Consider the following 47,073-nt stretch of genomic DNA (forward strand, 5'->3'; position numbering starts at 1 on the left):
ATAACCCCACTCAGACGCCGGATAGATGAAAGCAAGCCAAACACGCATCAAAAACAGTATTGCAGAAAAGGGGGTAACCATAGATGTAGCAGCTGTCGAGCCTGCGAGGCTGCGTTCGGCGGCGAAGCCGTCGTAAATCCTGCGCACGCGGTTCACCTGACACACCGCGGTGAATGGATTCGCGACGGCTTCGCCGCCGAACGCAGCCTCGCAAGCTCGACAGCTGCTACATCGATCATGTTGCGGCGAAACTACCGGTAATCAGTGTCTGCGATGCTGCACGCCCTGAGGGCTATGCTTGGCAGTGCGCCCATCACAATGGGAGACCTCTGATGATCAACGTAAAAACCGCCTGCCTGCTTGCCGATTACAAGCGCTGGGCCAACCAACGGCTCTTTGACAGCCTGGCCGCGTTACCGCCGGGTGAGGTCAACAAGGAACGGGTCTCGGTGTTCAAGAACATGATCGGCACCCTGAACCACATCTATGTGGTGGATTGCATCTGGCAAGCCCACCTCGAAGGCCGAGGGCACGGCTTCAAGACTTCCCACGATCTGCTGCATGCCGAACTTGCTGATTTGCGCCTGGCGCAAAAGGACATCGATCACTGGTACTGCGACTGGAGCGCCCGGCAGACCGACGAGTCGCTGGATAAGCCCGTGGAGTTCAGCTTTGTCTCGGGCGAAAGCGGCACCATGAGCGCCGGCGCGATGTTGATGCATGTGGTCAACCACGCCAGCTATCACCGTGGCTGGGTGGTCCAGATGTATTTCGAAATTCCGGTCATGCCGCCGGTCACTGACCTGCCGGTGTACTTGCGCGAGTGCGACCCTGCGTCTTTCCAATACATCAGTGCCCCGGCAGCGGCGCCGACATGTGTTGGGCAATTCGCGAGCGCAACCAACGTTCTGCCGGATCGTTATCGTTGACCCCGTTCCAGACCATGGACAGTTCGGACAACACGATGTCAAACGGCGGGTCATCGGCGCGCAGTTGGCTGCTGCCTTCGATCAGCGCGCAAGCGGCATAATCCGGCACCGTGGCCAGCATATCGGTGCCGGCCAGCAAGGCGCGCAAACCGGCAAACTGCGGCACCGCCAGCACCACCCGGCGCGAGCGGCCGATCCGTGCCAGGTCGGTGTCGATGGCACCGGTCAAATCCCCGGAAAACGACACCAGGGCGTGAGGACGTTCACAGTAATCATCCAGGGTCAGCGCACCGGGACGGTCATCGCCACGCAGGATTTTCACGCTCAAATCGCGCAGCTTCTTGCGCTTGGCGTTGGCCGGCAGTTCCGTGGTGTAGCTGATCCCGACAGAGATCTCCCCGGACGCCAGCATCGACGACATCAGCAGGAAATTCACCCGCCGCACCACCACCACGACGTTCTGCGCCTCTTCGCGTATCTGCTTGAGCAGCGGCGGAAACAGCCCGAATTCGGCGTCGTCGGACAGACCGATGCGAAACACATCGCGGCTGGTGGACGGGTCGAAATCCTTGGCCCGGCTGACCGCGCCGGAGATGGTGTCCATCGCCGGCTTCAACTCCTGGAGGATCGTAAGCGCCCGCTGGGTCGGCTCCAGCACGCGACCGTTGCGCACCAGCAGCGGGTCATCAAACAAATCGCGCAACCGCGCCAGCGCGGCACTGACGGCGGGTTGGCCGAGGAACAGCTTCTCCCCGGCCCGGGTCAGGTTCTTTTCGAACATCAGCGTTTCGAAAATCACCAGCAGGTTCATGTCCACGCGGCGCAGGTCGTTGCGGTTCATGGTGGGGGGCTCGCAGGGGCGGAATCTATTTAGTAAAGCACCTACCAGCCGGATAGTAATGGCGGATTAGGTTCGCCAACCCACTATCTGCTGCGCGGTGGCATGGAACTCTACATCAGGTACGAGCGATTCCACATCGGGATGATGCTGCCTTAGTGTCTCCAGAATTTGTCCGTGAATCTGCCGAAACTGCGCGAACTGCTCGGAACCCTGCGGACTGCAAAACTCGGCAGCTTTTTCCATCCGTTGATACAAGTCAGGCTGATTCACTGCAGTGAGATTGCTCGGGACGTAAGGGCGGTTGGCTGCAACAGACTCTGCTATTGGGAACGTCTCTGCAAAAGTGTGATAACCGCCAAAGTTCATGAAGGCGGCAATACCCAAGCCCGCAGACAGTGCTAATTCAGAATTTCCGTACATTCGTTCTGGATTTAATGTATTGAGCGCCAACAGGATGTCGCAGGCTCCCCCTGATTGTGCACCTGCGGATGGCAGGCCTTGCAGATTGCTTTCCATCGCGAACGTGCCGAATAGCTGCCAGCGATTGATGCCGGTGCCATGCAGCATCGCATATTGGTCCAGCATCTCGGAAATACCTAGCTGGGCATAGGCTTCAGGCATATTTTCCATGTCGTTCTCCGACATGGTGAAGGGGCGGTTCAAGTCGGAAATCGGTGCACCCTCGCGGGCGATCGCATTGATATTCTGATTGCGGTCACCTAGTGCTGCACGCAATGCAGCCTGTTCGGCGCTGGCAGGATCGGCAGTGTTTTGCACTATCTGGCCAAAACCCAATCCAAATTTAGCCGCGTCCTCATACACCCCATTAACCGGTTTTAGCGTTCCGCCGACATCCAACATCGGCATCCGCTCACTTCGGGCTCGACTGAGCGGCCTGTCGAATGTCGGTGTGCGAGTCTTGGCGGAAAACTCTTTAAATCGACCAATAAAATCGTCCGCCTGTGCTTCAAAACCCGCTTCGCGTAGTAAAGCGGTGCAGGCCACGGTATTGGTTTCCTTCTGTTGCGCATAGAGTTCAGGTTGCTTGTCGTTTTCTACTGGGTTCATCAACCGCCAAATAGCATCACCGAACGCGCTCAACGTACGGATCTTGGTCAAAAGCTCGGCATGACTTTGTTTGCCGGATCCATCGAGCCGACCCTGAAACGGTGTGCTCAAGATATCCAGCAGCCATATATGGAGCGCTTGATCGGGACTCATCTGCCGACCGATCTGATCGGAGTCTATCGACAAGGGGTTAATAGAGCCTCGCAATACATCACCCAAATGCTGTTCCTTACCGTTGAAATAGACAGGGATTCTTCCCGCCTGGCTTTGCTCGCTTAAGCCATGTCTCAACAAGGTGCCCAGCGATGAGGCGTGCTGGTCGAACAAATCGCCCGCTTTACCTGGCTGGCTCAGCAAGGACATGCTGGCGCCAGCCTCAAAAAACCTGCCATTACTGATCGCCTGCTTTTGCGCATCGGATAATGTCACGCCTTGCGGGTTGCTTTTTGCGACGCTTTCCGGTTTGCCCTGCAAATTCATGCCATAGATAGCGTTCAACGATGAGCCTGTTTTAGAAAGGAACATAAGATTCTTCTGAGTGGAAACATCTAATTCTGCTTGGGATGTTTCTAATCATGCATTCAAAAAAAGCTCGTCGTTGCGATAAAACTCAGCTCATCTCATCTTTACTTCTGAACAGCGCAATGCATCAGACGCCAGTAATGCCTCAATCTCCTCCTCGGAAAACGCAAATTCCCGCAACACCGTGCACGAGTGCTCACCCTTCTCCGGCGCCGGTGCATAGGGTGTTTGCGCCGCTTCCAGGCTGTTGATCGGAAACCCTGGCACCCGCACCGCGCCGTGCTGCGAATGGTGCAAATCCACCAGCATGCCGTTGCTGGCGATCTGTGGATGGGCCAGCACATCGTTGTAGTCGCTGACCTTGGAGCAGAGGATGTCGGCCTCGCGCAGCACCTGCAACCAATGCGCGATTGGTTGGGTGAGGAACACGTCGGTCAGCGCCGCGCACATGGCTTCACGGTGCACCACGCGCTGCGCCGAACTGGCGAAGCGCGGGTCGTCGATCCATTCCGGGTGTCCGAGCACACCGCACAAGGCCGGCCAGCGATTGCCGTTGTACGCGGCGACCATCAGCCAGCCATCCGCCGCTTCAAAAGCTTCATTGGGCGCGGAGTAGGGCGCGGCGCTGCCGATGCGGGTCGGCAGTTTGCCGTCGCAGAGGAAACTGGCCAGCGACGCCTGTTGCAGCGCCAGTGCCGAGTTCATCAGGCTGACATCGAGGTGACCGCCCAAGCCGTCGTTGTCCCGGGCGTGCAACTTGGCCAACACCGCCATGCACGCCATGTAACCGGTGACCACATCCACCACCGGCGCCTGCACTTTCGACGGTGCTGAGCCCGGCGTGCCGATCAGGCTCATCAGGCCGGAATCGGCTTGCAGAATACCGTCGACGCCGGCCCGGTCAGCGTACGGGCCTTGTTGGCCGTAAGCGGAAATCGAGCAGTAAATCAGGTCCGGTTTCAGTTCCGCCAACGCCTCGTAACCCAACCCGAGCCGCGCCATGACGCCAGGGCGCATGCTTTCGATCAGCACGTCAGCCTGCAACACCAGGCGCTTGATTACTGCCGCGCTGTCCGGGTGTTTCAGGTCCAGGCTCAAGCCCAGTTTGCCGCGATTGAACGCGTGATACAGCGCGCTATCGTCGCCGACCCAGGCTGGCCCGAGAGTGCGGCCCAACTCGCCTTCGTGGGGTTCGACCTTGATCACCCGCGCACCCATGTCGGCCATCAGCATGGTGGCCGTGGGGCCGGCGGCGATCTGGGTGAAGTCGAGGACGGTCAGACCGTCCAATGCCTTGCGTAACATGTTCGCCTCCTAGCGGCCGGTGTAATTCGGCACGCGTTTTTCGGCAAATGCCTGGCGACCTTCGATGCGATCCTCGGTGTCGCGCAGCACGCCCCAATACAATTCGGTCAGGCGTTGGGCATCGCGGTCGCTCAGGTGCGCGGTGCTGCGGGCCAGGGTTTGCAGGGCCTGGATTGCCAACGGTGCCTGGCGGGCAATCTGTTCGGCCAGCGCCATCGCCCGTTGCAGCAAGGCCTCGCGGTTGTCCAGACGCTCCGAAATCAAACCGATGGCCTGGGCTTGCGTCGCATCAATGCGCGCCCCGGTCAGGGCCATTTGCAAGGCGTGGGCGGGCGGCACGGCGCGTATCAAACGATGCAGGCCGCTGACCGCCGGGATCGAACCGACCAGCGCTTCCGGCAAGCCGAACGTGGCGCTGTCGCTGGCAATGCGCAGGTCGCACTGCAATGCCAGTTCCAGACCGCCGCCGAGGCAATGGCCATTGACCGCAGCGATCAAGGGCTTGTGCAGGTCGAGGTCGGTGAGGTCCATCTGACGGATATAGAGCCCGGCGTCTGCCGCCGCTTCATTGGCCAGAAACAACGCCTCGGCGTAGGAGGCATTTGATTCCCGCGTGCGCTTCAGATCGGCGCCAACGCAGAACGCCCGCTCACCGCTGCCAGTGATGACGGCCGCACGCAGGTCCCGACGGTCGCGCACTTTCAGCAGATGGCTGCGCAGGGCCTGCAGCGAGTCCAGGTCCAGGGCATTGAGCGCTTGCGGCCGGTCGAGGGTGATCAGCGCCACGGCGCCGTGTGTTTCGAACGTGACTGACATGGCATTCACCTCACACACTGGCCGATGACAGACTGCGCCCGCCACAGACATACAGGGTTTGCCCGGTGACGTAGCTGCTGGCCGGGTCGAGGAAAAACGCCACGGCATTAGCGATGTCGTCCGGGGTGCCGATGCGTTTCACCGGCACGGTGTTCTTGAGTTTTGCCTGGACTTCGGGGGCGAAGCTCTGGAACAGCGGCGTGTCGACGATGCCGGGTGCGATGGCATTGACGGTGATGCCCTTGGCGGCGAATTCGATTGCGAGGCTGCGGGTCAGGCTGACTACGCCACCCTTGGCCGCCGAATAGTTGGCCTGGCCAAAGCCGCCGAGCCAGGCCCGGGATGACATGTTGACGATGCGTCCGAAACCTTTCTCCAGCATCAACGGCAAGGCGGCTTTGCAGCAGAGAAATTGCGCCCGCAGGTTGGTGTCGACTACCAGGTCCCAATCCTGTTCGGTCATGTTCAGGAAACGTTTGTCGCGCACCACACCGGCGTTGTTCACCAGGAAATCCAGACGGCCATGGGCCTGCTGAATCTGCGCGAAGGCAGCGTTGACGGACTCACCTACGGTCAGGTCCAGGGCAATGCCGGCGACCTGCACGTCTTCCGATTGCAAGGCGCTGACGCTGCTGTTCAGCGCCTGTTCGTCGCGGTCCAGCAGGTAGACGAACACGCCTTGGTGCGCCAGTCGTTGGGCGATGGTCAACCCGATGCCTCGAGCGGCACCGGTGACGACGGCGACCTGGCCGGCTGCAAAGTTATGAGTATTCATGGCTTCAGACTCCAAGGATGTGCACGGCGGATGCCGCGTGATCGACCCCGGCGATACCGCCACCGGTGCATTGCGCCAGGCCCAGGCGTGGCGTGCCCGCTTGCCGGTCACATGCTCGACCTTGCAACTGCCAGAACAACTCGACCATTTGTGCGACGCCGGTGGCGCCCAACGGATGCCCCTTGGCGAGCAGACCGCCGCTTGGATTGACCGGCACGCGGCCGCCCAGTGACGTGGCGCCCGAGTGCAACAGCGCCACGGCCTCGCCCGGCGCCGCTAGACCGAGGGCTTCGTAATACAGCAGCTCGGCGATGGTGAACGCGTCGTGCAACTCGACCACGCCGATATCGCTTGGCGCGACGCCGGCCTGTTCATAGGCCTGGCGTGCGGCGCGGGCGGTGATTTCGGCATCGAGAATGTCCTCGTCACCGCGCTCGCGCAGGCCCGAAACAATGATCGAACCCAACACTTTCACGTCTTTGGCGTGCGGGCCGGGTTTGTTGCCCAGGACCAGCGCGGCGGCCCCGTCCACTTGCGATGGGCAGCACTGCAACAGGGTCAGCGGGTCGGCGATCATCCGCGAGGCGAGCACTTCTTCCAGGCTGACTTCAGTGCGTTGCTGGGCGAATGGGTTGAGCGAGCCGTGACGACGATTCTTCACCGCCACCGTCGCGAGATCGGCAGGCTTGGCGTCACGCTCGTGGAGGAAGCGGGTGGCACGCATCGCGTAGACCGCCGGCAACACCATCCCGGCCGTTGCGTAAAGATCGGTCATGCGGTCGTTGCGCTGCATCGGAATCGTACCGCCGCCCAACGCTGTCAGCTGCTCGATGCCGAACACCAGCACGCGCTCGTATTGACCGGCCAGCAGGGCGTGGCGCGCGAGATGCACAGCGGTGGCGCCACTGGCGCAGGCGTTTTCGATGTTGTAGACCGGAACGCCTTGGAGCCCCAGATCGCGCAGGATCACTTGGCCGAGGATCATTCCGCCCAGCACATTGGCGCAGTACACCGCCTGAATGTCGGCCAGTTGCAGGCCGGCATCGGCCACCGCATCGAGGATCGCGCGTTGGGCCAACTCGGGCGCCATCACACCAGGGTGACGACCGAAGACGGTCATGGCGCCGCCCATTACATGCATCTGGCTCATGGACGTGCCTCCAGGGACTGGAAAACGTAGCCGAAGGTTTCGTCGGCGATCACCCGGCATTTTTCGCCGATGACGGGGCGCTGGGGGCTACCGATCAAACGCCCGAAAAGGCGCACTGGACCGGGCAGGTCGACGTAGGCGAGGACGAACGGAGGCAGGCCGCTTTTCGGGCTCGGGTGCATGATGGTGAAGCTGTAGACCTGGCCTTCGGTGTTGAGCACGGTGTCGTCGAATTGACTGCTCAGGGGCGACTCGTCAGGCACGGCCGGAAAGAAGATGTCGCCGCTGTGACGATGGCGCGAGGCGCGAAGACCGGGTGGCGTGGTGGCTGCCCAGATAGGCGTGGAAAAACTCATGATGACCTCCTGTTGTTATGGGCTCGCGGGCGAGCGCTGGAGGTCATGGTCGGGCAGGGGCGGGAGGGCCGACAAACGATATAAAAACCGGGGTTGATTGAGAAAAAATCAAACCATCGTGGTGGCAAAACACAAAACATGTGGGAGCGGGCTTGCTCGCGAAGGCGGTGTGTCAGGTAGCGATGATGTCGACCGACACTCCCTCTTCGCGAGCAAGCCCGCTCCCACAGTGGATCTTCGGCGGCCACAAATTCTGCGAACGACGACGATCAAATGTGGGAGCGGGCTTGCTCGCGAAGGCGGTGTGTCAGGTAGCGATGATGTCGACTGACACTCCCTCTTCGCGAGCAAGCCCGCTCCCACAGTGGATTTTCGGTGGTCACAAATGCTGCGTACGACGACGATTAAATGTGGGAGCGAGCCTGCTCGCGATGACGGTGTGTCAGGCAGCGATGATGTCGACTGACACTCCCTCTTCGCGGGCAAGCCCGGCTCCCACAGGTACGGCCTGTCAGCCTTGCAGCGTCGCCCCCGCCAGCCGCTCCAGCACCTGCACTACATGGGTCATGTCCCGCGCCGGATCGCCCTCGCTCAACGCCTGATCAAAGAACTGCTTCACCACCGAACTGGTAAACGCCGGCGCCCCGGCATTTTCCGCTTCCGCCAGAAACAGCCGAACATCTTTACGCATCAAATCCAGGCGAAATCCGAAATCGAACTCCCGGCGCATCACGGTCCCGGCGAGGATTTGCTCACTGGTAAAACTGCGCGCCGTGCTGGCATTGAGCATCTCCACCATCTGCCGCGCGTCGAGCCCGGCCTTGATCCCGAACAGCATGGCTTCGCTGGTCGCCACCAGCGTGGCGGCAACGATCATGTTGTTGACCAGCTTCAAGGTCTGACCCAGCCCCGGCTCGGTGCCCAGGTGTTCGACCTTCTTGCCGAACGCTGCGAACACCGGCACACAACGCTCATAAGCGCCAAGATCACCGCCCACCATCACCGACAACGTACCGTTCTGCGCACCCGCGACACCGCCGGCCAACGGCGCATCGAGCGCGGCAATCCCGCGTTCGGCCAGCTCAGCCTGCAGGCGTCTAGCCAGGCTCGGGCCGGTGGTGGAGTGGTCGACGAGGATGTTGATCTGCTGGCCGTGGATCACGCCGTCCGCACCCAATACGACGCGTTCGACAATGTCCGGCGTGGGCACGCACACCAGCACGATCTGCGCATGATCGGCGACGCCCTTTGGTGTGGAATAGCTGCGAGCACCGCGTTCAAGCAGAGGCGCCAGGGCCTGGGGATTGGGATCGGACACGTGCAGGTCAAAACCCTTGTCGAGCAGATGGCGGGCCATTTTCTGGCCCATGGCACCAAGGCCGATAAAACCGATGGAAGGCGTCGTCATGACAGGTCTCTTTTTTGTGGTGGGAGACCCATGCTAGCCACGCCGACAATTGAGCGACAAAGCAGTTTTACGCCGCTGTACCTTGACTAAATCTCAAGCCTGATCGCGGGCAATGCGTGTCTGCTCGAGCAGCCATTCACGAAAAATCCGCAGGTCATCACTCTCTTCGCGGTGCCGCGGCGTCAGCAGGTAATAGGTGTACACGCCCATGTCCACCGCCTGCTCGAAAGGCCGGATCAGGCTGCCCTCCTGCAACTCCTTGCTCACCAGGAACAGCTGCGCCATGGCAATGCCCTGGCCGCCGACCGCCGCGGCATAAACCATCGATGAACTTTGGTAGGTCATGCCGGCGTGTGCATCGACTTCACGACTGACATCGCAAGCTTCCAGCCAATAACGCCAGTCTTCGAGGCGGGCGATTGAATGCAACATGGTGTAGTTGGCGATGTCGGCCGGGGTGTGCAAGCCCGGGCCGTGTTGCAACAGCGATGGGCTACACACCGGGGCCAACTGGTTATCGCTGAGCACGTAGCAATTGCAGTTCGGCCATTCGCCGGAGCCGAGGCGGATCGCGGCGTCGATGTCTTCCTTGTAGAAATCCACCGGGTCGAGCGAGGCGGTCAGCAGCACTTCAATTTTCGGATTCTGCGCATGGAAACTCGCCAGTCGCGGAATCAACCACTGCATGGCAAACGTGGTGTAAGCGCGCACCTTGAGCTGACGCCGGCGCGGCGGTGACATGAGCTTTTTGGTGGCGCCGCGCAAGTCTTCGACCACTCGCGCCACGGCACGAAAGTATTCCTCACCCGCGGCGGTCAGGGTGATCTGGCGGTGGCCGCGCACGAACAAATCGAGCTTGAGAAACTCTTCCAGCGTTCGGATCTGCCGACTGACTGCACCGGGAGTGACGTTCAATTCGTCGGCAGCCACGGTGATGCTCAAATGCCGGGCGACAGACTCGAAGGCACGGATGGCATTGAGAGGAGGCAGACGATCCATAGTGGGCAAACTCTTGTTCTTATGGGAGGAGCGGCGCGCAGTGTACGTAACCCAGAGCCTAAACCCACTTGATTAAAACTCAAGGAAAGGGCGTGTTTTTCTCGATTGCCGGCCAGCGGCGGGGCTTTCAGGATCGGCCTCCACGCGTCTGTCTGGCGCGATGCCGAACCTGACAACAATAAGAGAAACACGCCCATGAACAACGCCTTACCCAAGGGTTTCCCAGTGGTTCCACGCCTTGCCGTTTGCATCGCGGCAAGCACCGTACTCAATCCGGCGTGTGCCGATATTTTTCAGGACAGCAAAGCCGGCCTGGAGCTGCGCAACTACTACTTCAACCGCGATTTCCGCCAGTCCGGCGTGGCCCAGAGCAAGGCCGAGGAATGGGCGCAGGGCTTCATCCTGAAAGTTGAGTCGGGTTACACCGAAGGACTGATCGGCGTCGGTTTCGACGCCATCGGGCTGGTGGGAATCAAGCTCGATTCCTCGCCGGACCGCACCGGCACCGGCCTGCTGAACACCGCGCGCGGGCCGGGCGGACGCGCCGAAGATGAGTACGGTGCACTCGGCGCGACCGGCAAACTGCGCATGGCCCGCAGCACGCTGAAAGTCGGAACCTTGCTGCCGAAAATCCCGGTGGTCATGTACAACGATTCGCGCCTGCTGCCGCAAACCTTTCGCGGCGCCTGGCTCAACAGTGCCGATATCGACAACCTGTCCCTGGACCTCGGTCGGCTCGACCAGACCAAATTGCGCAACTCTTCCGACAACGAGGACATGAGCGTCTACAACGGTGTGTCGCGTAACATCCGCCTCGGGCGCCACACCACCAGCGACCGCTTCGACTTTGCCAGCGCCACGTATCGTTGGTCGCCAGCGCTGAGTACGGCGTACCACTACGGGGAGCTGGAGGGGATTTACCAGCAGCATTACCTGACCCTTAACTACAAATGGACGATCAGCGAAGGGCAGACGTTGAGTTCCGATTTGCGCTGGGCGCGCAGCCTCGACGAGGGCGGCAGCAATGTCGATAACTCGGCGCTGGGCGCGATGTTCACCTACAGCGTTAGCGGTCATGCACTGGGCTTGGGTTATCAACGCATGAGTGGCGACACCGGTTTCGCCAACATCAATGGCACCGACGGCTATTTGGTGAACCTGGTGCAGATCAATGATTTCGGTAACCAGGATGAGCGTTCTTGGCAGGCGCGGTACGACTACAACTTTGCCGCGTTGGGCATTCCTGGACTGACCTTCATGACTCGCTATGTATCAGGCGATGACGTCAGCGTGCGCACGCGTACTACGGCGGGTAAGGAGTGGGAGCGCGATTCCGAGTTGGGCTACGTGATCCAGAGCGGACCGTTGAAGAACCTCGGCTTGAAGTGGAAAAACGCCAGCGCTCGGAGCAATTTTTCCAGTGATATTGATGAGAATCGGTTGATCGTCAGCTACTCGCTGGCGCTGTGGTAATCCATTGATCCAAACGCCGGCAACCCCCTTGTAGGAGCGAGCTCGCTCGCGATGGACCTGAGAGCGCCGCGTTTATCCAGGAAACGTGCGTTTTCGTTAACGTCCATCGCGAGCGATATCGCTTTAGAGGCGGATGATCACCGACTTCAGTTGTGTGTAATGCGACAACGCGTCTACGCCTTGCTCACGGCCGTAACCGCTCTGTTTGAACCCGCCGCACGGGGTCTGCACGAAGCCGCCGCTGTATTCGTTGACCACAATGCGTCCGGCTTCCAGGTTCGCGGCGACGCGGTGCACGCGGCCGATGTCGCGACTCCAGATTCCGGCACCCAAACCAAACTCGCTGTCGTTGGCGATGCGCAACGCATCGGCTTCATCCTTGAACGGAATCACACACACAATCGGGCCGAAAATTTCTTCCCGGGCCAGGGTCATGTCATTGGTCACGCCGGTGTAGACCGTCGGTTCGATGTACCAGCCATTTTCGAAACCCGGATGGCTGGCGACTTTGCCGCCGATGGCCGGGGTCAGGCCTTCGCGTTCGGCGATGGCGAAGTAGCTCTGGATTTTCTCGAACTGCGCATGGGTGGTAATCGGGCCGGAGGTGGCGTCATCCTGCGGGCCAACTCGCAGCTGGCCGACTTCGGCGAGCAGTTTGTCGACGAAGCGATCGTAGATCGATTCCTGCACCAGCAAGCGTGTCCCGGCGGCGCACCATTGGCCGCTGTTCCAGGTGAAGGCGAGGGTTGAGCCTTTGGCGGCGGCGTCGAGGTCGGCGTCGTCGAACACGATGTTGGCGGACTTGCCACCCAGCTCCAAGGTCAGCGGCAGGATGCGATCCGCTGCGATATGCCCCAATTCCTGACCAGCGCGAATGCCGCCGGTGAAGGAGATTTTGCGGATGTGCGGGTTGTGCGCCATGGCCGGCCCGATGACGTTGCCCTTGCCGACAATGACGTTGAACACGCCGGGCGGAATGCCGGCCTCGATCGCCATGCGCGCCAGTTCCACCAGCGATGCCGAGGTGTGTTCGGACGGTTTCGCCACCACCGTGTTGCCGGTGGCCAATGCTGGCGCGATGGCCCGGGCGGCCTGATGCAGCGGGGCGTTCCACGGCAGGATGACGCCGATCACGCCGAAGGGATCGCGGCGGGTGTAGACGTGGTAATTCGGGCCTTGGTTGATCACTTCGCCGTCCATGACATTGACGATGCCGCCGTAGAATTCAAAGTACTGCGCGGTCAGGTCCATCAGCGTAGCCATTTCACGGCCGGGCTTGCCGGTCTCGGCCCGTTCCAGGGCGCCGAGGGTGTTTTCGCTGGCGCGGATCAAGCGCCCGAAATCGTTGAGGATGCGCCCGCGTTCGGCAGGTCGCCGATCACGCCAGGCTTGCAGCGCAGCGGCGGCGGAATCGATGGCGATGGCCACGTCGGCCGGGCTGCTGCTCGCCACTTCGTTGAGTTTTTCGCCGGTGCGCGGGTCGATCTTGTCTTCGTATTGGCCGTCCAGCGGTGGCACGGAACGCCCATCGATGAAGCTGTGGGTTTGCTCGAACATTGCAGGGTTCTCCTCGTGGGACTTTTTTTATCGAAGCAGTGCAGTGCATGGGGGAAGTCGTGGGCAGCCCCATGATGACGTGCATTTACACCCCCTCGCCGAACTCGCTTCAACCGAGTTTTAAAGGGGCGTCCGTTGAGAAAATCTCAACGCAGTGACTTGATTTTTAGTCAACCGAACCGCTCTTAAAACTCGCTTCACGAGCAGGCGCCAACGCCGGATATTTTCTCCCGTAGCAACGCTGAGGCCGCGTCCAAAGGTCAACAATAATAGCGCCCACGGGAGCCGTAAAAATGAGCAATTCCAACACTGTGGACGGTGCACTGCCATCGTCATCCACCGCAACGACGGCGCCGCACACGCAGGGTCGTCAGTTAACCGGTGCCGAGAAGAAAGCAATCGTCGCCGCCACCCTCGGCACCATCGTCGAGTACACCGACTGGGTGATCTACGCGACATTTTCCTCCATCCTCGCCAAGCAATTTTTCCCTGCCGGTGACGGCGTGACCGCATTGCTGTCGGTGCTGGCGGTGTTCGCCGTCGGCTTCATCATGCGCCCCATCGGCGGCGCCGTGCTCGGTCAACTGGCCGACCGCTACGGCCGCAAAAAAGGCCTGACACTGTCGATCCTGCTGATGTCCATCGCCTCGCTGGTGATCGGCATCTGCCCCAACTATGAAAGCATCGGCATTGCCGCGCCGATCATTCTGGTGCTGGCGCGACTGGTGCAGGGTTTCTCTGCGGGGGGTGAGTTTGGCTCCGCTTCGGCGTTTCTGATCGAGTCGGCACCGCCGCATCGCCGGGCGTTCGCCGGGTCGTGGCAATGGTTCGCCATTAACGCCGGTACGTTGGTCTCGTTCCTGCTGGGCTTCGCCCTCGCGTCGATGGGCAGCGACACCGCGCTCTACGACTGGGGCTGGCGCGTGGCGTTCGTGATTGCTGCGCTGATGGGCCTGGTCACCTTGTGGATTCGCCTGTCGGTGCGGGAGACCGAGATCTTCAAATCGAAGATCGCCAGCCACGCGAAAAAACGTCCGATCCGTGAACTGCTGTTCAGCCATCGCCGCGACGCCATGCGAGTGATCGGCATCGCCATGGCCGGCAACCTGCTCAACTACGTGTGGATGGTCAGCTACCCCAATCAGGTGCACCTGATCACCGGGATGTCGATCCGCGACACCTTGCTGGCTGGGGTGATTTCCGTGGGTGTCTCGCTGGTGTTGTTGCCGTTCGCCGGCAAACTGGCGGATCGGGTCGGGCGGCGTCCGGTGCTGATTGCCTTCGCCATCGCCTCGATCCTCTGGGCGTGGCCGAGCTTTGGATTGCTGCACGTCGGGATCAGCCTGATGGAAGTGACACTGATCCAGACCGTGTCGATGGTGATCATGACCGGCTTCGGCGCCGCGTCGGCGGTGACCATGGCTGAACAGTTTCCGGCGGAGGTTCGCGTGACTGGAATTGCCTTGCCGTATGCACTGTCGGTGACCTTGTTCGGCGGTACAGCGCCCTACCTGATGGCCGCGATGGCGGGTTGGGGCTATGGCGGATTGTTCTGGATTTACCTGGCGGTGATCAGCGCGATCAGCGCCGTGGTTTACCTGCGGATGCCGGAGACGCGGGGACAGCCACTGCGTTGATCGAGCTTTACCCTTGTAGGAGCGAGCTTGCTCGCGATGGACTTGAGGACGACGCGTATATCCAGCACACACGCGTTATCGTTGACGTCCATCGCGAGCAAGCTCGCTCCTACAGTTTTCCTCAGCTGACTGCCCGGGTTTTTTCGGCTTGTCGGGCATACACGATCGCCATCAACCCACACACCGCAAACACCGCACCCACCACTGCCAGACCTTGCCAGCCGTAAAACCCGGCAGCGCTGGCACCGAGTGCCGAGCCCAGGGCACCGCCGGTGAAGTAGGTGACCATGAACACGGTATTCAGGCGACTGACCGCTTCCGGTGCCAGCGCCAGGATCCGTGCCTGGTTGGCCAGTTGATTGGCGCGGTTGCCGATGTCCAGCGCCGTGGCGCAGATCAGGATCAACCACCAGAACCCCGCAGCACCGCCGAGGTACAAGGCAATGAAGGCCAACAGCACGGTGCCGGTTCCCAGGTAACTGAGTTTGATGCCGTAGTGCTGAGTGAGACGGCCGAGGTAAGAGGCGGCGAAAATCCCGACGATGGCCGAGAGCCCGAACAGCCCGGCCTGGCCGCTGGAATACTGGTACGGCTCCAGCGCCAGCAACGAGGCCATCGAACCCCAGAACACGTTCAACGCACCGAAGATCAATCCGCCGGTCAACGAAGAACGACGCAGGGTCGGATGCTCACGCAGCAGTTTCCACATCGACTTCATCAGGTCCAGATAAGGCAGGGTGCTGGACGGCGCGGTCGCCGGCATGCGCATCAGGATCGCCACGAACAACAGCACATTCATGGCGGCAGCGGCGAAGAACATCCCGCGCCAGCCAATCCAGGTGCTGACCGCGCCACTCAAGGCCCGCGCCAACAGACCGCCCGCTGACAAGCCGCTGACCATCATCCCCAATACGCTGCCCCGTTGGTCGGGATGGGCGAGGGCGGTGGCGGCGGGAATGATGATTTGCGCGCTGACCGCCGACAGGCCCAGCACCACGCTGGCCAACAGCAACATCGAATAAGTCGGTGCGATGGCGGAGGCGATCAGGCTGAGGAAGTTCAGGCTCAGCATGCCGAGGATCAATGAGCGACGGGTGATCCGGTCACCCAGCGGCACAAACAGCAAGAGGCCCAGCGCGTAGCCGAGTTGGGTCAGCATGGCGATCTGGCCGACATGGGCGCCGGAGATGCTGAACGTGGCGCCAATCAGCGGCAGCATGGTCTGGTTGTAGTAGATGGTGGCGACCGAAAAGCCGCAACACGTGGCCAGTGTCACCGCGACGCTGGCGGGCAATCCGGTTTTGCTTTCAGGCATCTGCTGGTCCCCATGAATGACAAACGAATGGCTGTTGTAGTCGGCGGAAGGGAATCGGGTCAAAGCACAAAACCGCAGGCCCGCTTGAGCAAATCTCATGCGTATGGGACCGAAAGATCGCCCACGTCAGCATGGCAGGCGCCGGACATGTGGGAGCGGGCTTGCTCGCGAAGAGGGAGTGTCAGTCGAGATGAACGTTGCCTGACACACCGCTTTCGCGAGCAAGCCCGCTCCCACAGGGATTGCGCATCACTTCGAAATCGACCCCGGTTCCGTCAGCACCTTCCTGAACGTCTCCACCAACGGTCGCAAATTAATCCGGTGCCACGCGGCCCACAGCGGTGTGGTAAAGGAAATCCACGGCACTTCCCGCAGTACCACGCCCGGTGGTGCATTGCGGCTCAAGCCTTTCTGGATCATCGCAATCCCAAGTCCGGACGCCACCAGTCCCAGTGCGGTGAAAGGTTCGGTGGCTTCCATACGGATGTCCGGGGTGAAACCGGCGCGGATACAGGCGCTGACGAAGTCTTCGCGGCTGGCGCAGTTCTGGCGGTGTTGCACGCCGATCCATTCCTGATCGGCCAGGTCAGACGGGCTCAGCTCCGGCTGTCGGGCCAGCGGATGATGTTCCGGCAAGGCCAACAACATCGGGTCATCCAGTACCTGAAAACCCAGCAGGTCCGGATCGTCGGCGACGGGCGGTTCACTGACCAGGGCAATATCGAGACTACGCTGTCGCAGGCCTTCGAGTTGTTCGGCGGAGCTCAGGTTGTACAGCGCGACGTGCACGTTCGGCCGGTCGACCCGCAACACCCGCAAGGCATTGGGCAAGACGCCGGCGTGCATGGCGTTTTCGATGTAGCCGATGCACAAGCCGCCTTCTTCGCCACGACCGAGGCGCTTGCCGAGGGATTCCAGGCGGTTGGCGTGGGTCAGCAGGGCGCGGGTTTCGGCGAGAAACGTCTGGCCGTCGCGGGTCAGGCGAATGCGCTGCTGGCTGCGCTCGAACAGTGTCAGACCCAGGCGTTCCTCAAGCTGGGCGATCTGCCGGCTCAGGGGCGACTGGGAAATGTGCAGGCGTTCGGCGGCGCGACCGACGTGTTCTTCTTCGGCGACCGCGACGAAGTAGCGCAATTGGCGGATGTCGATCATGTCAGACCTCTTGGGACTCAAGTGCTGCGCATTATGTCTTGGACGGTCCGATCATCGCAATCTAGGATCTGCTCAACGGTCATCCACTGACCTCTGAAACCGATGAGGATTGAATCATGAGCTTGAAAGACAAACTGCCCGGCACACTGGGTTTTGGCACCGCACCCTTGGGCAACATGTTCCGCGCCATTCCTGAAGAAGAGGCCATGGCCACCGTTCACGCCGCCTGGGAAGCCGGCGTACGTTACTTCGACACCGCGCCGTTTTATGGCTCGGGCCTATCCGAAATTCGCCTCGGCGCCGCGCTGGCCCAGTACAACCGTGACGACTACGTGCTGAGCAGCAAGGTCGGCCGGGTGATTCTCGATGAAGTCGAAGACGCGGCCGCCCGTGATCTCGGCGAGAAGAGCGGCGTGTTCGAACACGGCCGCCCGAACAAGATCGTCAACGACTACAGCGCCGATGCCACGATGCGTTCGATCGAAGACAGCCTCAAGCGCCTGCAAACCGATCGCCTGGACATCGTCTGGGTGCATGACATCGCCCAGGACTTCTACGGCGATCAATGGCTGGAATACTTCAACCAGGCGCGCACTGGCGCGTTCAAGGTGCTGACCCGTTTGCGTGAAGAAGGCGTGATCAAGGGCTGGGGCCTGGGTGTGAACAAGGTCGAGCCCTGCGAGCTGACCCTTGATTTGACCGAAGCCCAACCAGACGGTTTTCTGCTGGCCGGTCGCTACACGCTGCTCGATCACGACCGTGCGTTGCAACGCCTGATGGACGCGGCCCTGGCGCAGAACGTTGAGATCGTGGTCGGTGGTCCGTACAGCTCGGGCATCCTGGCCGGTGGCGCGCACTTCGAATATCAGAAGGCGAGCCCGGCGATCATTAACAAAGTCGAGCAGATCAAACGCATTGCGGCCGCTCACGGTGTCGACATCAAGGCGGCGGCATTGCAATTCTCCCTGGCTAACCCGGCCGTGGCGGCGGTGATTCCAGGTTCCAGCCGTCCAGACCGGATTGCTGAAGATGTCGCGGCGTTGTCGGCGGTGATTCCCGCTGCTTTCTGGCAAGCGATGCGTGACGCGAAGCTGGTGTCCGAGCGCGCGCCATTGCCCATCATTGGAGGTTGAACATGAAGATTGATCTGAGTGGAAAACTCGCGATTGTCAGCGGCAGCACCGCCGGCATTGGCCTGGGCATCAGCAAGGCATTGGCCGAGTCCGGTGCCACGGTGGTGGTGATCGGCCGCGAGACGGCCAAGGTCGAACAGGCGCTGGCGAGCATTCGCCAGCAGGTGCCGGGCGCTCAATTGCGCGGGCTGACGGCCGATCTCGGTACGGCCGAAGGTGCGGACAAACTGTTCGCCGCCGAGCCACGGGCCGACATCCTGGTGAACAACCTGGGGATCTTCAACGCGGTGGATTTCTTTGATACTCCCGACAGTGAGTGGACGCGCTTCTATGAGATCAACGTGATCTCGGGTGTGCGCCTGTCCCGGCATTACGTGCCGGACATGGTCAAGCAGGGCTGGGGGCGGGTGATTTTCCTGTCTTCGGAATCCGGGATCGCGATTCCGGCCGACATGCTCAACTATGGCGTGACCAAAAGCGCCAACCTGGCGGTGTCCCATGGACTGGCCAAACGGCTGGCGGGCACCGGGGTGACGGTCAATGCGATTCTGCCGGGCCCGACATTGACCGACGGCGTCGAGCTGATGCTCAAGGATGCCATGGCCCAATCCGGTCGCGGCCTCCAGGAGGAAGCCGACGCCTTCGTGCGCACGGCCCGTCCGACCTCGATCATCCAGCGCGTGGCCCATGTCGAGGAAGTCGCCAATCTGGTGGCGTACATCGCTTCACCGTTATCCTCGGCCACCACCGGCGCGGCCTTGCGGGTTGACGGCGGTGTCGTCGACAGCATGGCGATTTGAACCTTACTGATTAAGAGAGCACTTCCTATGGCAACAGCATCAGCATCCATCGACATCCCGGCATCGGCCGATCAGGTCTGGCAATTAATCGGCGGCTTCGACTCGCTACCGGACTGGCTGCCGTTCATCCCGAAAAGCGAACTCAGCGAAGGCGGGCGGGTGCGCAGCCTGCAAACGGCTGATGGCGCGGTCGTTGTGGAGCGTCTTGAGGCGTTTGATAACGCGGCGAAAACCTACAGCTACTCGATCCTGCAGGCACCGTTTCCGGCCACTGATTACCTGGCGACCCTCCGCGTGGAAACACAAGGGCAGGGCGCGCGGGTGACCTGGTCCGGGCGTTTCGCGCCAGACGGTGTGAGCGAAGAAGAAGTGACGGCGCTGTTTGCCGGCATCTACCAGGGCGGCCTTGAAGCCCTGCGGGCGAACTACCCCGCCTGACAACACCAAAAATCCCTTGTGGGAGCGGGCTTGCTCGCGAAAGCGGAGAATCAGACAGCATCATTGTTGAATGAGAGACCGTATTCGCGAGCAAGCCCGCTCCCACATTGGATCTTCGTTGTTTTGAAGTGCGTGTCAGGTTTGGGGGATCAGGCTTTGTTGGCAATCGAGTACTAGCCGTGCGCCACCGAGTTCACTGTCACCCACTTCAAGCGTGAACCCGTGCAGGCTGACAATCGCCGCGACGATCGACAGGCCCAGTCCGAACCCGCTTTTCTGGTTGCCCCCATTGGCACGATAGAAGCGCTGGAGCACGGCCTCGCGCTCGGCCACCGGAATACCGGGGCCGGAATCGAGCACTTCGATTCGCGTATGCCCACCGTCGTTAATCCCACGCAAAATCACCTCGCCCCCCGGCGGTGTGAACTTGATCGAGTTGCTCAGCAGGTTCGCCACCGCTTCGAATAACAACGCCCGGTCACCCTTCAGCACCGGCAACGATTCAGGCAATTGCAGTTGAAAAATCAACCCGTCTTCTTCCGCCAGCGGCAGATAAAAGTCGTGCAGTTCTTGCAGCAACGGCAGCGGATCCAGCTGCACAAACCCGGAGCGCCGCTGGCGATCTTCCAGCTCGGAAATCCTCAGTAATCCACGAAAACGCGCCATCAGGGTGTCGGCCTCAGTCAACACTGAATCCAGTTGCGCCGCTTCCTGGGACCCTTCGCCCGCCTGTTGCTGCATGCGGTACAACTGCGCCCGCAGGCGGGTCAGCGGTGTGCGCAAGTCATGGGCAATGTTGTCGCACACGCCCTTGACCTCATTCATCAAACGCTCGATGCGCTCGAGCATGGCGTTGACGATGGCGGCAAGCATGTCCAGTTCATCGCGGCGATTGGACAGCGGCAGGCGCCGGGTCAGGTCGCCGGCGACGATGGCCTCGGCGCTGGCTTGAATCCCGCGAATGCGCCGCAGCGGCCGGCGGCGCAACAAATGCCAACCCACGATGCCCGGCAGGATCGTCAATGTCACACCCCAGAACAGCGCGTGGAGAATGATCCGGGTCACGGCGAACAACGAACCGTTGTCGCGCACCAGCACCAGCCAGCGTCCGTCCCGGGTCTGGGTCGCGACCGCGTCGCAGCTGTCGGCGGGCAGGGTCGGGTCGTCGGAATCGGCGCAGTCGCTGAGCATGTGAATCTTGCCGTCCAGCGGCAGGCCTTGGGGAATGTGCCGCAGCGCGCCATTAAGATAGCGATGCTGAGCATCGAACAAGCCATAGGCATCGATGCCACGAATGTCGAAGGTCATGCTGACGGCGAGGGCGTCCATCAGTTGTTCGCCCTGAAACCGCGAAAACAAATGCTGGCGCTGCATCAGCGAGTGTTTGGCCAGGTTGTCGAGGTAATCGGACACCTCGTAGTACATGACTCCCATGAGAATGCCGCTCCAGAGCACGAACAGCGAACTGTAGAGCGCCAGCAGTCGGCTGCTGGAGGAGCGCCAGCCTTTAGACGGGTTCGGCAATGACATAACCCGAGCCTCGCACGGTCCGGATCAATGGGACATTGCCCGGCGGGTCGATCTTCTTGCGCAGACGGCCGATGTGCACGTCGATCAGGTTGGTGCCGGGGTCGAAGTGGTAACCCCAGACCTCTTCGAAAATCATCATCCGCGACAGAATCTGCCCGGTGTTGCGCATCAGGAATTCCAGCAACTTGTACTCGGTGGGCAACAGCGTCAGCAGCTGACCGTCACGGCTGGCTTCGTGGCTGATCAGGTTCAGTTCCAGGTCTGCCACCCGCAACGTGGTGGCCTGGGCGGTCACGGTGTTCTGCCGGCGCAGCAAGACTTCGACACGGGCGGCCATTTCATCGGTGGCAAACGGTTTGGTCAGGTAATCGTCTCCGCCGGCACGCAAGCCGCGCACGCGCTCGTCGACGTCGGAGAGGGCGCTGATCATCAGGATCGGCGTCGCCACGCCCATCGTCCGCAATGTGGTGACAATCGCCAGGCCATCGAGCTCGGGCAGCATGCGGTCGAGGGTGATCAAGTCATAGTTGCCGCTGACCGCACGCTCCAGGCCCTCGCGGCCATTGTCGACCCAATCCACCTCGAGGCCATGGCTGCTCAGTTCGGCGACAATTTCCCGGGCGGTTACGGCGTCGTCTTCGATGGTCAAGATGCGGGTCATAGGGCGGGCCTGATAATCAGTTCAATACGGAGTAGCGGGCATTTTGCCAAGAATTGTTCGCGGCTTATTAAATTTAACTTCATGTTGCTTGAAGAGTGTGTGCGGAACATTGATATCATCCGGCCACAACTGCAATAGGAAGGTGGTTTGTGCGCACATTGATTCGTCTTGGCGGGATGCCGATTGTTCTGTTGTTACTGAGTGTGGCCAGCGCTTCTACCTGGGCTGGTAACACGCCATGTTCGGGTAAAAAGGGCGGCATTGATCGTTGCGACGGCGATGTGTTCCTGTGCAATGACGGCTCCATCAGCGCTTCGAAAAAAAGTTGCTCGGCACTGTATGGCGACACCAGCCAAGCCCGGCCACAAACGCTGTTGCGCAGCGCCGATGGCTGCGCCTGTGGCACCGGTTCGTTCTGCACGGGGCCTCGTGGCGGGGTGTATTGCCTTACACCTGGAGGGAACAAGAGCTACAAGCGCAAGTAGTTTGTAGGCAATGCATAAAACCCGCTCTGAATAGCGGTTCCTTGCAATTTGCATGGATTTTGGAAGTTCAAACTTTATAAACTATTGAAATATAACGATTTATTCAAAGTTGGCAACTGGCACGGTGACTGCAATTCATCAGTACGAAGAGTTGTAACACCATCTTTCAAGCCTGGAGCGATATAACAATGAATAGATCCCCTGATGGTTTCTATCCTCTCGCAGAAGAATCAACCACGTCCTCTGGCGTGTCCTGGGGCGCGATTTTCGCCGGGGCCGCTGCGGCGGCGGCGTTGTCGCTGATCCTGGTGCTGCTCGGATTCGGCCTGGGTTTTTCGGCGGTGTCGCCGTGGGCCAATGAAGGCGTGAGCGCCAAGAGCCTGGGCATTTCGACGATTGTCTGGCTGGCGGCGACGCAAATCGTCGCGTCCGGACTCGGTGGCTATATAGCCGGTCGCCTGCGGGTGAAGTGGGCGAACATGCATGGCGATGAGGTTTATTTCCGCGATACGGCCCACGGCTTTCTGGCCTGGTGCGTGGCGACATTGGTGACCGCGACCCTGGTGGTCGGCTCGGTCAGCAGCATTGTCAGCGGCGGTGTTCAGGCCGGGGCGAATGTCGTCGGTGGTGCCGCGAGTGCGGCGACACAGGCTGCCGGGACCGCCGCCGGTAACACCAGCAGTGACCAGTACGGTTATTTCGTCGACAGCCTGTTCCGCGATGATCGTCCGGCCGCCGTCAGCGATGACGCCGCGCGTGGCACCGTAACCCGCATCTTTGTGCGCAGCTTGAGCAATGACGGTCAGCTGTCTGCCGAAGATCGCACCTACCTGGCACAAATGGTCGCCCAACGGACCAACCTTACCCAGGCGGATGCCGAGCGTCGTGTCGATGAAGTGTATGCCCGCACCCAAAAAGCCGTGGCCGACGCCAAAGTGGCTGCACAGCAAGCCGCTGACACGGCCGCCAAGGTCGCTGCGTGGACCTCGTTATGGATGTTCATTGCCCTGTTGATCGGTGCGTTTTTCGCCAGCCTCGCTGCAACCTTTGGCGGTCGTCGTCGGGATGCGGTGGTGTATCTGGAAACCGAAACCTACGTCACCACCCCAGTTCGTTAACCCAGGAGAATCCTCATGCGCTCATTACTGTTGTTCTTTCTCGGCGTACCGATCCCGATCATTATCCTGATCGCCCTGTTCATGCACTGATTTCGCTGGGGCTTGTGCCTCTGCCGCTTCTGCCTCTGGTGGAAGCGGCGTTTTTATGTGAGTGGGTTGGTTGTTACTTTTCCAGTGGCTGTCAGTCCGCCTTCGCGAGCAAGCCCGCTCCCACATTCGATCTCGGTCGTTCGCAGAATTTGCCTACGCAGAAGATTAATGTGGGAGCGGGCTTGCTCGCGAAGAGGCCCGATCAGTCACAACATCTGTCTACTCAATCGGTGTACTGACAAACGCCTCAAGCCCCTCGGCATACTCGGTAAACGCACTGATCAGCGGAAACTGCCCGGCCTGCACCTGATCTGGCACCACCAGGTTGGTAAAGCTCCAGGCCACCGCCAGGGTAATCCCGTCCTGATCAATCGAGCCATCAGTCTTCAACGGCTGTTTTTCCAGCTCCCGCTCCAGCGCCGAATACGCCGCCGCCAATTGCCCTTCCACCCGCTCCACCCACGGTTCAAATTGAATGTGCGCCGGGCGCAGGGTGCGTTCGTAGTAAATCTGCACGGATTTCTCGCACGCCGCCAACGCCAGGCCGATCAGGCGTAACGCGCGCAGTCGTTGATCAAGGTCGCCGGGCATCAAACTATTGCCCGGCCCGGCCAGTGCTTCGAGGTAATCGATGATCAGCGTCGAGTCGATCAACACTTCACCGTCATCCAGCACCAGGGTAGGGGCCTTGACCACCGGGTTGATCAGCTGGAACAGGTCGAAGTGCCGAAACACCGAAACCGATTCGTGCTCCAACGGAATGCCAAGGCGTTTGGCGGAAATGGCGACGCGCCGCACATAAGGCGAATCCAACATGCCGATCAACTTCATTGAACTGCTCCTTCAGATGACTATTTCAGGACGGACAACCTTAGCTTAGGCTTTGGGCGCCGCAAGCGAGGTGCAGCCGTTTGTCTTCTATATACAGCCGCTCGATTGAATTTCTTGCTATAAACGCACTCCGATAACCACCTCATCGCCTCCCATTGAGTACTTTCGGGGCTTTGTCGGACAAATTCGCTGTCTTTTCAGTTGCTGAGGCCTCAAGTCGGCCTTAGACTGCCGCCCCTCGTAAATTGAGTGCCGGGTGGCGCTTGGAATAAACGGCGCCTTTCCGATGGCCAGACCTGGTCCGCCGGAACGCTCCCTAATTCGCCTTAATGCACGTTTTTTTATAGAGATATCAATGACAAAGGACAAGTTGCTGGCCATGCCGGCGGATGACTACATGAATGCCGAGCAACATGCTTTTTTCTCTGAGCTGTTGCAGAACATGAAAGTCGAAACCCACGAGCGCATCGAGCAGAACCGTATCGCCATCGAAAGCCTGGACACCCCGGCTGACCCGGCCGACGCGGCTTCTGTTGAAGAAGAGCGCACCTGGCTGGTGAACGCGATCGATCGCGACCAGCGCATGCTGCCTCAGTTGGAACAGGCTCTGGAACGCATCAAAGAAGACAGCTTCGGCTGGTGCGACGACAGCGGCGAGGCCATTGGCCTGAAGCGCCTGCTGATCAGCCCGACCACCAAGTACTGCATCGAAGCTCAAGAGCGTCACGAACAGATCGACAAGCACCAGCGTCAGGCCTGATTCAGTAGCGCCTTCATCGCGGGCAAGCCCTGCTCCTACGGATGTGATCTGTAGGAGCAAGGCTTGCCCGCGATGCTTTTCCACGCCTGTGAAAAACCCTCGCACTTCTATTGATCTTCTGCAACGCCCACTACTAATGGACCATAGATAATGGCCCACTAGTGGCGTTTAATGCCGTCACAACAATTAGAAGACGCTTGGGGTGACGAAGATGTCGAGAGACGGATCTCTGGTGAGGCCTGTGCCTGCACCAGCGCTTTTGCCGAAAAACCTCTGGCTGACGCCAACACTGCAAAGCATCGCCCTGATGCTTTTGTTGTGCGGCATGACGCTGGGTGGCCTGTCGCTTTATCTGGGCTTGCCATTGGCCGTGCTGATTATCTGGCTGCCTCGCCTGCGTTCGCGCGCCATTCCTGAGACAACCGCCATCGACAGCTCCAGCGCAATTGCCGAGCTGACTCGCGATCTTTCCTACACCACCAGTCATAACGCTCTGTCGGCTGCCGGCGTGGCGTTTTCGGTCAAGCAACTGGCCGACAAACTGCAATCGCAACTTGGCGCTGCGGCGCAAATTGTCAGCAATGCCGAAGTGATGATTGCCACCGAGCACGCCACTTCGAAACTCAGTCGAGAGGCGCTCAGTGCGGCCAGCGAAGCGCATCAGAGCAGCGCGGCAGGGCGTACGGAGTTGATTGAGTCGATCTCGCGCATGCATCAACTCAGTCAACGCGCCAGCAACAGCCGTGAGCTGATCGAAGCCTTGAGCCTGCGCAGCGACGATATTCAGCGGGTCACTCTGGTGATTCAGTCGATCGCCAGCCAGACCAATCTGCTGGCGCTGAACGCGGCGATCGAAGCGGCGCGGGCCGGGGAACATGGGCGCGGGTTTGCCGTGGTCGCCGATGAAGTGCGCGGACTCGCCGCGCGCACGGCGACGGCGACCGGCGAAGTCGGGGAGATGGTCGCCGACATCCAGCAACGCACTGCGCAAGTGGTGGAGCAGATCCGCCAGCTGTCCAGCGATCTCGACACTGGCGTCGAGCAGGTCGAACACACCGGTCAGCACCTGGAGAACATCGCCCGGCTGGCCGCGGGTGTCGAAAGCCAGGTCGGGGAAATAGCCCGGGGCACGGACACCAACCGCGAACAACTCGACAGCCTGTTTCATGCTATTGAACAGATGCGCAGCGATCTGGCGATCAGCGATCAACAGACTCAGCGTCTGGCCCAGGCGGCCGTGCAAATGGAAGGTCAGGCCGAAACCATCAGCGAACGTCTGGCCGAAGTCGGACTGGATGACTATCACCAACGGATTTATGACTTGGCCCGTGAAGGCGCGAGTCAGATAGCGGCGCGCTTTGAAGCGGATATCGACGCGGCTCGTGTCAGTCTCGACGACCTGTTTGATCGCAATTACCAGACTGTTCCCAATACCAATCCGGTCAAGTATCAGACGCGCTTTGATCGCTACACCGATCAGGTGTTGCCGGCGATTCAGGAACCGTTGTTGCCGCGCCATGAAGGCCTGGTGTTTGCCATTGCCTGTACGCAGCAGGGTTATGTGCCGACCCACAACACGGTGTTCAGTCAGCCGCTGACGGGGGATGCGCAGGTTGATAGCCTGCAAAATCGCACGAAACGCAAATTTGCTGACCGCACCGGGATTCGCTGTGGCAGCCATCAACAGGCGGTGTTGCTGCAAACCTATACCCGTGACACCGGGGAGCTGATGCACGATTTGTCGGTGCCGATCATGGTCAAGGGGCGGCATTGGGGCGGTTTGCGGTTGGGGTATAAGCCGGAAAAGCCTCGTAGGAGCGAGCTTGCTCGCGAAGAACGTTAACGATGACGCGTGCCAACAGGATAAACACCGCGCCTTCAAAACCTTCGCGAGCAAGCTCGCTCCTACAGGGGATCGGTGCGATACAAATAGATGGGTACACACGGTCAATGTAGGAGCTGCCGAAGGCTGCGATCTTTTGATCTTGCCGTTGCTTTGGTTTTTGATCTTGATTTGTTGCCCCTTTCCCAGAGGCCGAACGCAGGCGTTGCGCAGGGGGCAACCCGGCATGGATGCCGGGTTAGCCGCCCCCGGCCATGGATGGCCGATGGCGGCGGGCCCCCGGAGCAATGCCGGAGTGAGGGCATGCCGAGCCTAGGCGAGGCACCGAATGGCGGGGCAAAAGCCCTTGGTTACTTGGGGCTTTTCCAAGTGACCCGCCGTAAGGGCGGAACCCATAGCGGCCGTTACCGAAGAAACGGATATGCCCCCAAGCCAACCCAACCACCAACCCCGCATTATTGCCATTCTGACAATTAATCTGTGCAGCCCAGTCGCTGTTTCCTCGCCCACGAACTCATTACCATGCCCACACAGTTAGGTAGCTAATGAAATTCGGGAGGTCAGCATGCAAAGCAGAGTCGATGTCGCCGTCATGATCGGCAGCGGTGTGCCCGCCAGCCTGCGTGCGATGGGACAAAGTGTCTGCTGGGTAGTACTGCTCAACGGCGAGCGCCGGGGGACGGCATTCTCCAGTCGCGAAGAAGCGCAAGAGTGCAGGGCTGCCTGGCTGGCGCAATTGAACGCCGAAACACCCGACAGCCTGCATTGATCAGAGGCTAGTGAATCTGGTGCATGCGCAGGTTCAGGTCGTCGACCACCCGCGCCCAATCGGCATCTTCACGCAATTGTTCTTTGAGGAAACCGGCTTGTTGCGGTGACCAGAACTCGGCATCGATGAGTTTCTTGTCGTCGGCCAAGGGTGAATGGCTGGCAATGAAATCATCGATGGCTTTCTCGCTGGAATCCAGGCCGAGTTGGTCGAACAAACCTTTCAAGTCATGTGTAGGTGAATCCATCTTCATCTCCTTGCTGGTCGCGCGGGTGCGAGATCTGAGGTGCGGCTTCACTGCATCTGAGGGGGCCGCGCTTCAGGAGTTCGATAGCGATGTTCAACAGCAGGAGTGAGCATAGACCGCAAACCGGACTATCAGGCTTTCAATGCGCCTTCGTCGACGGCAAGCTTCAAGGCCTTGGCGGCCTCCTGGGCGGCGATGGCGGCGACGTCCGACGTCTTGAACCAGCGATCCTTCTCGACCTGGTGATACGTCACGGTGGTCAACGGAGGTTTGGCGCGCATGATAATGACTGCCTGGAATTCGCCTTCGACCTCTCTGGCTTCGCCCCGGATAAAAAATTCACCGATATCAAATTCCGTCACGTAGCTGCCTTCCCTTGGAAATGTTTTGTTGTGTTGAGCGCCGCCCGCCCTGGGGGATGCGCTTCAAATGGTCGGCCAGTATGGCAGTAGTTGCCTGTCGGCGGCTGAGTTAAGTCGCCGGCATGACGAAACGCCTATAGCGATGAACGACACAGCTGTGTCAAATGCAGGATTCGAGTAAACGGGCGAGCGCGCAGGCTTCGTTATGGCTCGTTCGGAATCCTCTGACGCGACCCGTGGAAATTTCCTTGATGTGGAAGAAGGCATTGCCGGCCAGAACCACCTGAAACCGCGGCCGAGCAGGCTCTTCAGGGTAAAATTCATGGTGTTCAAACACCACCGGGTACGCCGTCGATGAGCTGTTTGTATAAGGTGTAGGGGCGGTGGCGAAGTGGGTCAGCGTGCACATGGGAAGTCCTTTTCGTTGTTTTGCCGACGCGTGTACGTCGTAATGGGTAGTCTCGGTGAGCATCGCTGCTCTAGAATCACCGTCACTGGTGGGCGATCGATGTTCATCTAAAGCAATTTTTTGCGGGCGATATGTCGGAAAAGTGCTTTTCTTAAAGAGTTTTTTCCTTAAAGTTGGTAATCCTGTTTTTCTGGCTATTAGCAGGGCGTTTTCCTTCAACCTCTGACGAACACCAGGCAAGACGCCGCGAGTGACATTCCAGTAGTCTTCTCACGCCTCGCGATGGATGAGCCCTCTGCTCGTTTCAGGATTTCAACCCGGGTTATTTGGCGACACCTTCGGCATTGCCGCTTTTTTCTGCCGTGTGCTTTTTTTGCGTGCGGCATCATTTTCAGATGTGGGGATGTTTCCTTGGCAGTAAGTAATCTCGATATGCATGCTTTGTTCGTGCTGGGTGATTTGCGCGCAAAGCTGGTTAAGCAGTTTCAGTCACGTTTCGTTTACATCACCGAACAGAACGCTGAAGGCATTTACATTGCCGAACTCGACACCGAATCAGCGCTGGTGGTCGACGACAAGCCAGGGCTCAAACTCAAGGTCGGCGATCATTTCAGCGCTTCCGTATTGCCCAGTCGCGAAGGCGGCAAGCTGGACATCAAGTTCCGCGAAATCAAACTCACGGTGTACGGGCTCGGGGATTACGCGTTTGTGACCACCGCCGACGGTCACGGCATTGTGTTCAAGGAAGGGCATAGCGTGGTGATGGTGTTTGCCGCCCACCAACAGTTGCAGGAAGGCCTGACCAAAACCCTCAAAGCCGTGACCGCCAAGGCGGCCAAGTGGCGCAAGGGTGAACTGGTGACCTTCAAGGCCAGCGAGTAATGACCGTGGCCCGTGCCGACTTCCACGAACAGAACCGGGCCAGCGCTCAAGCCGAAGCTCAGCGGCTGTTCGACCAGAAGGCCGTTCTGCAGGGCGCCTGGCTGGGGTGGGTGGCGTCGCAGATCTACACGCTGCGTCCGGCGGAGTACGCCAGCATGGTCAGAAGAGAGCTGGCGCGCTTGCAGGAAACTTCTGAAAATTAATCGACGACCCTCGAAAGCAGGAACCTCTACTACAGTCAGTTGACTGAGTATTCAGAGGCTTTGCGGTCTTCTGCCAGGCCATCCTGCTATTGCTGTGAACAGCACGAGGTGCAAAAGCATGAACGGATTTCGACGGTTGCTGGCCGCCACCCTGGCCACGTTCGGATTGTTGGCTTCACCGGTGCCGGTGTTCGCGGCCCAGGGGCCGATCCACTTCGCCGACCTGAACTGGGAAAGCGGCAGTCTGATTACCGACATCCTGCGGATCATTGTCGAGAAGGGCTACGGGCTGCCGACCGACACTTTGCCGGGCACGACCATCACCCTGGAGACCGCACTGGCCAACAATGACATTCAGGTCATTGGCGAAGAATGGGCCGGTCGCAGTCCGGTCTGGGTCAAGGCCGAGGCCGAAGGTAAAGTCGTGAGCCTGGGCGACACGGTCAAGGGCGCCACCGAAGGCTGGTGGGTGCCCGAATACGTGATCAAGGGTGATCCGGCCAAGGGCATCAAGCCACTGGCGCCGGACCTGCGCAGCGTCACCGATCTACCGAAGTACAAAGGCGTGTTCAGCGATCCGGAAACCCCGGGCAAGGGGCGCTTCCTCAACAGCCCGATCGGCTGGACTTCGGAAGTGGTCAACAAACAGAAGCTCACGGCCTATGGCCTGAACGACAGCTATGTGAATTTTCGCAGCGGTTCCGGGGCGGCGCTGGATGCGGAGATCAGTTCGTCGATTCGTCGCGGTAAACCGGTGCTGTTCTATTACTGGTCGCCTACGCCGTTGCTCGGTCGCTTCAAACTGATTCAGCTGGAAGAGCCGCCGTTCGACGCTGAAGCCTGGAAAACCCTGACGGATGCGGATAACCCGAACCCGAAACCGACGCGCTCACTGCCCTCCAAGTTGTCCATCGGCGTGTCTACGCCCTTCCAGAAACAATACCCGCAAATTGCCGAGTTCTTCAGCAAGGTCGACTTGCCGATTGATCCATTGAACAAGTCACTGGCGCAGATGAGCGAAAAACACACCCCGCCACGGCAGGCGGCGGAGGCGTTCATGAAGGCGCACCCGGAGGTGTGGCAGGCTTGGCTGCCCAAGGATGTGGCGGATAAGGTGGCTGCCGAGTTGAAGTGATGGGGTGGGGCTGATGCTGCCTTCGCGAGCAAGCCCGCTCCCACATTTGATTTCGGTCGTTCGCAGAATTCGCGTACATAGGAGATCAAATGTGGGAGCGGGCTTGCTCGCGAAGCTTTTGCTTTTAGAATCGGGTTTGCACCGCCAACTCAAACGTGCGTGGCGTGCCCAGGTAATACGCCGGCGAGACATGCGCAAACTCGGCATACACCTCGTTGGTCAGGTTGCGCACGCGGCCGGTGACGGTGGTGTGCTGATCGACCTTGTAACTGAGGAACGTCCCGAAAAGGGTGTACGACGGCACGGTCAGGGTATTGGCGTTGTCGGCAAACACCGAGGCCACGTACCGCGCATCGACGCCACCTTGCCATTGCGGCGCAAAGTCATAAGTCAGCCACAGATTGCCGACCCGGTCCGGCACGTTGGTCGGTGTGTTGCCTTTGCGTGAAACCACCACGCCGGCGGCATTTTTCTCGGTGAACTCATCGTACTGCGCATCGACCCAGGCGAAGTTGCCCTCGGCCAACAGCCTGTCGGTGATGCGCAACGAACTGGCCAGTTCGATGCCCCTGGACGTCTGCTGACCCACCGGAATGCTGGCGGTCGGGTCCTGCGGGTCGGTCACGGCGAAATCCTTGCGCTCGAGGGTGTACGCCGCCACCGTCGCCGAACCGCGCCCGTCCAGGTAATCAAACTTGCTGCCAACCTCCCATTGCTTGCCCGTCGAGACGTCGAAGTCCTGAGTGCCGTTGGGCTGTTCGGCGGCGGTGCTGTATTGCACGTAGACATTGGCGGACGGAATGAACTGGTAGGTCAGGCCGACCCGGCCGGTCACCGGCTCCCAGCTGCGTTTCAGGTGCCGGGGATTGCTGGCGGTCACTTCCCGGTGATTGGTCACGTCGAGGTCGATGGCGTCGTAGCGCACACCGGTCAGCAAAGCCAGTTTGTCGGTCAGCGCCAACCGGTTCTCGGCGAACAGGGCTTTGGTCGTGACTTCGTTGGTCTTGTCACTGACAAAACCCTGCCGGGTGCCAGGAATGTCATAGAAATGCCCCGGCTGAAAGTGGTTCGGGTCGACCGTGCTCGCGCCTTTGACGTTCAGCGGCGAGTTGGTGGTCTGGTTGACCTTGTACTCGAAACCGCCGCTCCAGGTGGTGTCCAGTCCGAACAGCGTGGTGTCGTGACGCAGTTCGAACTGGTTGCCGTTCTGCTCACCCTGGTGCCGAACCTGATACGCCGTGGAACGGTTCACCGCGCTGTTATCGGCGGTGTACTGGTAGGTTTCGAGGTTGCGGTAATCCCGCTGGCTGTCGAGGTGGTAGAGGGTGTTGCGCAGGGTGGTGCTGTCGTTGATCCGGTAGTCGATGATCGAGCGCACCCAGATGGTGCGTTGCTCGTAGCGCCCGTCCTCGACGTTGTAGTTGTTGAAGCGGTTGTGCTTGTCGATCTTCAACTCGCCGGCCTTGGGGTTGAGCACCGGCGTGCCCCAGTAAGGGCTGTCTTCATGTTCGTCCTGATATTCCAGGGCCAGGGTGTGGGACAGGTTGGGCGTCAGGTCACTGAGCAAGGAAAACGCCACGCTCCAGGCATCGCGCTCCTGACGGTCGATGTAGCCGTTGCCGGTGTTGTGGCTGACGTCGAGGCGTGCGTAGTGCTGCACGTCCGCGCTGGCATCGCTCAGCGCGTGGTTGAGGCCGAACGCCGTCTCGGTGGTGTCGTACGTGCCGTAGCTGACCCGGCCTTCGACAGCTTGCTCTTCACGGGTCGCCAGTTTGGTCACGTAGTTAAGCGAACCGCCCACGGAGCCGGCGCCGTTGATCAGTGACGACGGGCCGCCCACCAGTTCCACCCGGTCGTAAATCCACGCATCCACCGGCCGCGCAAGGCCGCCGGAAACGTTGATGCCGTTGAACATCTGGGTGATCTGGCTGCTGGTGAAACCGCGATAAGAGACGAACCCGCCGAAGCCCGGTGGTGCGCTGGCATTGACCCCGGGCAGGGTGTTCGCCGCGTCCTGGAAATTCTGTGCGCCGTGGCGCTCGATGTCGTTACGGTTGGCGATGGCGACAGACGCCGGGGTTTCACGCACGCTCAAGCCCAGTCGCGAGGCCATGCCGCTGGACTGATCGAGACTCAGGCCCGGTTCGGTGCCGGACTCGCCATCAATGGTGATCGGCGCCAGATCGATGGAGGCTTGCGCCCAGGTGTTAACAGACACGCAGCCGAACAGGCTGGCCAGTAAAGGACTTTTTAATAAAGAAAGGGGTTTCATCGGTAAATCCTGAAGGCTCGGCTAAGAAACAGCGCACACACAAACGCCACGCGTTGGCGAGGTGGGCTGATCGGTAAAAGCGAAGAGACTCAGGCGAGCGGCGGTGCGCGGGGATTGGCCGAGGGCCAGGTGAAGCGGGCAGGGAGGTCAGCGTTGGCGATGACGGCCAGGGGCGGGCTGTGTTGCTGCGGGAGAATCGCCAGGGTCAGGCTGGAGTTGAGCGCCGGGCCCATGCCGCCGGTGGAGCACAGCGGACAGCCGAATGCCTTGGACAGCGTCGGCAGTTGCTCTTCGGAGGTGTTCGACGAGGCCGGCGCCTGGGTGGCCGGGTCGACCGCACAGAACTGGCCGCCGATGCCGTTGAGCTGCATCCCGACCATTTGCCCGTGACCGATGCTGCAGGCGAACACATTGAACAGGACGCAGCAATAGAGCATCCAGGCAATGAGTGAGCGATCGGTTCGGGCGAATTTCATGGAGCGGCACTTTACCACCGCATGCGACGAATACCCTTACAAAATCATCCAATGAAGTTCATCCTGCTGCGACATTTCACGCAGGATGTCTGAATATGAGCCTAATGGTCGCGCAATGGATGGCTGCAATCTTCCTGTTGATCAGCCTGGTCCACCTGTACTGGGCGGCGGGTGGCAAGTTGGGTAGCGAGGCGGCGGTGCCGCGCCTGCCCGCAGAAGACGGGCGGGAGTCAAGGCCGGCCTTCAAGCCTTCGGGCTTTGCCACGCTGTTGGTGGCGGTGGGTTTGCTGCTGATCGCGATGCTGGTGTGCCTGCGGGTCGGCTTGTATCTGCCGACGGTGCATCACTGGTCGCTGCAATGGGTGATCAGCGCCATGGCGATGCTGATGTTCGCCCGGGCAATCGGCGATTCGAACCTGGTGGGATTCTTCAAGCAGGTCAAGGATTCGAAATTTGCCCGGCTCGACACCTGGGCCTATTCGCCGTTGTGTGTGGTGTTGGGGGCCGGGTTGTTGGCCGTTGCCTGGATCTGAGTCGCGGCTGAAAAGCTTCGCGGGCAAGCCTCGCTCCTACAGATCACCCAATGCGTAACGTGTAGGAGCGAGGCTTGCCCGCGAAGAGGCCCGCCCAATCAACGCAAACCTCTAAACCTGACTCCCGGTGTCGGAGCGCCGACTACTCACCTCAGCCGGCACATCATCCCCGGCCATGCGCTTGCGAAATAAGGCCGCCCTGGCCAGTAGCAGCGTGGTCACCGGTACCGTAATCGCCAGCAGAATCGGAATCAGCCAGGCATGCAGCACCGGCGCGGATTTCAGTGCCGAAAAGTAAACGATCGAGGCCAACGCCACGCACCACGCGCCCAAGGTCGAGGCCAGGGCCGGTGGGTGCATGCGCTGGAAGTAATCCTTCATCCGCACCAGGCCAATCGCCCCGATCAACGCAAACAGGCTGCTGAGCACCAGCAGGATCGCCACCGGAATTTCCACCCACAGAGACAGTTCCGCGTTCATTCGATGACCTCGCCACGCAGGAGGAATTTCGCCAGGGCAAACGAGCCGACGAAGCCGAACAGCGCAATCAGCAGCGCCGCCTCGAAATACGTGTCACTGGCATAGCGAATCCCCAGCGCCAGCATCATCAGCATTGCGATGATGTACAGGTAATCCAGCGCCAGGACCCGGTCTTGGGCCGACGGCCCTTTGAACAGGCGGATCAGGGTCAGAATCATCGCCAGCGAAAAAATAAACAGGCTCAGCAGGATCGCGTTCGACAACAACGGGCTCATTCGAAGATCTCCATCAAGGGGCGCTCGTAAGTCGCCTTGAAGTGCTCGATAAACAGCGCTTCGTCCTCCAGATCGAAGACATGCAGCAACAGGATGCTGCGATCCAGCGCCAGTTCCGACCAGACCGTGCCGGGCACCACCGTGCAGATCATCGACAGCGCCGCCAGGCCGTTGGCATCGCGCAAGTCCAGCGGCACCTTGATGAACTGCGAGCGCGGCGGGCGGCGACCAGCATTCAGCACGCCCCAGGCCACGGCGAGGTTCGACACCAGCACGTCGCGACCGACCAGGAAGAACAAACGCAGAATGACCCCGGGCCGACCAATGCGGATCGGCAGTGGCCGCAGCTTGCGCATCATCAGCGGTGCACAGAAGCCCAGCACCGCGCCCATGAGCAGATTGCCGGGGCTCATCGACAGGTTCAGCACCAGCCACAACAACCACAGGGCCAGCGACAACCACGGCGCAGGAAACACACGCTTCATGGCTGCACCTCCAGCATCGCGGCCCGGGCTTCAGGGCTCGGCACCGCACGCGTGCCGAGCACCGCCATCACGTATTGCTGCGGGTTGTTCAAGGCATCCGCCGCAGCCTGGGTGTAGCGCAGCAGCGGTTCCGCCTTGAACGTCAGGGCAATGCTCAAGCCCAGCAACGCAATGATCGGCACGCATTCGAAGCGGCGCAACAATGGCGATGGCCGTTCTTCGGGCGTCCAGAAACGCTGGATGCCCAAGCGCGAGAAGGCGATCAACGACGCCAGCCCGGAGAGGATCAGCAACGCCAGCAAGCCCCACGCCGCGTTCGACACCGGCGTATCACCGCCATTGCCCAGGCCCAGCGGGTTGAGCAGGGCGCTGAGCAGGCTGAGCTTGCCGATAAACCCGGACAGTGGCGGCATGCCGATGATCAGCAATGAGCAGGCAATGAAACTCAAACCGAGAAAGGCCATGGTCCAGGGAATCACTTGGCCGACTACGGCTTTCTGTTCGTCGTCGAGGTTGATGCCTTTGGGCGGTTGCAGGGATTCCATCGGCCGTGGCAGCAGGTCGCCGTCATCGTACAGCGGCATTTCATTGGCCGACCGCGAACGCTCGATCAACTCGGCCAGCAAGAACAGCGCGCTCAGCGCCAGGGTCGAGCTGACCAGGTAGAACAGCGCCGCGCCAATCAGGTTCGGCTGGGCGAACCCGATGGCCGACAGCAGGATCCCCGCCGACACCAGAATGCTCAGGCTGGCCAGGCGTTCCAGGCGCTGTGCCGCGAGGATCGCCACGGCGGCGCAGACGATGGTCGCCATGCCGCCGTAGATCAGCCAGTCGCCGCCAAAATACGCCGACGCGCCGGCCTGGCCGGAGAACAGCAACGTCCACAGGCGCAGCAAGGTGTAGATGCCAACCTTGGTCATGATCGCGAACATCGCCGCCACCGGAGCGCTGGCTGCTGAATAGGCCGGCACCAGCCAGAAATTCAGCGGCCACATCCCGGCCTTGGCCAGGAACGCGACCGCGAGAATCCCCGCGCCGGCATGCAGCAGGCCGCGATCGGCTTCCGGCACCAGCGGGATTTTCAGCGCCAGGTCGGCCATGTTCAGGGTGCCGGTAACGCCGTAGATCAACGCCGCGCCAATCAAAAACAGCGACGAGGCCAGCAGGTTGATCGAGATGTAATGCAGGCCCGACGACACCCGCGCCCGGCCGGAGCCGTGCAACATCAGGCCGTAAGAAGCGGCCAGCAGCACTTCGAAAAACACAAACAGGTTGAACAGATCGGCGGTCAGGAAGGCGCCATACAGGCCCATCATCTGAATCTGGAACAGCGCGTGGAAGCTCGAACCGGCGCCATCCCAACGGGCCATGGCGAACAGCAGGGCGCTGACGCCGATGATTCCGGTCAACACCAGCATCATCGCCGACAGGCGATCGACCACCAGCACAATTCCGAACGGCACTTGCCAGTTGCCCGGCAGGTACACGCCGATGGAACCGGGCACGCCGGTTTCCTGGGTCCATTGCAGCAACAGCACGGCAATGCCCAACCCGACCAGGCTGGAGAACAGGTTGATCTTGGCTTTGAGCGGCCGATGTTTCTCGCCCAACATCAGCATCACGGCGGCGGTCAGTAGCGGCAGCAGAATCGGCGCGGCGATCAGGTGCGTCATCACATTCATTCTTTCGGCTCCCGGCCATCCACATGGTCGGTACCGGTCAGGCCCCGGGAGGCGAGCAACACCACCAGGAACAACGCGGTCATGGCAAAACTGATGACGATCGCGGTCAACACCAGCGCTTGCGGCAACGGATCGGTGTAGTGCAACAGGTCCTGGGGCACGCCGTCCTTGATGATCGGTTCCTTGCCGATGAACAGGCTGCCCATGCTGAAGATGAACAGGTTGACGCCATAGGACAGCAGGCACAGGCCCATGACCACCTGGAACGTCCGTGGCCGCAGGATCAGCCAGACGCCGGACGCCGCCAGTACGCCGATGGCGATTGCGATGACTTCTTCCATCAGACGGTTCCTTTCATGGCGACGGCTCTCGGCAGGGCCGCTGTTTTGTGGCCGCGTACCGATTGGTGGGCGAGGGCGGTGAGGATCAACAGCGTCGAGCCGACCACCACGGCGTACACGCCGATGTCGAAAAACAGCGCACTGGCGATGTGAATGTCGCCCAGCACCGGCAGTTCGACATGCCAAGTGTGGGTGGTCAGGAACGGATAGCCGACGGCCATCGCCCCGAGCCCGGTCGCCGTGGCAAACAGCAGCCCGGTGCCCATCCAGCGCAGCGGTCGCAGGCTCATTTGCGCCTCGACCCACTGAGTACCGGCGACCATGTATTGCAGGATGAACGCCACCGACATCACCAGGCCCGCGACAAACCCGCCGCCCGGTTGATTGTGCCCGCGCATGAACAAGTAGACCGACACCACAAACGCAATCGGCAGCAGCAGGCGCACCAGCACCGCCGGGACCATCATGAAGCCGAGCGCGGTGTCGCTGGCGTGACGCGGGTTGACCAGGTCGGTGACCACGTCAGGCGCAAGCAGGCGCTGTTGGGCCGGCAACTGCAGGCTTTCTTTCGGTGGGCGGAAGCGCCGCAGCAGGGCAAACACGGTCAGCGCCACGGCCACCAGCACGGTGATTTCACCGAGGGTGTCGAAGCCACGGAAGTCCACCAGCATCACGTTGACCACGTTGCTGCCGCCGCCTTCCGGCAAGGCGCGGCTGAGGTAGAACGAAGAAATGTCGTTCGGCGTCTGCCGCGTCAGCATCGCGTAGGCCAACAACGCCATGCCGCCACCGACCACGGTCGACAGCAGCAAGTCGCGGATACGGCGGATGCGCGCCTTGCGCAAACTGCTCGGCAATGGCGAGACCTCTTCGATCCGTCGCGGCAGCCAGCGCAGGCCGAGCAGGATCAGCACGGTGGTCACCACTTCAACCACCAGTTGTGTCAGGGCCAGGTCCGGCGCCGAGAACCAGACGAAGGTGATGCAGGTCATCAGGCCGCAGACGCTGACCATGGTCAGGGCCGCGAGCCGGTGATACTTGGCTTGCCAAGCGGCACCGAGGGCACAGGCAATCGCCAGTAGCCAGAGCGTCACGAACACGATCGAGCCCGGAATCTTCGGCCGGTCGCCCCAGCTCAGGCTGCTGTGGAGCATCGGGATCAACCCGGCCAGCACGGCGACGAGCACCATCAGGAACAATTGGCTTTGCAGGCGCTTGGTGCTGATCCGCCGCTCCAGGCGACGTCCCAAACGCATCATGACCACCAGGCTGCGCTCGAACAGGCGCTTGCCGTTGAACCGGCCAATGATCGGCGGGTACTTGAAGCGCCCGCGCTTGAGCTGATTGCGCAACAGCAGATAAAGCACGATGCCGCCGGACATGGCGATCAGGCTCATGATCATCGGCGCGTTCCAGCCGTGCCAGATCGCCAGGCTGTATTCCGGCAAGGTTCCACCGACCACGGGCAACGCCGCGGCGGCGAGCAACGGGCCGACCACTTGCGCCGGGAAAATCCCCACCACCAGGCAAGCGAACACCAGCAACTCCACCGGCGCGCGCATCCAGCGTGGCGGTTCGTGCGGGGTGTGCGGCAGGTCGGTGGCGGTCGGGCCGAAGAACACATCAACGGTGAAGCGCAGGGAGTAGGCGACGCTGAACGTCCCGGCGATGGTCGCGACGATCGGCAGGGTCATCTCGACCCAGGCGGTGGCGTTGATGAACACGGTTTCGGCGAAGAACATCTCTTTCGAGAGGAAGCCGTTGAGCAGCGGCACGCCGGCCATCGAGGCGCTGGCGACCATGGCCAGGGTGGCGGTGAACGGGATCAGTTTGATCAGGCCGCTGAGTTTGCGAATGTCGCGGGTGCCGCTTTCGTGGTCGATGATCCCCGCCGCCATGAACAGCGAGGCCTTGAAAGTGGCGTGGTTGAGGATGTGGAACACTGCGGCCACGGCGGCCAGCGGACTGTTCAGGCCCAGCAGCAGGGTGATCAGGCCGAGGTGGCTGATGGTCGAGTAGGCCAGCAGGCCTTTGAGGTCGTTCTGGAACATCGCGCAATAGGCGCCGAGCAACAGGGTGCAGGCGCCGGCGCCGCTGACGATGTAGAACCATTCTTCGCTGCCGGAGAGTGACGGCCAAAGCCGTGCCAGCAGAAACACCCCGGCCTTGACCATGGTTGCCGAGTGCAAATACGCCGAGACCGGCGTTGGCGCCGCCATGGCGTGGGGCAGCCAGAAGTGGAAGGGGAATTGCGCGCTTTTGCTCAGGGCGCCGATCAGGATCAGGGGCAGCAGAATGGGGTAGAGGGCATGTGCGCGAATCAGCTCGCCGGCGGCCAGGACCTTGTCCAGGTCATAGCTGCCGACCACATGGCCAAGCAGCATGACCCCCGCCAGCAAACACAAACCGCCGGCGCCGGTGACCATCAGCGCCATATAAGCGCCACGTCGCGCATCGGAGCGGTGGTGCCAGTAGCCGATCAACAGAAAAGAGAAGAGGCTGGTCAGTTCCCAGAAAAACACGATCTGGATCAGGTTGCCGGAGATCACCAACCCGAGCATGGCGCCCATGAACGCCAAGAAAAACGCAAAGAAGCGTGGCACCGGATCGTCCGGCGACATGTAGTAGCGGGCGTACAACGACACCAGCGTGCCGATGCCCAGCACCAGCATCGAGAACAGCCAGGCGAAGCCGTCCATGCGCAGAACGAAGTTCAGGCCGAGGCTGGGTAACCAGAAGAATTCTTCGCGAATGACGCCGCCGTGGGCGATTTGCGGGTACAAGAGGGCGACCTGAACGGTGCCAATCAAGGCGACCAGGCCAGCCAGCAGCGATTCGGTGTTGCGCGCGTTGTGTGGCAGCAAGGCGGCCAGACAGCTGCCGATAAAAGGCAGAAGCAGTAGAACTATCAGGGACATAGGCTTCTAATCTGCGGAAGTTTGTGAAGCATCATACGTGCCAGTCCCCGGATCACCAAACGCCAAGCTGTCGCAGAATCCTACAAAGTAGCTGGAAAATTCCTGTTATTCATTGTTTCAAAGGTTTGTATTCGGCAGGTCCGGCCCCTTCGCGGGCAAGCCTCGCTCCTACAGATCTTGGAGCGACGAGACCTGTAGGAGCGAGGCTTGCCCGCGAAGGCGATTTACCCGCCGCTAAAGATCTTGAAGCTTAACCTTGTGTCTCCCGCTCCAACGCTTCCTCAGTCGCAACCACCTTACCCCTGGTCTTCAACTCACTGACAATCACCGCCGCCACAATCAACCCCGCGCCCACCAGCGCAATCGCCGGCAACCGTTCCCCGGCAATCCGCCCGACAATCCCGGCCCACACCGGCTCACCGGCATAGATCAACGTCGCCCGCGTCGGCGAAACACTCTTTTGCGCCCAGTTCATCGCCACCTGAATCGCCGCACTGGCCGCGCCGAGCCCCAGCGCGCTGCACAACAGCAACCATGAAAAGCCCGGAATCACTTCCTGAGTCGGCACCACCAGCAGGAACGACAGCACCGAAGTCACCGCCAGTTGCACCACCGTCACCCGACGCACATCGACCTGGCCGGCATAAGTGCTGATCAGGATAATTTCTGCGGCAATCGCCACCGCGCTGATCAACGTGGCAATTTCGCCCGGGCTGAAATTGAAAGACGCACCGGCAGGCCCCGACAGCAACATCAACCCGGTAAACGCCAGCATGATCCCGATGCTCGGCATCAAACCCGGACGCCGCCCCAGCACCAGCCATTGCAGCAACGGCACGAACGGCACGTACAACGCAGTGATAAACGCCGACTGACTGCTGGGAATGGTCTGCAACCCGACGGTCTGCAAGCCATAACCGAGCATGATCGCCACGCCGATAAAGGCCCCGGCCTTGAGTTCGAACAGGGTCAGGTCGCGCAGGTGCCGCCAGGAGAACAGGGCGACGATGATCGCCGCCGCGGCAAAGCGCAGGCCGACAAAGAACATCGGCCCGCTGACGGTCATTGCATGCTGGACCAGCAAAAAGGTCCCGCCCCACACCATGGTGATCAGCACCAGCACGCACTCGGCCTTGCTGAACCGGGAGAAACGGGAAGAAGCCTGGGAGGAGTTCACCGACGTCATGACCTTGCGCGCTACCTGAGGGGGACGCACAATGCGCCGAATGTTGCGCAGTATACTGCCCAACCCTACCAAGTGAGCAATATAGTGCACAAAGATTCCACACAACGGGCTTCGGTCCTTCAGCACGTCAGCCAGAACGTTCGACGCTTGCGCCATGCCGCCGACATGAGCCAGACCGCGCTGGCCGAAAAATCCGGCGTCAGTCGCCGGATGCTGGTGGCGATCGAGGCGGGCGAAAAGAATGTCAGCCTGACCACCCTCGACCGCGTGGCCGAAGCACTGGACGTGGCGTTCAGCGACCTGATCCAGGCCCCCGACGTCCGCGATTACAGCCGCATCAATGAAGTCGCGTGGGCCGGTATGATTGCCGGCAGCAAGGCCGTTCTACTGTCTAGGGCCACCGCCACTCGCGAAGTGGAACAATGGGAATGGTGCCTGCAACCGGGCGAAATCTACCCGTCGCAACCGGATGCCGATGGCTGGAGCGAACAGATTTACGTGTTCGAAGGCTGCCTGACCTTGATGCTCGGCGACACGCCGCACGAGATCGCCGCCGGCGAGTTCTATATGTTCGCCAGCAACCAGCCGCATGCCTATCGCAACGATGGGGCGGTGGCGGCGCGGTTCGTCAGAAACGTGGTGATCTAACTGTTCGCCGATCAACAGCGGATCGACACTTTGCTGGTTTAAAGCTCCAAGTCTTTCTCGAATGATCATTCAAGCTACTGAAATAAAACGAATTTTATTTCAGGCACGACTCCTGCAGAAGCTCTGGGTATTTCATCCCCCAGTTTCAGGAGCGCCGTTTGATGGCCCGGGAAATTCGTCTCAACGCTTTTGACATGAACTGCGTCGGCCACCAGTCGCCGGGGTTGTGGGCGCATCCGCGTGATCGTTCGTGGCAGTACAAGGACCTGGAATACTGGACCGATCTGGCGAAGATTCTGGAGCGCGGCAAGTTCGACGGTTTGTTCATTGCCGATGTGCTGGGCATCTATGACGTCTACAACGGCAACGGTGACGCGGCGATCCGTCAGGCGGCGCAGGTGCCGGTCAACGATCCGCTGCAACTGATCCCGCCGATGGCGTTGGTCACCGAACACCTGGGTTTCGGCCTGACCGCGTCGCTGTCGTTCGAGCATCCGTATCCGTTCGCCCGACGCCTGTCGACCCTCGATCACCTGACCAAGGGCCGCGCGGGCTGGAACATCGTCACCTCGTACCTGGAGAGCGGCGCGAAGAACCTCGGCCAGAAAGCCCAGACCGAACACGACGCGCGTTACGACTTCGCCGAAGAGTACCTGGAGGTTTGCTACAAACTCTGGGAGGGCAGTTGGGAAGAGGGTGCGATCCTGCGCGATCGCGAGCGCCGGATCTTTAGCGACCCGAGCAAGATTCATGAGATCCAGCACGTTGGCAAACACTTCCAGGTGCCGGGGATTCATCTTTGTGAGCCTTCGCCGCAACGCACGCCTGTGCTGTATCAGGCCGGCGCGTCGAGCCGTGGCAAGCAGTTTGCGGCTGAACATGCCGAATGCGTGTTTGTCGCCGCACCGTCGAAAGTGCTGCTGAAGAAGACCGTTGCGGACATCCGTCGCCGTGCCGCCGAGGCCGGGCGCGATCCGTCGAAGATTCTGATCTTCAACCTGCAAACGGTGATCCTCGGCGAGACCGACGCCAAGGCCAAAGCCAAATTCGAAGAGTACAAAACCTGGGTCAGCTATGAAGGGGCCATGGCATTGATTTCGGGCTGGACGGGGATCGATTTCAGTCAGTTCAAACCGGATGAACCGCTGAAGCATGTGCATACCAACGCGATTCAATCGGCGGTGGAGGCCTTTTCGACAGCGGATCCGAACAAGGTCTGGACCCCCAATGAACTGGCCGATTGGGTGGGCATCGGTGGTTTTGGCCCGCTGTTTGTCGGCAGCCCCGAGACTGTCGCCGACCTGCTGCAGGAGTGGGTCGAAGAAACCGATGTGGACGGCTTCAACCTGGCCTATGCACTGACCCACGAAACCTTCATCGATGCGGTGGACCTGCTGGTGCCGGAGTTGCAGAAGCGCGGCGCGTACAAAACCGACTACGCGCCGGGGACCCTTCGCGAGAAACTGTTCGGCGAAGGACCGCGCTTGCCGGACATCCACCCGGGAAGTGGCTATCGCGACCTGGCGGCGTTGCGTCAGCAGGACAGGAAAGTGGTGTCCGCCTAGATCCCGTCGCGAGCAAATACCGAGCCCGGCAAAGATCCCATGTGGGAGCGGGCTTGCTCGCGAAGAGGCCGGCACAGCCAACATCGATGTCGCCAGCCAGATCGCTTTCGCGAGCAAGCCCGCTCCCACAGGTAATCGGTGTCGTACACAAATACCGAGCCCGGCAAAGATCCCATGTGGGAGCGGGCTTGCTCGCGAAGAGGCCGGCACAGCCAACATCGATGTCGCCCGCCGGATCGCTTTCGCGAGCAAGCCCGCTCCCACAGGTAATCGGTGTCGTACACAAATACCGAGTCCGGCAAAGATCCCATGTGGGAGCGGGCTTGCTCGCGAAGAGGCCGGCACAGTCAACATCGATGTCGCCAGCCAGATCGCTTTCGCGAGCAAACCCGCTCCCACAGGTAATCGGTGTCGTACACAAATACCGGCAAAGATCCTATGTGGGAGCGGGCTTGCTCGCGAAGAGGCCGGCACAGTCAACATCGATGTCGCCAGCCAGATCGCCTTTGCGAGCAAGCCCGCTCCCACATTGGATCGGCGTCGTTTCACAGGTTCTGGCCCAGCGGACTACCGCACGCTTTTGTCCATGAACAGGAGGTCAATTCATGAGCGTGCATGAACTCAAGCGTCCGTCGAATGCGGACATCACCGAGTGGCAGGTCAATGTACCCCGAGCCCTGGAGCAATTGCGTCACTGGGCCCAGGTCAGTCCGTTGCAACCGGCACTGCGGCACAAGCGTCACGGGCAGTGGCTGGTCTGGCGCTGGATTGATGTGTTGCGCGATGTCGAGCGCCTGGCCGATGGTTTGCGTCAGCAGGGTTTTACCGAGGCGTCGCGGCTGGCCCTCAGCGGCGCCTTCGAACCGAACCTGTTGCAGCTGGCTTTGGCCGCGCAACACCTCGGCGGTGAAGTGTTGACGCTACCGGACAATCTCGAACCCGAGGACCTGCACAGAGCCCTGTGGCGCAGTCGTCCGACTCACGCTTTCGTCCACGGTCGACAGGCGCAACAACTGTGGATCAACCACGGCCAGTCGCTGCTCAATTTCACCGAACTGCTCGGCCCGACAGAACCCCCGCAACGCCTCAACCGCTGGACGCAAGGGGTTCAACTGTGGAGCGAAGAGGGCACCCAATGGCAAAACGGCCTGACGGTGTTGCTTGAGCAATGGTTGAGCCGCGGCCACTCCCTGGCCTTCCCGGAACACCCCGGCAGCGCCCGCCGCGACCGTCGTGAAGTGGCGCCCTCAGGGCTGCTGCTTTCCACCGAAGGCCTGCAACGGCTGGCCGCCGACATCGAAAGCCGTCTCGCGCCCCAAGGCACGTGGCGCCGGCGCCTCTGCGACTGGGCCATTGCCCATCCGGAACGCGGACTGCGACGCCTGATCAAAAACGTTGTTCGCCGGCGGCTGGGCTTTCACAACCTGGATTTCATCTGGCAAGCCACCCGCAGCCCTGACGCTATACCGAAGCCCATCTGGCTCGCCGAATTCAAACAGGACAGCGCATGAACTCGACCAATACGATCCAGTCAGCGCCAGCGTGTCCTACTTTGGTACTGTTTGATGAATCTTCCCTGGGTTTGGCGCTTATGATCGTCCAGGCGATCGGCATGACTTCTATCCAGCTAAACACTGATCAGCGAGAACGGCATGAGTGAAACCCAAAACGGACAGGCGACTCCCGCCATCCGTCACGCAGACATCCTGATCGTCGGCGGCGGCCTCAGCGGCGCGATGCTGGCGGCGCAATTATTGCGTCTGCCCGGTAAGCGTCAGGTGCTGGTGATCGAACCCCGGGCCGAATTGGGCCGGGGCGAGGCGTACAGTGCGGTCGAGTTGGGCCATACGCTCAACGGTAACGCGGCGCGCATGAGCGTCGACCCGGACAACGCCGACGATCTGACCCAATGGCTGACCGACTACATCGCGGCCGGTGGCTGGCCCGAGTCTGACGAGCAACATGTGCCGATCAGCGAACTGTTTCCGCCACGGGGGATTTTTGGCCTGTACGTGCAGCAGCGTCTGGCCGAAGCGCAAGCCGTTGGGGCCTCGAACGGTTCAACGGTCGAACACGTGCGGGCTGAGGTGGTTGATCTGCAAACCCATGACGACGCAGTGAGCCTGACTTTGAGTGACGGTCAGCGTTTGCAGGGGGCTTTTGCGGTGTTGGCGACCGGGATGTTCCCCGCCGCGCGCACGCCGCAAACCGAATCCAGCGGCCTGAACGCCGCGGCAATGGATCCGTGGGACGTCGCCGCCATGCGGCAACTCGATCCGCAGTCGACGGTGCTGATCATCGGCTCGGGCCTGACCATGATCGACGCCGTGGTATCGCTGGAACAGGCCGGGCATCGCGGGCCGATCGAAGTGTTTTCCCGCCATGGCTTGCTGCCGCATGTGCGTCGGCAACCGCCGGCCTGGGTGGATTTTCTCGCCGAGGATCACAGCCTCCGCACACCCCGTCAGCTGGTGCGCGAACTGCGTCGGCATTGCCGGGAAGCCATCGCCCAAGGCATCGACTGGCAGGCGCCACTGGATACGGTGCGCGCGCACATCGGCCGCTTGTGGAACCAGGCGACTGACCTGCAGCGTCGGCAATTTGTGCGGCATGTGCGGCCGTGGTGGGAGAGTCATCACCACCGCTCGCCGCCGTTGAGTGCAGAGTTGGTGGCGCGGTTGCATGGGGAAGGGCGGTTGCGCATTCAGGCCGCTTCGTTCAAGGGGCTGGAGCGTTCCTTGGCAGGTGAAGTCAGTATCCGGATCCGGCGTCGTGGCGAGGCTGAAACGTGCGTCGTCAGTGGCGCGGCGTTGATCAATTCCAGCGGTATCGAGTACGACTGGCGTCGGGTGGCGCGACCGTTGCCGCAGCAATTGCTGGCGCGTGGGTTGATTCGGCCGGGGCCGTTGGCGTTGGGGATTGCGGCGGCGGTTGACGGTGCGGTGCTGGATGCCGATGGGCAGGTCGCCAGCCGGTTGTTTGCGATGGGGCCGCCGTTGCGTGGGATGTGGTGGGAGAGCACGGCGGTGACGGATGTGGCGAGTCAGGCGCAGGCGTTGGCAGCTCGCCTGGCTTCTTTTTGATTAGGCGGCGTAGCCATTTTTGTGGTGGCGCCGGCCGGGAGTGTCATAAATTTTGTGTTCGGGCATAACATGTTGCAGAGGTGCATGTATGCCGACCAAAAAGAAACCGGCCAGTAAGGCCCAGCGTGAC

Annotated in this window: 47 protein-coding genes; 19 read left to right on the forward strand and 28 right to left on the reverse strand. The window is 60.7% G+C overall.

The genetic code is table 11. The features are described from left to right. Positions 1-332 precede the first annotated feature (332 nt). The gene (locus ACIPL2_RS31350; protein WP_401363612.1) at positions 333-929 is read left to right on the forward strand and encodes a DinB family protein; all 597 of its coding nucleotides are present in this window, start codon (positions 333-335) and stop codon (positions 927-929) included. Here the strand turns inward: ACIPL2_RS31350 and ACIPL2_RS31355 are convergent. From ACIPL2_RS31355 to gcvA, 9 genes are all read right to left on the reverse strand, one after another. Next, a complete protein-coding gene (locus tag ACIPL2_RS31355; RefSeq protein ID WP_401363615.1) occupies positions 850-1,770 on the reverse strand; it encodes a LysR substrate-binding domain-containing protein in 921 nt (306 codons plus the stop codon). The two genes, ACIPL2_RS31350 and ACIPL2_RS31355, sit on opposite strands and share 80 nt — an antisense overlap. Positions 1,771-1,836: 66 nt before the next feature. Continuing rightward, complete coding sequence (locus tag ACIPL2_RS31360) at positions 1,837-3,363, reverse strand: hypothetical protein (protein WP_401363618.1); 1,527 nt, start codon at positions 3,361-3,363, stop codon at positions 1,837-1,839. Between the two features lie 90 nt (positions 3,364-3,453). Then, on the reverse strand, positions 3,454-4,665 hold the full coding sequence (locus tag ACIPL2_RS31365; protein WP_401363621.1) for a CaiB/BaiF CoA transferase family protein: 1,212 nt from the start codon (positions 4,663-4,665) through the stop codon (positions 3,454-3,456). A 9-nt stretch (positions 4,666-4,674) separates the two neighbouring features. Next, positions 4,675-5,481, reverse strand: coding sequence for an enoyl-CoA hydratase/isomerase family protein (locus ACIPL2_RS31370; RefSeq protein WP_401363624.1), 807 nt, complete (start codon positions 5,479-5,481; stop codon positions 4,675-4,677). A gap of 10 nt (positions 5,482-5,491) precedes the next feature. Further along, positions 5,492-6,256: an SDR family NAD(P)-dependent oxidoreductase gene (locus ACIPL2_RS31375; protein WP_401363627.1), complete on the reverse strand. Its 765-nt coding sequence runs from the start codon at positions 6,254-6,256 to the stop codon at positions 5,492-5,494. A 4-nt stretch (positions 6,257-6,260) separates the two neighbouring features. Then, entirely contained in the window at positions 6,261-7,406 is a 1,146-nt protein-coding gene (locus ACIPL2_RS31380) for a thiolase family protein (protein WP_401363630.1), read from the reverse strand. Continuing rightward, on the reverse strand, positions 7,403-7,762 hold the full coding sequence (locus ACIPL2_RS31385; RefSeq protein WP_401363633.1) for a Zn-ribbon domain-containing OB-fold protein: 360 nt from the start codon (positions 7,760-7,762) through the stop codon (positions 7,403-7,405). The genes ACIPL2_RS31380 and ACIPL2_RS31385 overlap by 4 nt, the downstream gene beginning before the upstream one ends. Positions 7,763-8,273: 511 nt before the next feature. Continuing rightward, positions 8,274-9,170 (reverse strand): NAD(P)-dependent oxidoreductase, encoded by an 897-nt coding sequence (locus ACIPL2_RS31390; RefSeq protein ID WP_401363636.1) that lies wholly within the window; start codon positions 9,168-9,170, stop codon positions 8,274-8,276. Positions 9,171-9,263: 93 nt separating this feature from the next. Then, complete coding sequence (gcvA, locus tag ACIPL2_RS31395; protein ID WP_401363639.1) at positions 9,264-10,169, reverse strand: transcriptional regulator GcvA; 906 nt, start codon at positions 10,167-10,169, stop codon at positions 9,264-9,266. Between the two features lie 195 nt (positions 10,170-10,364). Here gcvA and ACIPL2_RS31400 point away from each other — a divergent pair, with 195 nt between their 5' ends. Beyond that, positions 10,365-11,642, forward strand: a complete 1,278-nt coding sequence (locus ACIPL2_RS31400; RefSeq protein ID WP_401363642.1) for an OprD family porin — start codon at positions 10,365-10,367, stop codon at positions 11,640-11,642. 123 nt (positions 11,643-11,765) lie between these two features. On the opposite strand, the gene ACIPL2_RS31405 is transcribed toward ACIPL2_RS31400, so the two are convergent. Then, positions 11,766-13,199, reverse strand: a complete 1,434-nt coding sequence (locus tag ACIPL2_RS31405) for an aldehyde dehydrogenase family protein (protein ID WP_401363645.1) — start codon at positions 13,197-13,199, stop codon at positions 11,766-11,768. A gap of 293 nt (positions 13,200-13,492) precedes the next feature. On the opposite strand from ACIPL2_RS31405, the gene ACIPL2_RS31410 reads away from it, so the two are divergent. Further along, positions 13,493-14,836, forward strand: a complete 1,344-nt coding sequence (locus tag ACIPL2_RS31410; RefSeq protein WP_401363648.1) for an MFS transporter — start codon at positions 13,493-13,495, stop codon at positions 14,834-14,836. A 121-nt stretch (positions 14,837-14,957) separates the two neighbouring features. Here the strand turns inward: ACIPL2_RS31410 and ACIPL2_RS31415 are convergent, their stop codons facing one another. After that, positions 14,958-16,151 (reverse strand): MFS transporter, encoded by a 1,194-nt coding sequence (locus ACIPL2_RS31415; protein WP_401363651.1) that lies wholly within the window; start codon positions 16,149-16,151, stop codon positions 14,958-14,960. Between the two features lie 249 nt (positions 16,152-16,400). Then, a complete protein-coding gene (locus tag ACIPL2_RS31420; RefSeq protein ID WP_401363654.1) occupies positions 16,401-17,303 on the reverse strand; it encodes a LysR substrate-binding domain-containing protein in 903 nt (300 codons plus the stop codon). Between the two features lie 116 nt (positions 17,304-17,419). On the opposite strand from ACIPL2_RS31420, the gene ACIPL2_RS31425 reads away from it, so the two are divergent. The 3 genes from ACIPL2_RS31425 to ACIPL2_RS31435 are packed head-to-tail and all read left to right on the forward strand — an operon-like array spanning position 17,420 to position 19,674. Further along, the gene (locus ACIPL2_RS31425; RefSeq protein ID WP_401363657.1) at positions 17,420-18,436 is read left to right on the forward strand and encodes an aldo/keto reductase; all 1,017 of its coding nucleotides are present in this window, start codon (positions 17,420-17,422) and stop codon (positions 18,434-18,436) included. A 2-nt stretch (positions 18,437-18,438) separates the two neighbouring features. Further along, positions 18,439-19,236: an SDR family NAD(P)-dependent oxidoreductase gene (locus ACIPL2_RS31430; protein WP_401363660.1), complete on the forward strand. Its 798-nt coding sequence runs from the start codon at positions 18,439-18,441 to the stop codon at positions 19,234-19,236. Positions 19,237-19,263: 27 nt separating this feature from the next. Then, positions 19,264-19,674 carry an SRPBCC family protein gene (locus ACIPL2_RS31435; RefSeq protein WP_401363663.1) on the forward strand — a complete coding sequence of 137 codons (411 nt, stop codon included), beginning with the start codon at positions 19,264-19,266 and terminating at the stop codon, positions 19,672-19,674. 135 nt (positions 19,675-19,809) lie between these two features. Here ACIPL2_RS31435 and ACIPL2_RS31440 read toward each other — a convergent pair whose 3' ends face one another. Both ACIPL2_RS31440 and ACIPL2_RS31445 read right to left on the reverse strand, forming a co-directional pair. Then, positions 19,810-21,204 (reverse strand): sensor histidine kinase, encoded by a 1,395-nt coding sequence (locus ACIPL2_RS31440; RefSeq protein WP_401363666.1) that lies wholly within the window; start codon positions 21,202-21,204, stop codon positions 19,810-19,812. Then, complete coding sequence (locus tag ACIPL2_RS31445; RefSeq protein ID WP_368559289.1) at positions 21,182-21,865, reverse strand: response regulator transcription factor; 684 nt, start codon at positions 21,863-21,865, stop codon at positions 21,182-21,184. Before ACIPL2_RS31445 ends, ACIPL2_RS31440 begins: the two co-directional genes overlap by 23 nt. A 176-nt stretch (positions 21,866-22,041) precedes the next feature. On the opposite strand from ACIPL2_RS31445, the gene ACIPL2_RS31450 reads away from it, so the two are divergent. Both ACIPL2_RS31450 and ACIPL2_RS31455 read left to right on the forward strand, forming a co-directional pair. After that, positions 22,042-22,350: a hypothetical protein gene (locus ACIPL2_RS31450; RefSeq protein WP_401363719.1), complete on the forward strand. Its 309-nt coding sequence runs from the start codon at positions 22,042-22,044 to the stop codon at positions 22,348-22,350. A 188-nt stretch (positions 22,351-22,538) separates the two neighbouring features. After that, positions 22,539-23,468 (forward strand): hypothetical protein, encoded by a 930-nt coding sequence (locus tag ACIPL2_RS31455; protein WP_401363669.1) that lies wholly within the window; start codon positions 22,539-22,541, stop codon positions 23,466-23,468. A 309-nt stretch (positions 23,469-23,777) separates the two neighbouring features. Here ACIPL2_RS31455 and ACIPL2_RS31460 read toward each other — a convergent pair whose 3' ends face one another. Continuing rightward, positions 23,778-24,389, reverse strand: coding sequence for a glutathione S-transferase family protein (locus tag ACIPL2_RS31460; protein WP_401363672.1), 612 nt, complete (start codon positions 24,387-24,389; stop codon positions 23,778-23,780). A gap of 355 nt (positions 24,390-24,744) precedes the next feature. Here ACIPL2_RS31460 and ACIPL2_RS31465 point away from each other — a divergent pair, with 355 nt between their 5' ends. The 3 genes from ACIPL2_RS31465 to ACIPL2_RS31475 all read left to right on the forward strand — a co-directional run bounded on the left by ACIPL2_RS31465 (position 24,745) and on the right by ACIPL2_RS31475 (position 27,761). Continuing rightward, positions 24,745-25,149 carry a TraR/DksA family transcriptional regulator gene (locus tag ACIPL2_RS31465; RefSeq protein WP_007907888.1) on the forward strand — a complete coding sequence of 135 codons (405 nt, stop codon included), beginning with the start codon at positions 24,745-24,747 and terminating at the stop codon, positions 25,147-25,149. A gap of 592 nt (positions 25,150-25,741) precedes the next feature. Then, complete coding sequence (locus tag ACIPL2_RS31470) at positions 25,742-26,992, forward strand: methyl-accepting chemotaxis protein (RefSeq protein WP_401363721.1); 1,251 nt, start codon at positions 25,742-25,744, stop codon at positions 26,990-26,992. A 565-nt stretch (positions 26,993-27,557) separates the two neighbouring features. Continuing rightward, the gene (locus ACIPL2_RS31475) at positions 27,558-27,761 is read left to right on the forward strand and encodes a hypothetical protein (RefSeq protein WP_401363675.1); all 204 of its coding nucleotides are present in this window, start codon (positions 27,558-27,560) and stop codon (positions 27,759-27,761) included. Between the two features lie 7 nt (positions 27,762-27,768). On the opposite strand, the gene ACIPL2_RS31480 is transcribed toward ACIPL2_RS31475, so the two are convergent. From ACIPL2_RS31480 to ACIPL2_RS31495, 4 genes are all read right to left on the reverse strand, one after another. Next, positions 27,769-28,008, reverse strand: a complete 240-nt coding sequence (locus ACIPL2_RS31480) for a DUF2789 domain-containing protein (RefSeq protein ID WP_134099589.1) — start codon at positions 28,006-28,008, stop codon at positions 27,769-27,771. 131 nt (positions 28,009-28,139) lie between these two features. Beyond that, positions 28,140-28,370 carry a hypothetical protein gene (locus ACIPL2_RS31485; protein ID WP_033057642.1) on the reverse strand — a complete coding sequence of 77 codons (231 nt, stop codon included), beginning with the start codon at positions 28,368-28,370 and terminating at the stop codon, positions 28,140-28,142. Positions 28,371-28,530: 160 nt separating this feature from the next. Then, on the reverse strand, positions 28,531-28,779 hold the full coding sequence (locus ACIPL2_RS31490) for a hypothetical protein (protein ID WP_401363724.1): 249 nt from the start codon (positions 28,777-28,779) through the stop codon (positions 28,531-28,533). 312 nt (positions 28,780-29,091) lie between these two features. After that, entirely contained in the window at positions 29,092-29,217 is a 126-nt protein-coding gene (locus ACIPL2_RS31495) for a hypothetical protein (protein ID WP_401363727.1), read from the reverse strand. Between ACIPL2_RS31495 and ACIPL2_RS31500 the strand changes: the two genes are divergently transcribed. The 3 genes from ACIPL2_RS31500 (at position 29,191) to ACIPL2_RS31510 (ending at position 30,999) form a co-directional block, all read left to right on the forward strand. Further along, positions 29,191-29,661, forward strand: a complete 471-nt coding sequence (locus ACIPL2_RS31500; protein ID WP_007907879.1) for a hypothetical protein — start codon at positions 29,191-29,193, stop codon at positions 29,659-29,661. The two genes, ACIPL2_RS31495 and ACIPL2_RS31500, sit on opposite strands and share 27 nt — an antisense overlap. Next, positions 29,661-29,864, forward strand: coding sequence for a hypothetical protein (locus ACIPL2_RS31505; RefSeq protein ID WP_401363680.1), 204 nt, complete (start codon positions 29,661-29,663; stop codon positions 29,862-29,864). The genes ACIPL2_RS31500 and ACIPL2_RS31505 overlap by 1 nt, the downstream gene beginning before the upstream one ends. A 118-nt stretch (positions 29,865-29,982) precedes the next feature. Next, positions 29,983-30,999 (forward strand): ABC transporter substrate-binding protein, encoded by a 1,017-nt coding sequence (locus ACIPL2_RS31510; protein WP_401363683.1) that lies wholly within the window; start codon positions 29,983-29,985, stop codon positions 30,997-30,999. 124 nt (positions 31,000-31,123) lie between these two features. Here ACIPL2_RS31510 and ACIPL2_RS31515 read toward each other — a convergent pair whose 3' ends face one another. Then, positions 31,124-33,271 carry a TonB-dependent receptor gene (locus ACIPL2_RS31515; protein WP_401363686.1) on the reverse strand — a complete coding sequence of 716 codons (2,148 nt, stop codon included), beginning with the start codon at positions 33,269-33,271 and terminating at the stop codon, positions 31,124-31,126. Between the two features lie 89 nt (positions 33,272-33,360). Further along, the gene (locus ACIPL2_RS31520; RefSeq protein WP_401363689.1) at positions 33,361-33,747 is read right to left on the reverse strand and encodes a DUF2946 domain-containing protein; all 387 of its coding nucleotides are present in this window, start codon (positions 33,745-33,747) and stop codon (positions 33,361-33,363) included. Positions 33,748-33,842: 95 nt separating this feature from the next. Here ACIPL2_RS31520 and ACIPL2_RS31525 point away from each other — a divergent pair, with 95 nt between their 5' ends. Then, positions 33,843-34,280, forward strand: a complete 438-nt coding sequence (locus tag ACIPL2_RS31525; protein WP_401363692.1) for a DUF3995 domain-containing protein — start codon at positions 33,843-33,845, stop codon at positions 34,278-34,280. Between the two features lie 111 nt (positions 34,281-34,391). On the opposite strand, the gene ACIPL2_RS31530 is transcribed toward ACIPL2_RS31525, so the two are convergent. From ACIPL2_RS31530 to ACIPL2_RS31560, 7 genes are all read right to left on the reverse strand, one after another. Beyond that, positions 34,392-34,760: a Na+/H+ antiporter subunit G gene (locus ACIPL2_RS31530; protein ID WP_401363695.1), complete on the reverse strand. Its 369-nt coding sequence runs from the start codon at positions 34,758-34,760 to the stop codon at positions 34,392-34,394. Continuing rightward, positions 34,757-35,035 carry a K+/H+ antiporter subunit F gene (locus ACIPL2_RS31535; protein WP_059404782.1) on the reverse strand — a complete coding sequence of 93 codons (279 nt, stop codon included), beginning with the start codon at positions 35,033-35,035 and terminating at the stop codon, positions 34,757-34,759. The genes ACIPL2_RS31530 and ACIPL2_RS31535 overlap by 4 nt, the downstream gene beginning before the upstream one ends. Beyond that, positions 35,032-35,520, reverse strand: coding sequence for a Na+/H+ antiporter subunit E (locus ACIPL2_RS31540; RefSeq protein ID WP_401363698.1), 489 nt, complete (start codon positions 35,518-35,520; stop codon positions 35,032-35,034). Before ACIPL2_RS31540 ends, ACIPL2_RS31535 begins: the two co-directional genes overlap by 4 nt. Beyond that, complete coding sequence (locus tag ACIPL2_RS31545) at positions 35,517-37,202, reverse strand: monovalent cation/H+ antiporter subunit D (protein WP_401363701.1); 1,686 nt, start codon at positions 37,200-37,202, stop codon at positions 35,517-35,519. The genes ACIPL2_RS31540 and ACIPL2_RS31545 overlap by 4 nt, the downstream gene beginning before the upstream one ends. After that, positions 37,199-37,543: a Na+/H+ antiporter subunit C gene (locus tag ACIPL2_RS31550; RefSeq protein ID WP_007986256.1), complete on the reverse strand. Its 345-nt coding sequence runs from the start codon at positions 37,541-37,543 to the stop codon at positions 37,199-37,201. The genes ACIPL2_RS31545 and ACIPL2_RS31550 overlap by 4 nt, the downstream gene beginning before the upstream one ends. After that, positions 37,543-40,461 carry a monovalent cation/H+ antiporter subunit A gene (locus tag ACIPL2_RS31555; protein ID WP_401363703.1) on the reverse strand — a complete coding sequence of 973 codons (2,919 nt, stop codon included), beginning with the start codon at positions 40,459-40,461 and terminating at the stop codon, positions 37,543-37,545. The genes ACIPL2_RS31550 and ACIPL2_RS31555 overlap by 1 nt, the downstream gene beginning before the upstream one ends. A 250-nt stretch (positions 40,462-40,711) precedes the next feature. Then, on the reverse strand, positions 40,712-41,737 hold the full coding sequence (locus ACIPL2_RS31560; RefSeq protein ID WP_401363706.1) for a DMT family transporter: 1,026 nt from the start codon (positions 41,735-41,737) through the stop codon (positions 40,712-40,714). On the opposite strand from ACIPL2_RS31560, the gene ACIPL2_RS31565 reads away from it, so the two are divergent. From ACIPL2_RS31565 to ACIPL2_RS31580, 4 genes are all read left to right on the forward strand, one after another. Next, positions 41,732-42,295 (forward strand): helix-turn-helix domain-containing protein, encoded by a 564-nt coding sequence (locus tag ACIPL2_RS31565; protein WP_059404777.1) that lies wholly within the window; start codon positions 41,732-41,734, stop codon positions 42,293-42,295. The genes ACIPL2_RS31560 and ACIPL2_RS31565 overlap by 6 nt on opposite strands. 161 nt (positions 42,296-42,456) lie before the next feature. Then, on the forward strand, positions 42,457-43,860 hold the full coding sequence (locus tag ACIPL2_RS31570) for an LLM class flavin-dependent oxidoreductase (protein WP_401363710.1): 1,404 nt from the start codon (positions 42,457-42,459) through the stop codon (positions 43,858-43,860). A gap of 605 nt (positions 43,861-44,465) precedes the next feature. Then, positions 44,466-45,371 (forward strand): acyl-CoA synthetase, encoded by a 906-nt coding sequence (locus ACIPL2_RS31575; RefSeq protein ID WP_401363713.1) that lies wholly within the window; start codon positions 44,466-44,468, stop codon positions 45,369-45,371. 141 nt (positions 45,372-45,512) lie between these two features. Continuing rightward, positions 45,513-46,943: an FAD/NAD(P)-binding protein gene (locus ACIPL2_RS31580; RefSeq protein WP_401363716.1), complete on the forward strand. Its 1,431-nt coding sequence runs from the start codon at positions 45,513-45,515 to the stop codon at positions 46,941-46,943. Positions 46,944-47,073 lie beyond the last annotated feature (130 nt).

Source organism: Pseudomonas sp. NPDC086251 (assembly GCF_044746405.1).
GTDB lineage: Bacteria > Pseudomonadota > Gammaproteobacteria > Pseudomonadales > Pseudomonadaceae > Aquipseudomonas.

Coding starts and splice junctions, on each gene's coding strand:
- ACIPL2_RS31350 (WP_401363612.1), top strand. CDS start 333: ATGATCAACGTAAAAACCGCCTGCCTGCTTGCCGATTACAAGCGCTGG.
- ACIPL2_RS31355 (WP_401363615.1), bottom strand. CDS start 1,770: ATGAACCGCAACGACCTGCGCCGCGTGGACATGAACCTGCTGGTGATT.
- ACIPL2_RS31360 (WP_401363618.1), bottom strand. CDS start 3,363: ATGTTCCTTTCTAAAACAGGCTCATCGTTGAACGCTATCTATGGCATG.
- ACIPL2_RS31365 (WP_401363621.1), bottom strand. CDS start 4,665: ATGTTACGCAAGGCATTGGACGGTCTGACCGTCCTCGACTTCACCCAG.
- ACIPL2_RS31370 (WP_401363624.1), bottom strand. CDS start 5,481: ATGTCAGTCACGTTCGAAACACACGGCGCCGTGGCGCTGATCACCCTC.
- ACIPL2_RS31375 (WP_401363627.1), bottom strand. CDS start 6,256: ATGAATACTCATAACTTTGCAGCCGGCCAGGTCGCCGTCGTCACCGGT.
- ACIPL2_RS31380 (WP_401363630.1), bottom strand. CDS start 7,406: ATGAGCCAGATGCATGTAATGGGCGGCGCCATGACCGTCTTCGGTCGT.
- ACIPL2_RS31385 (WP_401363633.1), bottom strand. CDS start 7,762: ATGAGTTTTTCCACGCCTATCTGGGCAGCCACCACGCCACCCGGTCTT.
- ACIPL2_RS31390 (WP_401363636.1), bottom strand. CDS start 9,170: ATGACGACGCCTTCCATCGGTTTTATCGGCCTTGGTGCCATGGGCCAG.
- gcvA (WP_401363639.1), bottom strand. CDS start 10,169: ATGGATCGTCTGCCTCCTCTCAATGCCATCCGTGCCTTCGAGTCTGTC.
- ACIPL2_RS31400 (WP_401363642.1), top strand. CDS start 10,365: ATGAACAACGCCTTACCCAAGGGTTTCCCAGTGGTTCCACGCCTTGCC.
- ACIPL2_RS31405 (WP_401363645.1), bottom strand. CDS start 13,199: ATGTTCGAGCAAACCCACAGCTTCATCGATGGGCGTTCCGTGCCACCG.
- ACIPL2_RS31410 (WP_401363648.1), top strand. CDS start 13,493: ATGAGCAATTCCAACACTGTGGACGGTGCACTGCCATCGTCATCCACC.
- ACIPL2_RS31415 (WP_401363651.1), bottom strand. CDS start 16,151: ATGCCTGAAAGCAAAACCGGATTGCCCGCCAGCGTCGCGGTGACACTG.
- ACIPL2_RS31420 (WP_401363654.1), bottom strand. CDS start 17,303: ATGATCGACATCCGCCAATTGCGCTACTTCGTCGCGGTCGCCGAAGAA.
- ACIPL2_RS31425 (WP_401363657.1), top strand. CDS start 17,420: ATGAGCTTGAAAGACAAACTGCCCGGCACACTGGGTTTTGGCACCGCA.
- ACIPL2_RS31430 (WP_401363660.1), top strand. CDS start 18,439: ATGAAGATTGATCTGAGTGGAAAACTCGCGATTGTCAGCGGCAGCACC.
- ACIPL2_RS31435 (WP_401363663.1), top strand. CDS start 19,264: ATGGCAACAGCATCAGCATCCATCGACATCCCGGCATCGGCCGATCAG.
- ACIPL2_RS31440 (WP_401363666.1), bottom strand. CDS start 21,204: ATGTCATTGCCGAACCCGTCTAAAGGCTGGCGCTCCTCCAGCAGCCGA.
- ACIPL2_RS31445 (WP_368559289.1), bottom strand. CDS start 21,865: ATGACCCGCATCTTGACCATCGAAGACGACGCCGTAACCGCCCGGGAA.
- ACIPL2_RS31450 (WP_401363719.1), top strand. CDS start 22,042: ATGCCGATTGTTCTGTTGTTACTGAGTGTGGCCAGCGCTTCTACCTGG.
- ACIPL2_RS31455 (WP_401363669.1), top strand. CDS start 22,539: ATGAATAGATCCCCTGATGGTTTCTATCCTCTCGCAGAAGAATCAACC.
- ACIPL2_RS31460 (WP_401363672.1), bottom strand. CDS start 24,389: ATGAAGTTGATCGGCATGTTGGATTCGCCTTATGTGCGGCGCGTCGCC.
- ACIPL2_RS31465 (WP_007907888.1), top strand. CDS start 24,745: ATGACAAAGGACAAGTTGCTGGCCATGCCGGCGGATGACTACATGAAT.
- ACIPL2_RS31470 (WP_401363721.1), top strand. CDS start 25,742: ATGATTGCCACCGAGCACGCCACTTCGAAACTCAGTCGAGAGGCGCTC.
- ACIPL2_RS31475 (WP_401363675.1), top strand. CDS start 27,558: ATGCAAAGCAGAGTCGATGTCGCCGTCATGATCGGCAGCGGTGTGCCC.
- ACIPL2_RS31480 (WP_134099589.1), bottom strand. CDS start 28,008: ATGGATTCACCTACACATGACTTGAAAGGTTTGTTCGACCAACTCGGC.
- ACIPL2_RS31490 (WP_401363724.1), bottom strand. CDS start 28,779: ATGTGCACGCTGACCCACTTCGCCACCGCCCCTACACCTTATACAAAC.
- ACIPL2_RS31495 (WP_401363727.1), bottom strand. CDS start 29,217: ATGCATATCGAGATTACTTACTGCCAAGGAAACATCCCCACATCTGAA.
- ACIPL2_RS31505 (WP_401363680.1), top strand. CDS start 29,661: ATGACCGTGGCCCGTGCCGACTTCCACGAACAGAACCGGGCCAGCGCT.
- ACIPL2_RS31510 (WP_401363683.1), top strand. CDS start 29,983: ATGAACGGATTTCGACGGTTGCTGGCCGCCACCCTGGCCACGTTCGGA.
- ACIPL2_RS31515 (WP_401363686.1), bottom strand. CDS start 33,271: ATGAAACCCCTTTCTTTATTAAAAAGTCCTTTACTGGCCAGCCTGTTC.
- ACIPL2_RS31520 (WP_401363689.1), bottom strand. CDS start 33,747: ATGAAATTCGCCCGAACCGATCGCTCACTCATTGCCTGGATGCTCTAT.
- ACIPL2_RS31525 (WP_401363692.1), top strand. CDS start 33,843: ATGAGCCTAATGGTCGCGCAATGGATGGCTGCAATCTTCCTGTTGATC.
- ACIPL2_RS31530 (WP_401363695.1), bottom strand. CDS start 34,760: ATGAACGCGGAACTGTCTCTGTGGGTGGAAATTCCGGTGGCGATCCTG.
- ACIPL2_RS31535 (WP_059404782.1), bottom strand. CDS start 35,035: ATGAGCCCGTTGTTGTCGAACGCGATCCTGCTGAGCCTGTTTATTTTT.
- ACIPL2_RS31540 (WP_401363698.1), bottom strand. CDS start 35,520: ATGAAGCGTGTGTTTCCTGCGCCGTGGTTGTCGCTGGCCCTGTGGTTG.
- ACIPL2_RS31545 (WP_401363701.1), bottom strand. CDS start 37,202: ATGAATGTGATGACGCACCTGATCGCCGCGCCGATTCTGCTGCCGCTA.
- ACIPL2_RS31550 (WP_007986256.1), bottom strand. CDS start 37,543: ATGGAAGAAGTCATCGCAATCGCCATCGGCGTACTGGCGGCGTCCGGC.
- ACIPL2_RS31555 (WP_401363703.1), bottom strand. CDS start 40,461: ATGTCCCTGATAGTTCTACTGCTTCTGCCTTTTATCGGCAGCTGTCTG.
- ACIPL2_RS31570 (WP_401363710.1), top strand. CDS start 42,457: ATGGCCCGGGAAATTCGTCTCAACGCTTTTGACATGAACTGCGTCGGC.
- ACIPL2_RS31575 (WP_401363713.1), top strand. CDS start 44,466: ATGAGCGTGCATGAACTCAAGCGTCCGTCGAATGCGGACATCACCGAG.
- ACIPL2_RS31580 (WP_401363716.1), top strand. CDS start 45,513: ATGAGTGAAACCCAAAACGGACAGGCGACTCCCGCCATCCGTCACGCA.